54 protein-coding genes and 1 pseudogene (1 of these 55 only partly in view) are annotated in these 56,511 nt (G+C 69.3%); 25 read left to right on the plus strand and 30 right to left on the minus strand.

The features are described from left to right. The coding region (locus tag J7U37_RS03760; protein ID WP_247634855.1) for a diguanylate cyclase at positions 1-590 on the plus strand (590 nt) is incomplete at its 5' end. A 264-nt stretch (positions 591-854) separates the two neighbouring features. Here J7U37_RS03760 and rimM read toward each other — a convergent pair. From rimM to J7U37_RS03820, 12 genes are all read right to left on the minus strand, one after another. Continuing rightward, a complete protein-coding gene (gene rimM, locus J7U37_RS03765; RefSeq protein ID WP_247634856.1) occupies positions 855-1,541 on the minus strand; it encodes a ribosome maturation factor RimM in 687 nt (228 codons plus the stop codon). 10 nt (positions 1,542-1,551) lie between these two features. Continuing rightward, a complete protein-coding gene (rpsP, locus tag J7U37_RS03770) occupies positions 1,552-1,914 on the minus strand; it encodes a 30S ribosomal protein S16 (RefSeq protein WP_055957770.1) in 363 nt (120 codons plus the stop codon). A gap of 114 nt (positions 1,915-2,028) precedes the next feature. Continuing rightward, positions 2,029-3,582 carry a signal recognition particle protein gene (ffh, locus tag J7U37_RS03775; RefSeq protein ID WP_247634857.1) on the minus strand — a complete coding sequence of 518 codons (1,554 nt, stop codon included), beginning with the start codon at positions 3,580-3,582 and terminating at the stop codon, positions 2,029-2,031. Positions 3,583-3,626: 44 nt separating this feature from the next. Beyond that, positions 3,627-3,851 carry a hypothetical protein gene (locus J7U37_RS03780; protein WP_056189555.1) on the minus strand — a complete coding sequence of 75 codons (225 nt, stop codon included), beginning with the start codon at positions 3,849-3,851 and terminating at the stop codon, positions 3,627-3,629. A 400-nt stretch (positions 3,852-4,251) separates the two neighbouring features. After that, positions 4,252-5,334 carry an SAM-dependent methyltransferase gene (locus J7U37_RS03785; RefSeq protein ID WP_247634858.1) on the minus strand — a complete coding sequence of 361 codons (1,083 nt, stop codon included), beginning with the start codon at positions 5,332-5,334 and terminating at the stop codon, positions 4,252-4,254. After that, positions 5,331-6,248, minus strand: coding sequence for a prolipoprotein diacylglyceryl transferase (lgt, locus tag J7U37_RS03790; RefSeq protein ID WP_247634859.1), 918 nt, complete (start codon positions 6,246-6,248; stop codon positions 5,331-5,333). Before lgt ends, J7U37_RS03785 begins: the two co-directional genes overlap by 4 nt. Before the next feature lie 133 nt (positions 6,249-6,381). Beyond that, positions 6,382-8,544, minus strand: a complete 2,163-nt coding sequence (locus tag J7U37_RS03795; protein ID WP_247634860.1) for a methyl-accepting chemotaxis protein — start codon at positions 8,542-8,544, stop codon at positions 6,382-6,384. Between the two features lie 213 nt (positions 8,545-8,757). Continuing rightward, the gene (gene ilvA / locus J7U37_RS03800) at positions 8,758-10,311 is read right to left on the minus strand and encodes a threonine ammonia-lyase, biosynthetic (RefSeq protein ID WP_247634861.1); all 1,554 of its coding nucleotides are present in this window, start codon (positions 10,309-10,311) and stop codon (positions 8,758-8,760) included. A 232-nt stretch (positions 10,312-10,543) separates the two neighbouring features. After that, the gene (locus J7U37_RS03805; protein ID WP_247634862.1) at positions 10,544-11,542 is read right to left on the minus strand and encodes an asparaginase; all 999 of its coding nucleotides are present in this window, start codon (positions 11,540-11,542) and stop codon (positions 10,544-10,546) included. 244 nt (positions 11,543-11,786) lie between these two features. Then, positions 11,787-12,143 carry a diacylglycerol kinase gene (locus J7U37_RS03810; RefSeq protein ID WP_056189539.1) on the minus strand — a complete coding sequence of 119 codons (357 nt, stop codon included), beginning with the start codon at positions 12,141-12,143 and terminating at the stop codon, positions 11,787-11,789. Position 12,144: 1 nt separating this feature from the next. Continuing rightward, entirely contained in the window at positions 12,145-13,194 is a 1,050-nt protein-coding gene (locus J7U37_RS03815; protein WP_247634863.1) for an AbrB family transcriptional regulator, read from the minus strand. A gap of 63 nt (positions 13,195-13,257) precedes the next feature. Further along, positions 13,258-14,232 carry a LysR substrate-binding domain-containing protein gene (locus tag J7U37_RS03820; protein ID WP_247634864.1) on the minus strand — a complete coding sequence of 325 codons (975 nt, stop codon included), beginning with the start codon at positions 14,230-14,232 and terminating at the stop codon, positions 13,258-13,260. Positions 14,233-14,370: 138 nt separating this feature from the next. On the opposite strand from J7U37_RS03820, the gene J7U37_RS03825 reads away from it, so the two are divergent. Both J7U37_RS03825 and J7U37_RS03830 read left to right on the plus strand, forming a co-directional pair. Next, the gene (locus tag J7U37_RS03825) at positions 14,371-15,960 is read left to right on the plus strand and encodes a catalase (RefSeq protein ID WP_247634865.1); all 1,590 of its coding nucleotides are present in this window, start codon (positions 14,371-14,373) and stop codon (positions 15,958-15,960) included. Positions 15,961-16,329: 369 nt separating this feature from the next. Next, positions 16,330-18,348, plus strand: a complete 2,019-nt coding sequence (locus J7U37_RS03830) for an EAL domain-containing protein (protein WP_247634866.1) — start codon at positions 16,330-16,332, stop codon at positions 18,346-18,348. Positions 18,349-18,490: 142 nt separating this feature from the next. On the opposite strand, the gene rplS is transcribed toward J7U37_RS03830, so the two are convergent. Further along, positions 18,491-18,946, minus strand: a complete 456-nt coding sequence (rplS, locus tag J7U37_RS03835) for a 50S ribosomal protein L19 (RefSeq protein WP_247634867.1) — start codon at positions 18,944-18,946, stop codon at positions 18,491-18,493. 268 nt (positions 18,947-19,214) lie between these two features. Between rplS and J7U37_RS03840 the strand changes: the two genes are divergently transcribed. The 10 genes from J7U37_RS03840 to J7U37_RS03885 all read left to right on the plus strand — a co-directional run bounded on the left by J7U37_RS03840 (position 19,215) and on the right by J7U37_RS03885 (position 29,266). Beyond that, the gene (locus J7U37_RS03840) at positions 19,215-19,781 is read left to right on the plus strand and encodes a NifU family protein (protein WP_056189523.1); all 567 of its coding nucleotides are present in this window, start codon (positions 19,215-19,217) and stop codon (positions 19,779-19,781) included. Between the two features lie 187 nt (positions 19,782-19,968). Then, positions 19,969-20,646, plus strand: coding sequence for a tRNA (adenosine(37)-N6)-threonylcarbamoyltransferase complex dimerization subunit type 1 TsaB (gene tsaB, locus J7U37_RS03845; RefSeq protein WP_056189520.1), 678 nt, complete (start codon positions 19,969-19,971; stop codon positions 20,644-20,646). Next, entirely contained in the window at positions 20,643-21,164 is a 522-nt protein-coding gene (locus J7U37_RS03850) for a GNAT family N-acetyltransferase (protein WP_056189516.1), read from the plus strand. Before tsaB ends, J7U37_RS03850 begins: the two co-directional genes overlap by 4 nt. A 27-nt stretch (positions 21,165-21,191) precedes the next feature. Then, the gene (locus tag J7U37_RS03855; protein WP_247634868.1) at positions 21,192-22,142 is read left to right on the plus strand and encodes a lysophospholipid acyltransferase family protein; all 951 of its coding nucleotides are present in this window, start codon (positions 21,192-21,194) and stop codon (positions 22,140-22,142) included. Then, on the plus strand, positions 22,139-23,479 hold the full coding sequence (gene miaB, locus J7U37_RS03860) for a tRNA (N6-isopentenyl adenosine(37)-C2)-methylthiotransferase MiaB (protein ID WP_247634869.1): 1,341 nt from the start codon (positions 22,139-22,141) through the stop codon (positions 23,477-23,479). Before J7U37_RS03855 ends, miaB begins: the two co-directional genes overlap by 4 nt. Before the next feature lie 172 nt (positions 23,480-23,651). Further along, positions 23,652-24,761 carry a PhoH family protein gene (locus J7U37_RS03865; RefSeq protein ID WP_247634870.1) on the plus strand — a complete coding sequence of 370 codons (1,110 nt, stop codon included), beginning with the start codon at positions 23,652-23,654 and terminating at the stop codon, positions 24,759-24,761. Continuing rightward, entirely contained in the window at positions 24,758-25,267 is a 510-nt protein-coding gene (ybeY, locus tag J7U37_RS03870; protein ID WP_247634871.1) for an rRNA maturation RNase YbeY, read from the plus strand. The genes J7U37_RS03865 and ybeY overlap by 4 nt, the downstream gene beginning before the upstream one ends. 36 nt (positions 25,268-25,303) lie before the next feature. Beyond that, positions 25,304-26,407 (plus strand): hemolysin family protein, encoded by a 1,104-nt coding sequence (locus tag J7U37_RS03875; protein ID WP_247634872.1) that lies wholly within the window; start codon positions 25,304-25,306, stop codon positions 26,405-26,407. A 10-nt stretch (positions 26,408-26,417) separates the two neighbouring features. After that, positions 26,418-28,094, plus strand: coding sequence for an apolipoprotein N-acyltransferase (gene lnt, locus J7U37_RS03880; RefSeq protein ID WP_247634873.1), 1,677 nt, complete (start codon positions 26,418-26,420; stop codon positions 28,092-28,094). 14 nt (positions 28,095-28,108) lie between these two features. Further along, positions 28,109-29,266, plus strand: a complete 1,158-nt coding sequence (locus J7U37_RS03885) for an MFS transporter (RefSeq protein WP_247634874.1) — start codon at positions 28,109-28,111, stop codon at positions 29,264-29,266. A gap of 108 nt (positions 29,267-29,374) precedes the next feature. Here the strand turns inward: J7U37_RS03885 and J7U37_RS03890 are convergent, their stop codons facing one another. Further along, positions 29,375-31,441 carry a protein meaA gene (locus J7U37_RS03890; protein ID WP_247634875.1) on the minus strand — a complete coding sequence of 689 codons (2,067 nt, stop codon included), beginning with the start codon at positions 31,439-31,441 and terminating at the stop codon, positions 29,375-29,377. Positions 31,442-31,561: 120 nt separating this feature from the next. Here J7U37_RS03890 and J7U37_RS25080 point away from each other — a divergent pair. Both J7U37_RS25080 and ccrA read left to right on the plus strand, forming a co-directional pair. Continuing rightward, positions 31,562-31,867 (plus strand): annotated as a pseudogene (locus J7U37_RS25080) (catalase-related domain-containing protein); the annotation flags it as partial. Between the two features lie 248 nt (positions 31,868-32,115). Then, on the plus strand, positions 32,116-33,393 hold the full coding sequence (ccrA, locus tag J7U37_RS03900) for a crotonyl-CoA carboxylase/reductase (RefSeq protein ID WP_056189493.1): 1,278 nt from the start codon (positions 32,116-32,118) through the stop codon (positions 33,391-33,393). A 31-nt stretch (positions 33,394-33,424) separates the two neighbouring features. Here ccrA and J7U37_RS03905 read toward each other — a convergent pair whose 3' ends face one another. Further along, on the minus strand, positions 33,425-33,592 hold the full coding sequence (locus J7U37_RS03905) for a hypothetical protein (protein ID WP_200935790.1): 168 nt from the start codon (positions 33,590-33,592) through the stop codon (positions 33,425-33,427). A gap of 172 nt (positions 33,593-33,764) precedes the next feature. On the opposite strand from J7U37_RS03905, the gene leuD reads away from it, so the two are divergent. From leuD to J7U37_RS03925, 4 genes are all read left to right on the plus strand, one after another. Beyond that, positions 33,765-34,367 carry a 3-isopropylmalate dehydratase small subunit gene (gene leuD / locus J7U37_RS03910; protein WP_247634876.1) on the plus strand — a complete coding sequence of 201 codons (603 nt, stop codon included), beginning with the start codon at positions 33,765-33,767 and terminating at the stop codon, positions 34,365-34,367. Between the two features lie 464 nt (positions 34,368-34,831). Then, positions 34,832-35,992 (plus strand): lytic murein transglycosylase, encoded by a 1,161-nt coding sequence (locus J7U37_RS03915; protein ID WP_244476791.1) that lies wholly within the window; start codon positions 34,832-34,834, stop codon positions 35,990-35,992. Continuing rightward, the gene (locus J7U37_RS03920) at positions 35,989-36,375 is read left to right on the plus strand and encodes a RidA family protein (protein ID WP_247634877.1); all 387 of its coding nucleotides are present in this window, start codon (positions 35,989-35,991) and stop codon (positions 36,373-36,375) included. The genes J7U37_RS03915 and J7U37_RS03920 overlap by 4 nt, the downstream gene beginning before the upstream one ends. A gap of 13 nt (positions 36,376-36,388) precedes the next feature. Next, positions 36,389-37,342, plus strand: a complete 954-nt coding sequence (locus J7U37_RS03925; RefSeq protein ID WP_247634878.1) for an NAD-dependent epimerase/dehydratase family protein — start codon at positions 36,389-36,391, stop codon at positions 37,340-37,342. A 46-nt stretch (positions 37,343-37,388) separates the two neighbouring features. Here the strand turns inward: J7U37_RS03925 and J7U37_RS03930 are convergent, their stop codons facing one another. The 4 genes from J7U37_RS03930 to J7U37_RS03945 form a co-directional block, all read right to left on the minus strand. After that, a complete protein-coding gene (locus J7U37_RS03930; RefSeq protein WP_244476759.1) occupies positions 37,389-37,724 on the minus strand; it encodes a PepSY domain-containing protein in 336 nt (111 codons plus the stop codon). 110 nt (positions 37,725-37,834) lie between these two features. Further along, entirely contained in the window at positions 37,835-38,677 is an 843-nt protein-coding gene (locus J7U37_RS03935) for a DUF1206 domain-containing protein (RefSeq protein ID WP_056189480.1), read from the minus strand. A gap of 27 nt (positions 38,678-38,704) precedes the next feature. After that, positions 38,705-39,046, minus strand: a complete 342-nt coding sequence (locus J7U37_RS03940; RefSeq protein WP_056189478.1) for a hypothetical protein — start codon at positions 39,044-39,046, stop codon at positions 38,705-38,707. A gap of 169 nt (positions 39,047-39,215) precedes the next feature. Beyond that, entirely contained in the window at positions 39,216-40,661 is a 1,446-nt protein-coding gene (locus J7U37_RS03945) for a saccharopine dehydrogenase NADP-binding domain-containing protein (RefSeq protein WP_056480111.1), read from the minus strand. Between the two features lie 347 nt (positions 40,662-41,008). On the opposite strand from J7U37_RS03945, the gene J7U37_RS03950 reads away from it, so the two are divergent. Next, entirely contained in the window at positions 41,009-41,185 is a 177-nt protein-coding gene (locus J7U37_RS03950) for a hypothetical protein (RefSeq protein WP_200935791.1), read from the plus strand. 21 nt (positions 41,186-41,206) lie between these two features. Here the strand turns inward: J7U37_RS03950 and J7U37_RS03955 are convergent, their stop codons facing one another. Both J7U37_RS03955 and J7U37_RS03960 read right to left on the minus strand, forming a co-directional pair. After that, positions 41,207-41,824, minus strand: a complete 618-nt coding sequence (locus J7U37_RS03955) for an N-acetyltransferase (protein WP_247634879.1) — start codon at positions 41,822-41,824, stop codon at positions 41,207-41,209. Positions 41,825-41,971: 147 nt separating this feature from the next. After that, on the minus strand, positions 41,972-43,138 hold the full coding sequence (locus J7U37_RS03960) for a type III PLP-dependent enzyme (RefSeq protein WP_056479042.1): 1,167 nt from the start codon (positions 43,136-43,138) through the stop codon (positions 41,972-41,974). Between the two features lie 678 nt (positions 43,139-43,816). Here J7U37_RS03960 and J7U37_RS03965 point away from each other — a divergent pair. Together J7U37_RS03965 and J7U37_RS03970 are read left to right on the plus strand one after the other, a co-directional pair. Continuing rightward, positions 43,817-45,394, plus strand: coding sequence for a glucan biosynthesis protein G (locus J7U37_RS03965; RefSeq protein WP_247634880.1), 1,578 nt, complete (start codon positions 43,817-43,819; stop codon positions 45,392-45,394). Further along, a complete protein-coding gene (locus tag J7U37_RS03970; RefSeq protein ID WP_247634881.1) occupies positions 45,391-45,885 on the plus strand; it encodes a GNAT family N-acetyltransferase in 495 nt (164 codons plus the stop codon). Before J7U37_RS03965 ends, J7U37_RS03970 begins: the two co-directional genes overlap by 4 nt. 67 nt (positions 45,886-45,952) lie before the next feature. Here the strand turns inward: J7U37_RS03970 and J7U37_RS03975 are convergent, their stop codons facing one another. Both J7U37_RS03975 and J7U37_RS03980 read right to left on the minus strand, forming a co-directional pair. After that, on the minus strand, positions 45,953-46,192 hold the full coding sequence (locus tag J7U37_RS03975) for a hypothetical protein (RefSeq protein WP_056189468.1): 240 nt from the start codon (positions 46,190-46,192) through the stop codon (positions 45,953-45,955). 149 nt (positions 46,193-46,341) lie between these two features. Continuing rightward, a complete protein-coding gene (locus J7U37_RS03980; protein ID WP_247634882.1) occupies positions 46,342-47,220 on the minus strand; it encodes an SDR family oxidoreductase in 879 nt (292 codons plus the stop codon). A gap of 106 nt (positions 47,221-47,326) precedes the next feature. Between J7U37_RS03980 and J7U37_RS03985 the strand changes: the two genes are divergently transcribed. Further along, complete coding sequence (locus J7U37_RS03985) at positions 47,327-47,725, plus strand: helix-turn-helix domain-containing protein (RefSeq protein ID WP_247634883.1); 399 nt, start codon at positions 47,327-47,329, stop codon at positions 47,723-47,725. Positions 47,726-47,737: 12 nt separating this feature from the next. On the opposite strand, the gene glyS is transcribed toward J7U37_RS03985, so the two are convergent. The 3 genes from glyS to J7U37_RS04000 all read right to left on the minus strand — a co-directional run bounded on the left by glyS (position 47,738) and on the right by J7U37_RS04000 (position 52,069). Next, the gene (gene glyS / locus J7U37_RS03990; RefSeq protein ID WP_247634884.1) at positions 47,738-49,882 is read right to left on the minus strand and encodes a glycine--tRNA ligase subunit beta; all 2,145 of its coding nucleotides are present in this window, start codon (positions 49,880-49,882) and stop codon (positions 47,738-47,740) included. A gap of 4 nt (positions 49,883-49,886) precedes the next feature. Continuing rightward, complete coding sequence (locus J7U37_RS03995) at positions 49,887-51,044, minus strand: Fic family protein (protein WP_247634885.1); 1,158 nt, start codon at positions 51,042-51,044, stop codon at positions 49,887-49,889. A 77-nt stretch (positions 51,045-51,121) separates the two neighbouring features. Then, a complete protein-coding gene (locus J7U37_RS04000; protein ID WP_247634886.1) occupies positions 51,122-52,069 on the minus strand; it encodes a glycine--tRNA ligase subunit alpha in 948 nt (315 codons plus the stop codon). 223 nt (positions 52,070-52,292) lie between these two features. Between J7U37_RS04000 and J7U37_RS04005 the strand changes: the two genes are divergently transcribed. Next, positions 52,293-52,532, plus strand: a complete 240-nt coding sequence (locus J7U37_RS04005) for a hypothetical protein (protein WP_056189452.1) — start codon at positions 52,293-52,295, stop codon at positions 52,530-52,532. Positions 52,533-52,556: 24 nt separating this feature from the next. Here the strand turns inward: J7U37_RS04005 and J7U37_RS04010 are convergent, their stop codons facing one another. The 3 genes from J7U37_RS04010 to J7U37_RS04020 form a co-directional block, all read right to left on the minus strand. Continuing rightward, positions 52,557-53,411 carry a S49 family peptidase gene (locus J7U37_RS04010; RefSeq protein ID WP_247634887.1) on the minus strand — a complete coding sequence of 285 codons (855 nt, stop codon included), beginning with the start codon at positions 53,409-53,411 and terminating at the stop codon, positions 52,557-52,559. Between the two features lie 136 nt (positions 53,412-53,547). After that, entirely contained in the window at positions 53,548-54,342 is a 795-nt protein-coding gene (locus J7U37_RS04015; protein ID WP_247634888.1) for a methyltransferase, read from the minus strand. After that, positions 54,335-54,559, minus strand: coding sequence for a DUF2007 domain-containing protein (locus J7U37_RS04020; protein WP_247634889.1), 225 nt, complete (start codon positions 54,557-54,559; stop codon positions 54,335-54,337). The genes J7U37_RS04015 and J7U37_RS04020 overlap by 8 nt, the downstream gene beginning before the upstream one ends. Before the next feature lie 158 nt (positions 54,560-54,717). Here J7U37_RS04020 and J7U37_RS04025 point away from each other — a divergent pair, with 158 nt between their 5' ends. After that, positions 54,718-55,737 carry a polyprenyl synthetase family protein gene (locus tag J7U37_RS04025; protein WP_056479070.1) on the plus strand — a complete coding sequence of 340 codons (1,020 nt, stop codon included), beginning with the start codon at positions 54,718-54,720 and terminating at the stop codon, positions 55,735-55,737. Between the two features lie 31 nt (positions 55,738-55,768). Here the strand turns inward: J7U37_RS04025 and J7U37_RS04030 are convergent, their stop codons facing one another. Continuing rightward, positions 55,769-56,511 carry the 3' portion of an EAL domain-containing protein gene (locus tag J7U37_RS04030; protein ID WP_247634890.1) on the minus strand. Its footprint extends 859 nt past the window's final position, so 743 of the gene's 1,602 nt are visible here — the last part of the coding sequence; its start codon lies off the right edge, out of view — the gene reads right to left on this strand; the stop codon is at positions 55,769-55,771.

The raw sequence follows: 56,511 nt of genomic DNA on the forward strand, positions 1-56,511 counted from the left end.
GGGCGGTGGAATCGCTGTCGCCGTTCCCCCTGTCGCTCCTGGTCATCGATGCCGACCACTTCAAGGCGCTCAACGACCGCTATGGCCACGCCGTCGGCGACGAGGTGCTGAAAGGCCTGGCGCGCTGCCTCGAAGCCAGCGTCGCCCGCGCCGGCGACCTCGTGTGCCGGGTCGGCGGCGAGGAATTCGTGGTGCTGCTTCCCGGAATCGACGGTCTGGGCGCCGCCCGTGTCGCGGCCCGCATCCACGCGGCGGTCGGCCGCCTCGATCTCGCCGTCTCGGGCATCGCGGCGGGCACGCTGACGGTCAGCATCGGCGTGGCGAGCAGCGACGACGTCGAACCGGGGATGTGGTCGCTGAGCGACCTCTATCGTGCCGCGGATGCCGCCCTCTACGCCGCCAAGGCGGACGGGCGGAACCAGACCCGCCATGCCGACCCTTCGGGCGGGTCCGCTGCTTCGGACGACGCGGCATTTTTCGAGCGGCGCACTTCGACGATGCTGTCCGACCCGGACGGAGCGCCGGCGTCCGGGTCCGTCGCCCGCGACCGGTCGAGGGAGGAGGGTCCGTTCTCCGGTGGTTCGGGCTGAGGTGACGCTGTCGCGGCGCTGCCCACGGCCTCCCGCGCCTCCGGGACCGATGTGCTTACGCACGGTGCTCGCGAGACCGACCAAGCCGCGCTTCGACTTCGACATCTACGATAGGGACGGCGAACGTCGGGCCTTCACCGTTTCGGTGACGAACGCGGCGTGTCACCCGGTCCGTTCGGCCTCCCTGTCGTATGGGGGACGCTGGCCGATCCGATGATCCTCCCCGAGCGTCACCGGATCGGCAGTTCCCGCTAAACGGGTTCCTCAGACGGGTTCCTCGGGCGGGCGCGGCTGGGCCGGAGCGAACAGGTCCTCCGGCGGGTCGATCACCACGCGGCCGTTGGCGATGTCGAGGTCCGGCACGAAGGCCTTGGTGAAGGGCAGGAGGGCCGTGGCGCCGCCCTGGGCCGGCTTGATTTCGAGAAGATCGCCGCCGCCGTAATTCGGCACGTCCGCGACGGTGCCCAGCACCGTGCCCTGCGTGTCGACAACGTCGAGGCCGACGAGATCCGCGGTGAAGAACTCGTCCTCCTCCGCCACGGTGCCGAGGCGTTCGCGCGGCAGGTACAGGGCGAGGCGGTTGAGACCCTCCGCCCCGGTGCGGTCGCCGACGCCCTTGACCCGCGCGACCAGGAGGTCGGGGGAGGCACCGCCGGCCTGCCGGACCTCGGTGAGTTCGATGCGGCGGCCATCGGCGCCGATCAGCGGCCCGTAGGACGCGATGGCCTGCGGGTCGCCGGTATAGGATTTCAGCCGGACCTCGCCGTTGAGCCCGTGCGCCCGCCCGAACTCGCCCATCTGGACGAGGCTCGGGTCGGTGGGCGGCAGAGGCACGTCGACCTCCGCCTTGGGCCGGTGGGGCGAGGTGGCCGCCTCGCTGCCGATGCGGCCGGGCCGCGCACGGCGGCCGCCGTCACCGTGGGTCGATAGGCCTCCGGGACGACGCGCCATGCGGGGGACCTCAGGCTGCGGCGTCTTCGGCCGGGGCAGCGGCCTTCTCGGCGCGCTTGGCGGCGCGCTCCTTGGCCTTCTCGCCCGGCTCGGCCTTCTGCGGGTTGTTGCGCGCGGGGCGCTTGGCGAGGCCGGCGGCGTCGAGGAAGCGCAGGACGCGGTCCGTCGGCTGCGCGCCCTTGGCGAGCCAGGCCTGGATCTTGTCGGCTTCGAGCACGATGCGGGCCGGATCGTCCTTGGCCTTCATCGGGTCGTAGACGCCGACCTTGTCGATGAAGCGGCCGTCGCGCGGGGCGCGGGCGTCGGCGACGACGATGCGGTAGTACGGGCGCTTCTTGGCGCCGCCACGGGTCAGGCGGATCTTGAGGGACATTTATTTCTCCTGATGAGGGGGTGTTGCGTGTGTCGGATGAGGCGTCCGGTGGGCAGAGAGGAGCGGAGAAGACGCAGGTCCCTTCGCTCGTCGCTGCGCACCGGCGCCCCGGTGCTACTTCTTCTTCCCGAACGGGAAGCCGCCGAGGCCCGGAAGCCCCTTCGGCCCGCCGAGGCCTGGCAGGCCCGGCATCTTGCCCCCGAGGCCCGGAGGCATGGGGGGGAGCTTGCCGCCGAGCTGCTTCTGCATGTCGGCGATCATCTCCGGCGTGGGCTCCGCCATGCCGGGGGGCAGGCCGGGCATACCGCCCATTCCACCGCCGCCGCCCATGCCGAACATCGAGCCCAGCGCCTGGCCGATGCCGCGCTTGCCCGAGCCCATCGCCTTCATCATGTCGGCCATGGTCCGGTGCATCTTGAGGAGCTTGTTCAGCTCCTCCACCTTCGTCCCCGAACCCGCCGCGATGCGCTTCTTGCGGGAATTCTTGAGGAGGTCGGGATTCTTGCGCTCCTGCGCGGTCATCGACGAGATGATGGCCCGCTGGCGCTTGAACATGTTCTCGTCGAGGTTGGCGCTCTCGACCTGCTTCTTCATCTGGCCCATGCCCGGGAGCATGCCCATCAGGCCGCCGATGCCGCCCATCTTCTCCATCTGGGCGAGCTGCATCGACAGGTCGTCGAGGTCGAACTTGCCCTTGCGCATCTTCTCCGCGGTGCGGAGCGCCTGCTCGTGGTCGATGGTCTCGGCCGCCTTCTCCACCAGCGAGACGATGTCGCCCATGCCGAGGATGCGGTTGGCGACGCGGGAGGGGTGGAATTCCTCGAGGGCGTCGACCTTCTCGCCGGTGCCGACGAGCTTGATCGGCTTGCCGGTGACGGCGCGCATCGACAGGGCCGCGCCGCCGCGCGAATCGCCGTCCATGCGGGTCAGCACGATACCGGTGACGCCGAGGCGCTCGTCGAAGGCGCGGGCGGTGTTGACCGCGTCCTGGCCGGTGAGCGCGTCGGCGACCAGCAGCACCTCGTGCGGGTTGGTCGCGGCCTTGACCTCGGCCGCCTCCGCCATCAGCGCCTCGTCGAGGGTGATGCGGCCGGCGGTGTCGAGCATCACCACGTCGAAGCCGCCAAGGCGGGCGGCGTCCATGGCGCGCTTGGCGATCTGCACGGCCGACTGGCCGGCGACGATCGGCAGGCTCTCGACCTCGACCTGCTTGGCCAGGATCGCCAGCTGCTCCATGGCGGCCGGGCGACGGGTGTCGAGAGAGGCGAGCAGAACCTTGCGCTTGTCGCGGGCGACGAGGCGGCGGGCGATCTTGGCCGTGGTGGTGGTCTTGCCCGAGCCCTGCAGGCCGACCATCAGGATGGCGACGGGGGCGGGGGCGTTGAGATCGATGATGCCGGCTTCCGAGCCCAGCATCGCCACCAGCTCGTCGTTGACGATCTTGACGACCATCTGGCCGGGCGTGACCGACTTCAGCACGACGGCGCCGACGGCCTTCTCGCGCACCTTCTCGGTGAAGCCGCGCACCACCTCGAGGGCGACGTCGGCCTCCAGCAAGGCGCGGCGGACCTCACGCAAAGCCGCGGTGACGTCGGCTTCGGTGAGGGCGCCGCGGCGCGTCAGGCCGGAGAGAATTCCAGAGAGGCGATCGGACAGGCCTTCGAACATGCGTCAGGCTCCCTGAACCGGCATCGTCTGCATCGTCGGAGCGATCACTGGTTGACGCCCGCGCTCTCGGCCCGCCGCGCCTGCAGCGCGTCCTCGAAGCCGCGGATCGCCTTGGCGAACTTGTCGCGGCATTCCGGATTGCAGAAGCCCACCACGGCGCCGTTGTAGAGGGTGAGCGAATCCGCCGCGATCGGCTTGCCCGACCACGGGCAGGTGTCGTTCACCGCATCCTCGATGCGCAGGGGCGTCTTCGCGGGGGCGTTGGGCATCGGGACTCGACGACGACGTGTGAACCGGAACCGACGCCCTGTTCTCCAACGCGAAACCCGCCCGAGGGCGCATCGCGCTGTCGGGCGTTGACCTCCGGCCTCACAGGGCCGGTCGGCGTTCGTGTTGACGATCAAACCGTCGCATGAATGCGATGGCGGTTAATCCGATGAGGGGGTGAAGTCAAGTTTTGCGCCTGTTCGGCGATCCGCCGCCCGCCAAGCCTCATACTCAGTTGTTCGGGACGACTCGGCTATGCGTTTGCCCTGAGCCCTCAGGACGATGAGAACGTCGATGGACGCCCACACCCTGACCCTGCTGCTGTTCCCCTGCGGCGCTCTCGCGCTGAATCTGTGGCCCCTGTGGCTGGCCCGTCGCGTGCCTTGAGCCGGGCCGAGCCGCCTACGACGGCGCCGTCGGGAGACCCGGGAGGGCGGTGAGCGACGGGTCCGAAAACGCCATCGCCTTGAACAGGCTGCCCATGCCGCGCCGGGACGGGTCGGTCAGGCGGGCCACCGCTGCCGTGATCGCATCGCGCTGGGCCGGGCTGGCGTCGCGGCCGAGGCGTTCGGCGCGCTCGCGCAGGCCCAGGGCGGCGAGAACGTCGCGCTGGTCGGCCGGGCCGTGCAGGGTCGCGCCCTCGGCGCGGGCGGCGCGGCCCAGGGCGGAAAAGTCCACATGGGTGGTCAGGTCGGCCTCGCCGGGCGTGGCGAGGGGCGGCACGAAACCGTGGCCGCGCATCGCCTGGAGCGAATCGCCGAACCCGGGCCGGACATGGCCGTAATCGATGATCAGGGCCGCGCCCCGGTCGGCGACGAGGCGACGGGCGAGGCTGCGCACGATCTCGAGGGCGGCGCTCGGCAGGGTCATCAGCACCCCGTCCAGACCGGTCGCGGTGATGCGGGTGTCGGGCTCGGCGGCGAGGCCGAAGACGAGGGCGGTCCCGTCCGGGGCGAGGCCCACGAGGCGCTCGAACCAGCCGCGCGCGGTGCGCTGGAACTGGCGCACGGGGAGCGCGTCGAAGAACTCGTTGGCGATGACGAGGGTCGGCGCGCGCGGGAGGGTATCGATGCTGTCGTGCCAGGTCGGCGCGGCGGCCGCGAGGCGTGTCGCCTGCGCTTCGCGCAGGACCGGGCTGGTCTCGACGAGGTGCAGGGCGGGGCGGAGTGTCGGGGCGGCGCGCGACAAGGCCCGGAGCGCGTCCTGCATCAGGGTGCCGCGCCCGGGGCCGAGTTCCACCAAAGCGAGATCGGGCGGTGCGTCCATCGCGCCCCAGGTCGCCGCGATCCAGATGCCGATCAGCTCGCCGAACATCTGGCTGATCTCGGGGGCGGTGACGAAGTCGCCACTCGCGCCGAGCGGGTCGCGGGTGCGGTAATAGCCGTAGACCGGATGGCCGAGGCAGAGGGTCATGTAGCGGTCGAGCCCGATCGGACCCGAGGCCAGGATCTCGTCGCGAATCGCGGCGAAGAGCGGACTCGTCACGCCGCGTCGGCCTTCGCCGGATTGGCGGCGCTGGCGGTGTTCGCGGGGGGCAGGTCCTCAACCGCGACACGCGGGCGGGTTGTGCCGCGCAACGCCATCACGATGGCGGCGAGCCCGACGAGCGCCATGGGGACACACAGCACCATCCCCATCGTGATACCGCCGGTGGACCAGTTCTCGGTGCCGAACAGGTAGCCGAGCTGGCGGTCCGGCTCGCGGAAGAACTCGCAGAAGGTCCGGGCCAGGGCATAGCCGAGGACGAAGATGCCGCCCATCAGGCCGGGCTTGCGGAAGCCGTAGGCGCGCACCGCCAGCGCCATCACGACGAACATCAGGGCGCCCTCGGTGGCGGCCTCGTAGAGCTGGCTCGGATGCCGGGGCAGGGGGCCGCCGGAGGGAAACACCACCGCGTAGGCGAAGTCCGGGGCGATGCGCCCCCACAATTCGCCGTTCACGAAATTCGCGATGCGGCCGAAGAACAGCCCGATCGGCACCACCACGCCGGCGATGTCGAGGAAGGTGAAGGGCTGGAGCTTGCGGGCACGGGCGAACAGCAGCATCGCCAGAACGGCGCCCAGGAAACCGCCGTGGAAGGACATGCCGCCGTTGCGGATGGCCAGGATCTCGACGGGGTCGGAGAGGTAGAGCGGCAGGTTGTAAAACAGCACGTAGCCGATGCGCCCGCCGAGCACGACGCCGAGCGCCACCCAGACGATGAGATCGTCGATGTCGGTGAGGGTCGGGCGCCGCACCACGCCCCAGTAGCGGTCCGCCGCCACCAGCCGACGGGCGTAGTACCAGCCGCCGAGCAGGCCCACGATGTAGGCCAGCGCGTACCACTTGATGGTGATCGGCCCGATCGCCACCGCTACGGGATCGATGGCGGGGAAGGGCAGGGCGAGGAGCGGCGGCATGGCGAGGCGTCCCGGTTGACCCGGGGCATTGGAGCCAAGCCCGCCGGGGGGTCAAGGCCGCTGAGGACATGGCTGACGAAGCAGGGCCGGCGAGCGCCGCCGGCCCTTCTTCGCGGGGGAAGGGGCGCGCGCCTCAGGCGGCCCGCACGGTGGCGAGGAAGGTGCCGACCTCGGTGCGCAGGTGCTCGGACTGGCGCGACAGGTCCGCCGAGGCGCGCTGGACCTGGGCCGCCGTGGCGCCGGCCTCCGCCGCCGCATGCGCCACCGCCTCGATGTCCTGGCTCATCGCCCCGGTGCCGGCCGAGGCCTGGCCCATGTTGCGGACGATCTCCTGGGTGGTGACACCCTGCTCCTCGACCGCCGCCGCGATGCTGCTGGTGACGACGCTCATGCTCTCGATGCGGGTGACGATGCTGCGGATCGCCCCGGTGGCGCCGGTGGTGGCGGAACGGATCGCCTCGACCTGCTCGGCGATCTCGGTGGTGGCGCGGCTGGTCTGCTCGGCGAGGTTCTTCACCTCCGAGGCGACCACGGCGAAGCCGCGCCCGGCCTCGCCGGCCCGGGCCGCCTCGATGGTGGCGTTGAGCGCCAGGAGGTTGGTCTGGCTGGCGATCTGCGAGACGAGGCCGACCACGTCGCCGATCCGGGTCGCGGCCTCGGACAGGGTCTGCATGGTGGCGGCGGTGCGGCCCGCCTCCTCGACGGCCTGACCCGACATGGCGGAGGCCTGCTCCACCTGCCGGCCGATCTCGCCGACCGTGGCGCCGAGTTCCTCGGCCGCCACCGCCACCGCGTTGACGTTGCCGGCGGTCTCCTGCGCGGTCGCCGCGACCGAGCTGGAGCGACGGGCGGTGCCGGCCACCGCCTCGGTCATGCCCGAGGCCGCGCCCTGGAGGTCGGACGAGGCCTGCGAAACGGTGCCGACGATGCCGCCGACGGAGTGCTCGAACCGGTCGGCGAGGTCGCGCAACAGGGCGCGGCGCTCGGTCTCCTGGCGCAGGCGTGCCGCCTCGGTGGTCTGGAGCTGCTGGGCGGCTTCTTCCAGGGAGATGTCCCGGATGGTGACGACCGCGCGGGCGATGTCGCCGATCTCGTCGGCGCGGCGGCTGCCCGGCACCTCGGCCAGGGTCTCGCGGCGGGCAAGCGCCTGCAGAGCGCGGGTCAGGGCGCCGAGGGGACCGACGATGGTGCGGGCGAACAGCAGGCCGAGGATCGCCGTCACGGCCAGCACCGCCAGGGCCGTGAAGGCCAGCGCCCGGGTCAGGGTTCCGACCGCCGCCAGCGTCTCGTCCTCGGATTGCTCGGCCAGGATGGTCCACGGTGCGCCGAGCACCGAGACCTTGGCGGTGGCGACCATGCGGCGCCCGGCGCCGTCCTGGTAGGTGAAGGGGCGCCCGCTCGCCAGGGCATCCTTGTCGAGGCCCAGGGTCGTCACGGGTGTGCCGGCGGTCACGGGCTTGCCGGAGTTGGCCGTGAGCGGCGGGTCGCTGCGCAGGGCGCCGTCGCCGCCCACCGCCATGACCTGACCGGTCTCGCCGAGGCCGCCGCGATCCGCGAGGGTGCGGTCGAACAGGGCCGGCGTCAGGCGCATCACCACGAAGCCGATCCGGGCCGAGTCCTGGCCGGTCCCCATGGCGACGTTGGCGCGGCGCGCGATGGCGCGGCCGATGAAGGCGGACGGCACGGCATCGGCCGGGTAGGCGCCGTAATCCTCGTAGAGGGTCGCGTCGGAACCGGAAGCCTTCAGGCGCTCCACCAGACGGACGAGGCCGGTGCCGGCCAGATCGGGCTCGGCCAGGGCGCGTCCGAAGTCCTTGCCCTTGGTCGTGGTGTAGACGATGCGGCCGTCCTCGGAGACGAAGACGAGGTCGGCATAGCCCGGCCGCTCCAGGATCTTGCGGGCGACCTCCTGGACCTTGGCGTGGCGGCGTCCGTACATCGTGCCGGCCGCCTCGGCGCCGAGGCGGGCTTCCAGCGTCGCGCCCTCGGTGTAGGTGCGGACGAGACCGGCGAAATCGGCCTTGGCCGGATCGAGGGCTTCGACGAGGTCGCCGAAATTGCCGCCCACCTGCGGGTTGCCCGCGATGGTGACGAGGTCGCCGCCGACCCGCTCGGCCACCAGCTCGATTCCCGCCTTGCGGGCCGAGGCGGCGAATTGCAGGCGCTCCTGGGCAGCATCCACCAGCCCGGCGCGGGCGCTGTACCAGCTCAGCCCGCCCATCACGGTGGCGCTGACGAGGGCGAGCCCGACCGTGATTGCGGGAAGGCGGAAGTTCAGACTGGAGAGACGAGGCATCGAAGGGCACCGATCGGGAAATGCGAAGCCCGATCATGCAACCAAATACTGAAGAATTAGGTTTCAGCCCGCCAGTCGCTCGGCAGCCCAGGCAGAGACTGCCGGTTACGCTCCGCCGATGCGGCATCAATTGTTGCGTTTCGGCCAGCGACGCGGCGGAGACTCTGGTCGACCACACGCCAACTCAAACCGGATGGCCGAAACCCATCCGGCTCAGGCAGCCTCCCGGCCGGATGCTCCGCCGTCGTCGAGAAACATCCGGTAGGCCGGGTTGTCGGTCTCGTCGATGCACGGATAGTCCAGCTTCGCGATGGCGGCATCGAAGCGGGCGCGGTCCGCCGGCGGCACGCCGATGCCGGCGAGCACGCGGCCGTAATCGGCTCCGTGATTGCGGTAGTGGAACAGGCTGATGTCGAAGTCGTCGCCGAGCGCGTCGAGGAACTTCATCAGCGCGCCCGGGCGCTCCGGGAACTGGAAGCGGTAAAGCCGTTCGTGGGCGAGCCCGGTGGTCCGGCCGCCGACCATGTAGCGGATATGGACCTTGGCCATCTCGTTGTCGCTCATGTCGACGGTCCGGTAGCCGGCGGCGCGCAGCGATTCGATCAGGCCGTGCTTCTCCCGCGCGCCGCCGGCGAGATTGATGCCGACGAAGATCTGCGCATCGGTGCCGGTCGCGTAGCGGTAGTTGAACTCGGTGATCGCCCGCGGCCCAAGGGTCTGGATGAAGGCGCGGTACGCGCCCTGGCGCTCGGGGATGGTGACGCCGAGCAGGGCCTCGCGCTCCTCGCCGATCTCGGCCCGCTCGGCGATGTGGCGCAGGCGGTCGAAGTTGAGGTTGGCGCCGCTGGAGATCGCCACCAGCGTGCCGGTCCCCGCCCCGGCGCCGTCCCCATGGCGCGCGGCGTAGGCCTTGGCGCCGGCCAGCGCCAGGGCGCCCGAGGGCTCCGAGATGGCGCGGGTGTCGTCGAAGATGTCCTTGACCGCCGCGCACATCGCATCGGTGTCGACGGTGATGACCTCGTCGAGGAACTCGGCGCAGAGCCGGAAGGTCTCGGCTCCGGCCTCGCGCACGGCGACGCCGTCGGCGAACAGGCCGACGGTGGGCAGCACCACCCGTTTCCCGGCCGCCAGGGCGGCCGCCATGCAGGCCGCATCGTCCGGCTCGACGCCGATGACCTTGGTCTCGGGCCGCAGGTATTTCACGAAGGTGGCGATGCCCGCGGCGAGGCCGCCGCCGCCGACGGGCACGAAGATCGCCTCGATCGGCCCGGAATGCTGGGTCAGGATCTCCATCCCGATGGTGCCCTGGCCGGCGATCACGTCGGGATCGTCGAAGGGGTGCAGGAAGGTCAGCCCGTCGCGCGCCTCCAATTCGCGGGCATGGCCCAGCGCCTCGTCGAAGGCATCGCCGAACAGAATGACCTCGGCGCCGCGCGCCCGGCAGGCATCGACCTTGATCGCCGGAGTCGTGCGCGGCATCACGATGACGGCGCGGACGTTGAGCCGTGCGGCGGCGAGCGCCACGCCCTGCGCATGGTTGCCGGCCGAGGCGCAGACGACGCCCTTGGCCAGCAGCTCGGGCGACAGACCCGACATCTTGTTGTAGGCGCCGCGCAGCTTGAACGAGAAGACCGGCTGCAGGTCCTCGCGCTTCAAGAGCACCGGGCGGCCCAGGCGCGCCGACATGCGCGGCATCGGGTCGAGCGGACTCTCGATGGCGACGTCGTAGACGCGGGCGGTGAGGATCTTGCGGATGTAGTCGGTCAAGGAGACACGGGCTCCGGCGAGGCGGCGATGCGGAAGACGGATGCCCGCACATAGGCGCTCGGCGCGCCAGAAGCGAGCGAGGTCCTGTCGCGGGCGAGGTCCTGTCGCGGGCGAGGTCCTGTCGCGGGCGAGGTCCTGTCGCGGGCGAGGTCCTGTCGCAGGCAAGATCCTGTCCGGGCGCCGCCGCACGATGGCGGCGACGCCGGCCCTCCCGGCAGCGACGCGAAGGCGCCTACTTGTCGAACAGGGCCTGCAGCGCCGCGCGCTCCCGGGTCTTGGGCAGCGCGATCAGGGTGAGGATGCGCGCCTTGTCCGGCGTCAGGTCGTCGGCGAAGACCGCGCCGGCCTTGAGCAGCGTGTTGCCGCCGCCCTTGAAGCCGTAGACCGGCAGCGCCCGGCCGTTGGAAACCTTCGTGGCCACGATGACCGGGACGCCCTTGGCGATGACCTCCGCGATGGCGTCGTGCATCTCGGCATTCATGTTGCCCCAGCCATAGGCCTCGACCACGATGGCCTCCGCCCCCGTTTCGGCGGCGTGGCGTACCTGACTGCCGTCGGCGCCGGCATACATCGCCACGAGATCGACCCGGGGCATGCGCTCGGGCAGCGGCAGGGTCTGGCGGCGCAGCGACTTACGGCTGAACACGACCCGGTCCTCGTCGACGTAGCCGAGGAAGCCGGCATCGCCGGAATTGAAGGTCTCGACGTTGCTCGTATGCGTCTTGCGCACCTCGCGGGCGGCATTGATGTGATGGTTCAGCGTCACCGTCACGCCCATGCCGTTCGCGCCGTCGGCGAGAATCTGCCGGGCCGCATTGAGGAGGTTTCGCGACCCGTCCGAATCCCAGTCGGAGGCGTTGCGCTGGGCGCCCACCAGGACCACGGGCTTGTCGCTCTTCAGGGTGAGGTCGAGGAAGTAGGCGGTCTGATCCAGGGTATCGGTGCCGTGCAGGACGATGGCGCCGCGGATCGCCGGGTCGGCCAGGATTTCGTCGACCTTGCGTGACAGGCCGGGCCAGCGATCCGGCCCCATATAGTCGCTCGGGACATTGCTGAACTCGGTGACGGCGATCGCCGCGAGGTCCTTGAGCTTCGGGACGGCCGCGACGAGATCCTCGCCTGAGAGGGCCGGCACCGGCGCATGCGTGGCCGGGTCGAGCTTCATGGCGATGGTTCCGCCGGTCGCGATCACGGCAATCTTCGGCAGGTCGGCCGCAGCTGTCGGTTGCATCAGAAGCAGTAAACCGCTCAAGCCGAACAGTGTCTGTCTCAGAATCATGGCTACCGGCATGAACGCACCTCGGTGGACGCAAGTCGTTTCAAAGGATTGCGGTCGCTCCGTCGACGATCGACCGGACGTCCAGCGTTGAAGGACCGCGCCGTCCCTGTCCAGATCACGCAGGGCGATGCTGTTTCATCGGGCCTGCGACTGTGATCGGCTCGTTTCGTTCGAGGCCGTCACTGTCGATGCGGCGTCAGGGGTGGTCCGACAGGCGCTCGACCAGGGCGGCGATCCAGATCAGCGCGGCGATGCCCTGGGCCGAGAAGGTCCCGGCCGAGGCGAGATCCTTGACGATGCCGATCTTGGGATGGTGCCCGGGATGGAGGTGGTCGCAGAGCTTCTCGATCGCGGTGTTGAGGAACTCGGCGGCCAGCATCAGCAGCAGGCTCGCCAGCAGGGCGACCCGGACCCAGAGCGTGGAGCCGAGCAGCAGCCCCAGCGGCACCCCGAGGACCAGCAGCACGAGTTCGAGGCGCACGGCTCGCTCGGTGCGGGCGCCGTGCACGAGGCCGCGCCAGGAATTGAGGAAGGCGAGATAGAGGGCGTGCATCTCAGCGGGCCGCCGGAGCGCTGCGGGTGATCCACTTGGCCACGACCGGTCCGGTGACCAGCACCACGAACAGCCGCAGGGTCTGGACTGCGAGCACGAAGGACACGTCGACCTTCGAGCCGACCGCGATGATCGCCACCGAATCGAGCCCGCCGGGACTGGTGGCGAGGTAGGCGGTGAGAAAGTCGATGGGCAGCAGGAAGGTCAGACCGTAGGCCCAGCCGCCGCACAGGGCGATCACCCCCAGGGTGGCGATCATGATGCCCGGCAGGGCGCTCACCGTTTCGCGCAGGGTCTCGCGCCGGAAACGCAGGCCGACATACCAGCCGATGGTGGCGTAGGCGAGGTCGAGGACCGGCATGGGCAGTGCCATCGACACGAGGCCGGAGGCGTGGAGCGCCGCGCCGAGCAGCATCGGCCCGATCAGCGCGAAGGCCGGCAGGCGCACGACCTTCGCCAGAACGGCGCCGGCGGCCGCCACCGCCAGGGTCGCCAGGATCGAGAGCGGTGCCACGCTGAAGGGGTCGGATGCCGGCACCACGTCGGTGACATCGGTGAGCAGGCGGGCCATGACGGAGGCCGACAGCACCACGGCGACCACCCGCACGTATTGCATGAAGGCCACGAGGCGGGGATCGGCGCCGTATTCCTCCGACATCGCCACCATGGCGGCGGCGCCTCCGGGGGACGAGCCCCAGGCCGCGGTGGAGCCCGGCAGGATGCGCAGGCGGGTGAGCGCCCAGCCCACGGCGCCGCCGACCAGCACCGTGACCAGCACCACCGCCAGGATCAGGACGCCGTCCTCCGACACCGTGCGGACGATCTCGCCGGTCACCGTATGGGCGACGAGGCAACCGATCATCGCCTGGGCCGCCTGGAAGCCGAATTTCGGCACCGACAGGTTCGCGCCGCCGACGCCGAAGGCGATCGCCGCCACCATCGGCCCGAGCAGCAGCGCCGCCGGAAAATGCGCGTGGTCGAGGCCATAGGCCAGGAGGCCGGAGGCGCCGAGGAGAGCCGCCCAACGGCCGAGAAAGCGCAGTGAGAGCACGGAGAGGCCGGAAGGATGCGGAGAGACGCGAAGGCCGGGCCGTACGGCCCGTCGTGCCGGGCGCTACACCGGATCGGCCACGCTGTCACGGCGCGGGATGCGCGGGCGGGGCATGCCGTCGTCGCGGCAGGCGGTGGTGCCGGACGGGGCATGGGCGCGGAAGAAGGCGGCGAGATGGGCGAGGCCGTCGCTGCGCGGATCGCTGGTGCGCCAGGCCAGGGCGATCGTACGGCCGGGGCCGTCGACGTCGAAGCTGCGGGTCACCGTGAGGCCGCTCGGGTCCGGTCCGGTGGGAACCGCGAGGGTGGGCAGCAGGGTGTATCCGGCCCCCGCCGCCACCATCGAGCGCAGGGTCTCCAGGCTGGTGGCATGGCGCCCGGCGGCGGAGCCGGCGCCGCAGGCCGCCACGGTCTGGTCGCGCAGGCAGTTGCCCTCGTCGAGGAGGAGGAGGTCCGGCCCGGCGATGTCGGTGGCGCGCAGCGCACCGCCCCGGGCGAGGGGGTGCTCGGCCGGGCAGGCGAGTTGAAACGGCTCGACGAAGAGCGGCGACACGGTGAGCCCGGAGGCCGGCACCGGCAGCGAGATCAGGGCCGCGTCGATGCGGCCGTTGCGCAATCCTTCGAGGATTTCGGCGGTACGGGCCTCGCTCAGGGCCAGGGCCAGCAGCGGAAACTCCTGGCGCAGGGTCCGCAACACCAGGGGGAACAGGTAGGGCCCGAGCGTCTGGATGGCCGCCAGGACGAGGCGGCCGGTGAGCGGGGCGCCGCGCCCCTCGCTGGCCAGGACCAGGAGGCGCTGGGCCTCCGCCATGACGATGCGGGCCTGGCGCACGATGGTCTGGCCGGCCGGGGTCAGCATCACCCGGCGATTGCCGCGCTCGAACAAAGCCAGGCCGAGCAGGTCTTCCAGCTTGCGGACCTGGACACTCAGGGTGGGTTGGCTGACGTTGCAGCGCTCGGCGGCCCGGCCGAAATGCATCTCCTCGGCGACGGCGACGACATATTCGAGATCGCGCAGGGACAGGCCCGACATATGCATAGGCTTTGCCTATCATCCCTTTCGCCACGATGCATTAGCCAAATCGCCGGCGCGGGTCCATAAGACCGGCTCGGAATGATTCCAAGATTCGGATGCGGCGGTCGCCGCGACGATCTTATCTGAGCGAGAGAGCACCGCATGAGCGATCAGCGCCCGATCCTGACCACCCGACAGGGCCACCCGGTTCGCGACAACCAGAGCACCCGTACGGTTGGCGAGCGCGGCCCCGCGACCCTCGAGAACTACCAGTTCATCGAGAAGATCACGCATTTCGATCGCGAGCGTATCCCGGAGCGCGTCGTCCACGCCCGCGGCGCCGGCGCTCACGGCTACTTCGAGGCCTATGGCAAGATCGGCAACGAGCCGGCCTCCAAGTACACCCGCGCCCGCGTTCTCAACGAGACCGGCGTCAAGACGCCGATGTTCGTGCGCTTCTCCACCGTGGCCGGCGCCAAGGAGAGCCCCGAGACCGAGCGCGACCCGCGCGGCTTCGCGGTGAAGTTCAAGACCGTCGACGGCAACTGGGATCTGGTCGGCAACAACCTCAAGGTCTTCTTCATCCGCGACGCGATCAAGTTCCCCGACATGATCCACGCGTTCAAGCCCGATCCGGTGACCAACCAGCAGGAGGCGTGGCGCTTCTTCGACTTCGTGGCGCAGCATCCCGAAGCCATCCACATGGTGACCCACCTCAAGTCGCCCTGGGGCATCCCCGCCAACTATCGCGAGATGGAGGGCTCGGGCGTCAACACCTACAAGCTGGTCAATGACCAGGGCGAAGCCGTGCTGTGCAAGTTCCATTGGGAGCCCAAGCAGGGCGTCCGCAACCTGACCTCGGCCCAGGCCTCCGAGATCCAGGCCAAGGATGTCGGCCACGCCACGCGCGACCTCTACGACAACATCAAGGCCGGCAACTTCCCCGAGTGGGAATTCTGCGTGCAGATCATGCCCGACGGTCCGAACGACCACCTGTCGTTCGATCCCCTCGACGACACCAAGCTCTGGCCGGTCGAGGACTTCCCGCTGCTGCCCGTCGGCCGCATGGTGCTCGATCGCGTGCCGGACAACTTCTTCGCCGAGGTCGAGCAGTCGGCCTTCGGCACGGGCGTGCTCGTGGATGGCATCGACTTCTCGGACGACAAGATGCTCCAGGGCCGGACGTTGTCCTACTCGGACACGCAGCGCTACCGCGTCGGTGCCAACTACCTCCAGCTGCCGATCAACGCGCCGCAGCCGGGCGTGAAGGTCTATTCGAATCAGCGCGACGGCCAGATGACCTACGGCGTCGACGGCACCGGCCCGAATGCCCACATCAACTACGAGCCCTCGACCCTGGCCGAGGGTCTGCGCGAGGCGCCGAAGCCGGCCAAGGATTATCACCAGCCGGTGCAGGGCCAGCTCGGCCGCTACCAGACCTCGCGCACCGAGGACGACTACACCCAGGCCGGCGTGCGCTACCGTTCGTTCCAGGATTGGGAGCGTGACGACCTCATCGCCAACCTCGTCGGCGATATGAAGCAGTGCCCGGAGCCGATCCAGCTGCGCATGGTCTGGCACTTCTGGCACGCCGACGAAGATTACGGCCGTCGCGTCGCCGAGGGTGCGGGGATCGATCTGGAGAAGGCCAAGGCTCTGCCGCCGCTTCCGGGCCGCGCCGCGCCGGGCAAGCGGCTCCAGGCCGAGACTTATACCGACGGCAGCCAGGCTCACAGCATCGCCGCCGAGTAAACTCACCGTCTCATCGCGAAGGCTGATCGAGTCCCGCCGGGTCCTAGGACCCGGCGGGACTTTTTCGTTGCTCGATCCTCTGCGCGCCGCAGGCAAAGCTCGGATCGGGAACGACGCGCGACGAGGGGTTCGACGCAATGACATCCATCGAGCGGTGACGGACATCCGTCGTTCGACAGGCACGGACGTTGCGGTGTGATGTGCTGTAAACTTGAAATCTTATGTTGTTGAAGACAAGTTCTTGTTTTTGATGATTCCCCCTATAGGCTGCGTTATTCGAAGGACGCACGATATATTTACCGATTGGTCTGTCAGATAGCCGGCGTGGCAGAATGCCAGGGTGTTCGAGCGCGGGACGAGAGATCAGCCTTGATCAGGAACGAGCTCAGCTCCGTCGAGGCGATCATCGAGCGCGATCGGGCGCGCGAGGTCCTGCGGGGCATGCGCCCGACGCTGATCGCGAACGTGTTCGTCTCGGTGTCCCTCGGCGGGATGATGTGGGAGCTGGTTCCTCGCGCGCTGATCCTCGCCTTCGTCGGCGTCAACGCCCTGCTCAACTTCTCCCGTGCCCTGATTGCCGCCCGATGGCTGAGGCTGAGCCACGCGGACCGGTACCCCGACCGGGTCCTGGACTTCGCGTGGATCGGCGCCCTGCTCTCGGGCCTGTGCTGGGCCGGTGCCCTGATCGGCCTCGCGCAGAACGGACACACCCAGTCGGTGGCGGTCGCCCTGGCCTTCTGCAGCCTGAATGCCGGGGTCATCCAGAGCAAGGTGTCCCGGGCTCCCGCCATCGCCTTCATGCTTCCGAGCCTCTCGGTCCTCACGGTGCTGTTCCTCGTCGAGGGATCTCTCAGCGCGCAGATCATCGCCGTGAACCTGATCATCCTCGCGGTGCTGATGATTCGCGGCGCGACCGACCAGGAGGCGCATTACCTGGAATCGAGCCGCCTCAAGCTGGAAGCCACCGCGCTGGCCGAATCGTTGAAGGCCGCCAATCTCGCCGCCGAGCAGGCCCTGCGCCGCCTCGAATATTCCGCGTCCCACGATCACCTGACCGGCCTGTTCAACCGGGCGGCCTATCAAGCCGCCTTCGAGGCACGCCTGGGGAATGGGGCGGCGGATCGGGAGGAGTTCTGGATCCTGCTGATCGACCTCGATCGCTTCAAGGGCATCAACGATACCTTCGGGCATGCGGTCGGCGACGCGGTCCTGGTCGAATCCGGTGCGCGACTGAAGCGGATTCTCGGCGCGGAGGCCGTGGTCGCGCGTCTCGGAGGCGACGAGTTCGCCGCCCTGGTCCCCGGTCCGCCCGGCCGGGACGACGGGCCGAGGCTGGCGCGGGAGATCGTGGCGCAGCTTGCCGTGCTCGTCACGGCGTCCGGCCAGACCGTCCAGGCGGGGGCCAGCGTCGGCATCGCCCGCTACCCGGGTGACGCCGACACCCTCGTAGACCTGCAATGCCATGCCGACCTGGCCCTCTATGTCGCGAAATCGAAGGGCCGTGGCGCTTGGTGCCGGTACGAGGAGGCCATGTACCGGGTGGCGCGGATCAAGCGGGAGATCGAGCGCGACCTCGCCGGCGCCCTGGAGAGCCGGGCGATCCGGGCCTGGTTCCAGCCCCAGGTCGAGAGTCGGACCGGCGCGGTGGTCGGGGTCGAGGCGCTGCTGCGCTGGAACCATCCGAAGCTGGGGTGGGTGTCGCCCCCGGACGTGATCGCGGCTGCCCTGGCGACGCGCCAGTCGCGCGCCGTGATGCAGGTCATCCTGCGCGACGGCTGTCGTATGGCGCAGCAGCTCGATGCCGCCGGCCATTCCCACGTCCGTGTCTCGATCAACATGTCGCCGAGTGAATTCGGCAGCTATCCCCTCGCCGCGATGGTCGCCGCCGAACTGGCGGCCCACCAGGTCGCGCCGGCGCGCCTCGCGATCGAGATCACCGAGGAGGCGGTCTATTCGAGCGAGCGGGGCGGGGCGGACGTCGAGGCGCTGATCGGGATGGGGGTCGGCATCATCGTCGATGATTTCGGCGTCGCGTACTCGTCGATCGGAGCCCTGCGCAACCTGCGCTTCGACTGCCTGAAGATCGATCGGAGCTTCATCAAGAACCTCGTCGACGAGGAACGGGACCGCCTCCTGATGAAGGCCATCCTGGCCTTCGCCCGGACCCTCGGGGTGACGGTGGTGGCCGAAGGCGTCGAGACCCGCGCCCAGTTCGACATCCTGAAGCAGCTCGGATGCCCGATCCTTCAGGGCTACCACTTCGCCGGCGCCATGCCGGAGCCGGCCGCGCTGGACTGGGTCGCCCACAACGCCGCCCTGCGATTCGGATTGTCCCGGGACGAGGGCTGGTTCGTCACGGGCCGCCGACGCCTCGCCGTGCAGGCCTGATCACCGATCGTCCGGTCGGTGGTGACGGATTCTGCTCCGAAAACGACGGAAGGCCCGCGCGATATCCCGTGCGAGCCTTCTCGTATCCGGCGGACGCGCGCGCGATGCGCCCGTCAGATGTTCATCGGATCCTGCTGCGATCTTACGCGGCAGCGTTCTTGGCCGCGCTCTTGGCGGCCTTCTCGGCCTTGCGGGCGTCCTTGTTCGCCTTCGAGGCATCGGCCTTGGCGGCCTTCTCGGCGGGGCGATCGGCGCGCTCGACGATACGGGCGGACTTACCGCGACGGTCGCGCAGGTAGTACAGCTTGGCGCGACGCACCTTGCCGCGACGGACGACGGCGATCGAATCGATCAGCGGCGAGTAGAGCGGGAACACGCGCTCGACGCCTTCGCCGTAGGAGATCTTGCGGACGGTGAAGCTCTCGTTGAGGCCGCCACCGGAGCGCGCGATGCAGACGCCCTCATAGGCCTGCACACGGGTGCGCTCGCCTTCCTTCACCTTCACGTTCACCGTCACGGTGTCGCCGGGCTGGAAGTCGGGGATGGTCTTGCCGAGCGAAGCGATCTGCTCCTGCTCGAGCTGCTGGATGATGTTCATCGATGATATCCTGCCGGTGCGCGCCCGTGATCCCCGGATGGGACCGCGTGCGTCAGGATTTCGGCATCCTGTTTTGAATTGAGGCGGGCCATACACGAGGTGCGGCCCCTTGTCCAACCCGGTCCCGGCGGTTTCGGGGCGGGCTCTGCGCAGCCCGCACGGTTGAGAAAATCGCCGCTCCGGTCCACATGGAGAGGGCGGCGGAGCCTTCCGGCGTCATTCCCGGCCGGCCTTGAACCGGCGCAGCGGACGAGGATCTTTCTGAGCCATGTTCATCCAGACCGAAGCCACTCCGAATCCCGCCACCCTGAAGTTCCTGCCCGGCCGCGTGGTCCTGACCGAGGGCACCTTCGAGGCGCGCGACGCCGAGGCCGCGGCCCGCTCGCCCCTGGCGACCCGCCTGTTCGACGTGCCCGGCGTCTCGGGCGTCTATCTCGGGCACGATTTCATCTCGGTCACCAAGGCCGAGGACGACAATCTCTGGCCGCAGGTGAAGCCGGCCGTGCTCGGCGCGATCATGGAGCATTTCCAGTCCGGTGCGCCGACCCTGGCCGAGGGCCACGTCGTCGGCAGCGAGGATGCCGAGGAGTTCTTCGATCCGGCCGACCTCGAGACGGTCGAGACGATCAAGGACCTGCTGGAGACCCGCGTTCGTCCGGCCGTGGCCGGCGACGGCGGCGACATCACCTTCCGGGGCTACAAGGAAGGCGTGGTCTACCTTGAGATGAAGGGCGCCTGCTCCGGCTGCCCGTCCTCCACCGCCACGCTGCGCAACGGCGTGCAGAACCTGTTCCGGCACTTCCTGCCGGAAATCCGCGAGGTGCAAGCGATCTAAGGCCGACGATCCAAGGTCGACGATCCGAGGTCGAGAAACCGCCCGTTCGGCGCAAAGCCGCAACAGGTCTGAGCGAATGTGTCCCTGACGGCCGCTCCGCTCTGCCGGAGCGGCCGTTTTTGTCTTAACGTCAGGCCGTCCCGGGACGCAGGCGCGCTCCGGGGCCGCGGCACGATCGGGAGTGAGTTTGCGTATCCTCGCCATTGACACGGCGCTCGACGCCTGTTCCGTCTGCATCGCCTCGGATGCCACCGACGATCTCCTCGCCCACGAGTCGATGGTCCTCGGTCGCGGCCATGCCGAGGCCCTGCTGCCGATGATCGAGCGCGTGGTCGCCCGGGTCGAGGGCGGTTTCGAGGCGCTGGACCGCGTCGCCGTGACGGTCGGGCCGGGCAGCTACACCGGGCTGCGGGTGGGGCTTTCGGCCGCCCGCGCCATCGGTCTCGCCACCGGCATTCCAGTGGTCGGCGTCACCACCCTGTCGGCCCTGCTGGCGCCGCTGCTGGCGCTCAACGGCGAGGGCCTGATCGTCGCCGCCATCGACGCGCGTCACGGCTCGGTCTACCTCCAGGCGATGAGCATGACGGACGGCATCGTGGTGCCGCCGAGCCACGTTCCGGTCGCGGAGGCGGCGGCGATGCTCGATGGCGTCGTGACGCTGGTCGGCTCCGGTGCGCCCCTGATCGCCGCCGCCGCCAAGGCCCGCGGATTCGCCGTCGAGGTCGCCGGCACCGGGGCCGCCGAGATCGGCTGGATCGCCTCGCTCGGCATGCTCGCCGATCCGGCCCAGGCCTTGGCCCGGCCGCTCTACCTGCGTGGCCCCGACGCCCAGCCGCAGGATCATGCGAGGCTTGCGCGCCGATGACCCGACCCCTGACTCCCTTCTGGCCCTTCGAGGTCTGGTCCGCCTGGTGGGAAGCCTGGGGCACGGCGCCCTACGTGACCGTTCTGCGCGATTCCGGTCAGGCCCGGGCGCTGGCCCGCATCCACGCCACCGCCTTCGCCCGCCCCTGGGACGCGCACGAGTTCGAGCGCATGCTGTGCGAGCGTTCCACCGAGGCGCATGCCCTGTGGAAGAACGGTGCGATCCAGGGCTTCGTCCTGTCGCGCCGCGCCGCCGACGAGGCCGAGATCCTCACGGTGGTGCTGGCGCCGGGCGTGCGCGGCGGCGGCCTCTCGCACAAGCTGGTGAGCGCGCATCTCCAACACCTGGCCCAGACCGGCATCCGCACCGTCCACCTGGAGGTCGACGAGGGCAACGCCCCGGCGCTGAAGCTCTACGCCCGCCACGGCTTCCGGCAGGTCGGCGAGCGGACGGGCTACTACACCCGCGCCGACGGCCAGCGCGCGACCGCTCTGACCATGACGGCGGTGCTGGCGTGATCCGGCGCCACGGCGCCTGAGCGCGCGATGACCCGCGTCGGCACGGCGATCCGGCTCCTCCTCTGCGCGCTCCTCTTCGGCGCGATCGTCGGCCCCCACCTTCTCAGCCTGCGCTTCGGGCGCGGACGGATCGCGGCCTGGATGCCGGTGCTGTTCCACCGCGCCTTCCGGATGCTGTTCGACCTGCGGGTGACCCAGAGTGGCACCCCGCCCGAGCCGGGCGAGCCGGCCCTGGTGCTCGCCAACCACGTGTCCTGGCTCGACATCCTCGTCCTCGGCTCCCTGCGGCCGCTCTCCTTCGTGGCCAAATCCGAGATCGCCGGCTGGCCGGTGGTCGGCACCCTGGCGCGGCTCCAGCGCACGGTCTTCATCGACCGGACCCGCCGCGCCGACACCGCCAGCGTCAACGCCACGGTGGCGCGCCGTCTGGCGGGGGGCGATCTCATCGTGCTGTTCGCCGAGGGCACCACGGGCGACGGGACCCGGCTGCTGCCGTTCCGCTCCTCGCTCGTGGGCGCCGCCCGCGCGGCCGTCGCCGGAGAGGGCCCGGCCCGCATCCGCCTGCAGCCGCTGGCGCTCACCTATCCGCGCCGGAACGGCCTGCCGGTGGTGCGTGCCGAGCGCCCCGAGATCGCCTGGTACGGCGACATGGACCTCGCGCCCCACCTCGCCAGCTTCCTGGCCGGCGGTCCCCTCGACATCCACGTCACCTGGGGCGCGCCGATCGCCTTCGAAGCCGGCACCGACCGCAAGCGCGCCACCGCCCTGGCCGAAGCTTCCGTGCGCGAGGCGGTCCAGCGCGGCACGACCGGACGCCCGCCCCTCGGGCCGGTCTGGTGTGGGCGCCGCCCCGCCGGAACGCGCTCCAGCACGAGCCTGCCGGGGAGGGAGTTGCCGATCCACCAGGGCATCGCGACGGCGGCGCCGATCCGTGCTATGGGCGGCCGCACATCCTCATCCTCGGAATCGGACTGTTGAAGAAAGCCTACGTCAAATCCTACGGCTGCCAGATGAACGCCTACGACGCCGCCCGCATGGCGGACGTGCTGGGCGCCGAGGGCTATGCGGCCACCGACGTGGTGGAGGACGCGGATGTCGTCATCCTCAACACCTGCCACATCCGCGAGAAAGCCGCCGACAAGGTCTATTCGGAGCTTGGGCGCCTGCGTGTGCTGAAGGGTGAGCGGGCGCAGGCCGGACGCGACACCAAGATCGTGGTGGCGGGCTGCGTCGCCCAGGCCGAGGGGGCCGAGATCCTGGCCCGCGCCGCGACCGTCGACGTGGTGGTGGGGCCGCAGAACTACCATCGCCTGCCGGATCTGCTGGCGCGCTCCGCCACCGGGCGCGTGGTCGACACCGAGTTTCCGGTCGAGGACAAGTTCGACCATCTGCCGGCCCGCCGGACCCACGGCGTCACCGCCTTCCTCACGGTGCAGGAGGGCTGCGACAAGTTCTGCGCCTTCTGCGTGGTGCCCTATACCCGCGGCGCCGAGGTCTCGCGTTCCGTGGCGGCGATCCTGGCCGAGGCCGAGAAGCTGGTGCGCGGCGGGGTGCGCGAGATCACGCTGATCGGTCAGAACGTCAACGCCTATCACGGCCTCGGGCCGGACGGCGAAAGCGCGACCCTGCCGGTGCTGCTGCGGGCGCTGGAGCGGCTGCCCGGTCTGCTGCGCCTGCGCTACACCACCAGCCATCCCAACGACATGGACGACGACCTGATCGCCGCCCATGGCACGATCCCGGCGCTGATGCCGTACCTGCACCTGCCGGTGCAGTCCGGCTCCGACCGGGTGCTGCGGGCGATGAACCGCAAGCACAGCGGGGACGCGTACCGGCGGATCATCGAGCGGGTGCGGTCGGCCCGGCCCGACATCGCCCTGTCGTCGGACTTCATCGTCGGCTTTCCCGGCGAGACCGATGCGGAGTTCGAGGAGACGATGCGCCTGGTGCGCGATATCGGCTTCGCCAGCGCCTTCTCGTTCAAGTACAGCCCGCGTCCCGGCACCCCGGCCGCCGACAGCGTCGATGCCGTGCCGGAGGCGGTGAAGTCCGAGCGCCTGGCCGCGCTCCAGGCTTTGCTCGACGCGCAGCGGCACGCCTTCAACGCCTCGGCCGTCGGCCATGTGGTCGAGGTCCTGGTCGAGAAGGTCGGGCGCCATCCCGGCCAGGTCGCCGGCAAGACGCCTCATCTGCTGCCGGTGCAGTTCGATGCGCCCGCCTCGACCATCGGCACGGTGGTGCCGGTGCGGGTGGTGCGGGCCGGCTCCAACAGCCTGTTCGGCGAGGCGGTCGGCGACACGGCGGCGGCCGCTTGAGCGCTCGGAGCGCAGCGGCGGCGCCTTCTGTCGCCTGTCGGGCGATACGCCGCGCCGGGGAATCGCTGGACGTGGCGCAACGAATTCCGATGTCAGGGGCTTCTCCGGACACGCGGTGCGAAACGGCTTCGCAGCCTGCGATCCGTCCCGGACGGCAATGAAGGACAACGGCGTGCCAGGAACTGAAGGGTCGGGCGGACGTGGCGGCGCTCTGCGGGGGCGCGGCCCGGCGGCGCGGATCGGGGGGCCGGTCGAAACCGAGGAGGTCGCGCTGACCTTCGACGACAACCGCCTCGCGAGCCTCGTCTTCGGCCAGTACGACCAGAACGTCGCCCATATCGAGCGCCGTCTCGGCGTCACCGCCACGGCCCTCGGCAATCATCTCGTGCTGAAGGGCAGCGTCGAGGCGGCCGAGAAGGGCCGCAAGGTGTTCGAGCGGCTCTATGCCCGGGTCAAGACCAACGGGCTGCCGCTGACCCTCGGCGACGTCGACGGGGCGATCCAGGAAACGACGCAGCAGGGCAACCTCTTTCCCGCCGCCGAGGTCAGCGCCGAGCCCGACCGGGCTGTGTTCGACCAGATCGCCACGCGCAAGCGCGGCGCCGTGCGCGCCCGCAACCCCGCGCAGGACGCCTACATCAAGGCCCTGCGCAGCCACGAACTCGTCTTCGCCGAGGGACCGGCCGGGACGGGCAAAACCTGGCTCGCCGTGGGCCATGCGGTCTCCCTGCTGGAGCAGGGCCATGTCGAGCGCCTGATCCTGTCGCGCCCCGCCGTCGAGGCCGGCGAGCGCCTGGGCTTCCTGCCGGGCGACATGCGCGACAAGGTCGATCCCTACCTGCGGCCGATCTACGACGCGCTCTACGATTTCATGGAGGCGCGCCACGTCGATCGCGGTCTGCAGACCGGCATCATCGAGATCGCGCCGCTGGCTTTCATGCGCGGGCGCACCCTGACCAACGCCGTGGTGCTCCTCGACGAGGCGCAGAACACCACCTCGATGCAGATGAAGATGTTTCTGACCCGGCTCGGTGAGAATTCCCGCATGATCATCACCGGCGATCCGAGCCAGATCGATTTGCCGCCGGGCCAGAAATCCGGCCTCGTCGAGGCCGTGCGCGTGCTCGACGGCGTCGAGGGCATCGGCCGCATCACCTTCCGCGACGTCGACGTGGTGCGCCACGACCTCGTCCGCCGCATCGTCACCGCCTACGAGGCGGCGTCGCACGGGGAGGGCGATGCCGACCGGGCGCCCCTATCCCGCCGGAGGCCCCTGTCGTGAACGCTGCCGTTTCGGCCGAGATCGACGTCGCGGTCGAGGACGCGCGCTGGACGAGCGTGGCGCCGGATCTCGAAGCGTTCGTGATCCGGGCCGTGGAAGCCGCGCTCGCCGCCGCCCCCGAGGCGCCGGAGGGCGAGGTCGAGATCAGCGTGCTGCTCACCAACGATGCGGCGGTGCAGGACCTGAACCGGACTTGGCGCGGCAAGGACAAGCCGACCAACGTGCTGTCTTTCCCGGCTGCGCCCCAGCCCACTCATCCGGGCGTGCCGCGTCCGCTCGGCGACGTCGTTCTTGCGTATGACACGATGCTGCGCGAGAGTGCCGAGCAGTCGAAGCCGCTCAGCGACCATCTGGCCCATCTCCTCGTCCATGGCACCCTTCACCTCCTCGGTCAGGACCACGAGACCGGCGAGGCGGATGCCGAGGCGATGGAAGCCCTCGAAGTGGCGGCGCTTCGGACCCTTGGCGTGCCCGACCCCTATGCTGCAGAGACCTGCACGGAGTGAGCGGCGATCCCGCCCGACATCCCAGATCAGAGAGACATGACGAACGATCGAAGTCGCGGCGCGGCCCAGGCCGCGCCCAGTTCCGGCGATGGTGAGAACCAGGCCCGCGAGCCCTGGTACGACCGCCTCCTCCACGTGTTCCATCTTCGCCCGCGCGATTCGCTGCGCGACGACATCGAGGGCGCGCTGGCCGAGCCCGACACCGGCGAGAACGCGTTCTCGCCCCTCGAACGCGCCATGCTGAAGAACGTGCTCGGCCTGCACAAGGTGCGGGTCGACGACGTCATGATTCCCCGGGCCGACATCGTCGCGGTCTCGATGGACACCAGCCTCGGCGACCTGCTGAAGCTGTTCCGAACGGCCGGGCATTCCCGGCTTCCGGTCTACGGGGAAACCCTCGACGACCCGCGCGGCATGGTCCACATCCGCGACTTCGTCGACCACATCGCAGCCCGGGCCGAGGCCGGCAGCCGCCGTGCGGCACCGACGCAGCCGGAGGGCGAGGCCGCCCCGGTCCTGCCGCCGCGGGCCCGCCGGGGCGCCCGCGCCCTGCGCAGCCTCAACCTCGCCCAGGTCGACCTCTCGGCGACGCTGGCGGCGACCCGCATCCAGCGCCCGGTGCTGTTCGTGCCGCCCTCGATGCCGGCCATCGATCTGCTGGTCCGGATGCAGGCGACGCGCACCCACATGGCCCTCGTGATCGACGAGTATGGCGGCACCGACGGCCTGATCTCGATCGAGGATCTGGTCGAGATGGTGGTGGGCGACATCGAGGACGAGCACGATGTCGCCGAGGGTCACCTGATCCAGCGCGTCGACGGCGAGAGCGACGTGTTCGTCACCGATGCCCGGGCGGGCCTCGCTGAGGTCTCCGCCGCGAGCGGCGTCGACCTCGTGGCGGCGGTCGGCGAGATGGCCGAGGAGATCGACACCATCGGCGGCCTGATCGTGACCCTGGCGGGGCGCGTGCCCTCGCGCGGAGAGCTGATCAGCGGTCCCGGGAACCTCGAATTCGAGGTGCTCGACGCCGATCCGCGCCGGGTGAAGCGCCTGCGCCTGCAGCGGGGGGATGCCCGCATCACCGCCGTGGTTCCGCTGGCCCTGCCGGCGCCCACGCCGCCCGGATCGCCGGCCCCGTGACGGGTTTCGCATGACGTCGAGCGTCGTGGGACGCGCCGGTTACGGAGCGGCGACGGGGCCGCTCGTCGCCCTCGCGCAGTGGGTGATGCTGACCGCCGGCTGGCGCCGCATCGCCGTCGCCATGGCGGCCGGCGCCGCCGGCGCCCTGGCGATGCCGCCCTTCGGGCTGTTTCCCGCCCTCGTCGTATCCCTGTGCGTCGCGGTCTGGCTGATCGATGGCGCCGCCACCGGACGCCGGGCCACGCGCGGGGCCGTCCTCGCCAGCGCGGTGATCGGCTGGGCCTGGGGGTTCGGCTATCTCACCGCGGGTCTGTGGTGGCTCGGATCGGCTTTCCTGGTGGAGGCCGAGGAGTTCCTGTGGGCGCTGCCCCTGGGTGTCGTCGGCCTGCCGGCGGTACTAGCCCTGTTCTACGCCCTCGGCTTCGGGCTCGCCCGGCTGCTGTGGTCGCGCGGGGCACTGCGCATCGTCGCCCTCGCGCTTGGCCTGTCCGCCAGCGAGTGGCTGCGCGGGCATCTCTTCACCGGGTTTCCCTGGAATACGCTCGGCATGGCGCTGGGGCAGAACCTGTGGCTGATGCAGGGCGCGTCCCTGGTCGGCCTCTATGGCCTGACCCTTCTGGCGATCCTCATCGCGGCCGCCCCCGCGACCCTGGCGGTGGCGGACAGCGCGCGCGGACGCTTCGGGCCGCTGGTCCTCGCCGGCTTCGCCCTGGCGGCCCTCGCGGGATTCGGCGCCGCGCGGGTTCCAGCCGCCGCCGATCCGATCGTGTCGGGCGTGCGCCTGCGCCTCGTTCAGCCGAATCTCAACCAGGACGCCAAGTTCCGGCCCGAGAACCGTCAGGACATCCTCGACCGCTACCTTGAACTCAGCGACCGCGCCGCCGCGCCCGACCGCACCGGCATCGCCGACGTCACGCACGTGATCTGGCCGGAATCAGCCTTTCCGTTCCTGATCCAGCGCGATCCCGAGGCCCTGGCCCGGATCGCCGCCGCCTTCCCGCCGGGCAAGCAGCTCATCACCGGGGCGGCGCGGGCCGAGGTGCCGGTGGGCGACGCGCGTCCGCGCTTCTTCAACAGCATCCTGACGATGTCGGCCGGGCCGAAGCTCGGCGACATCTACGACAAGGTCCACCTGGTGCCCTTCGGCGAGTACCTGCCCGGCCCCCTCGATGCGACCCTGCGCGCCCTGCACATCCGGCAGTTCGTCTCGATCCCGGGCGGCTTCACCGCGGGCGACCGGGCGACCCAGCGGATCATGACCATTCCGGGCCTGCCCCCGGTGGCGGCGACGATCTGCTACGAGGCGATCTTTCCGGGCGCGATCGTGCCGGGCGCCACGCCGAACGGGCCGCCGCCGGTTCCCGGCCTGATCCTCAATCTGACCAACGACGCCTGGTTCGGCGACACGCCGGGGCCACGCCAGCACCTCGCCCAGGCGCGGCTGCGTGCCGTGGAGGAAGGGCTGCCCCTGGTGCGCGACGCCAACACCGGCATTTCGGCCGTGATCGACGCCCATGGCCGCATCACCGCCAGCCTGCCGCTCGGCGTCGAGGGCGTGCTCGATGCCAACCTGCCGGCCCGCCTCTCCGGGCGGACGCTCTATGCCAGCCTCGGCGACCTGCCGTTCGGGCTGGTCTGGATCGGGGGTTTCCTCACCACCCTGGCGGTACGGCGGCGTAGCGCGTGAAGACGACATCTCCGATGCGAGCCCGGCCGCTCCTTCTCGGTCTCGGCATCCTGCTGGTCGCCTTCAACATGCGCCCCGCCCTGACCACCGTCGGCCCGCTGCTGGAGCGCATCCGCGCCGAGACCGCCCTGAGTGCCGCCGGGGCGGCCCTGCTCACCACGCTTCCGGTGCTGTGCATCGGTCTCGCCTGCACCCTCGGTCCTTTGGTGATGCGACGCTTCGGGGCCGATCGCGGCGTGCTGCTGGCGGTGGCGATCGTGGCGCTGGGTTCGGGCCTGCGCGGCCTCGGGGGGCTCGGGCCGCTCTTCGTTGGCGCCTGCCTCGCCGCCTTCGGGATCGGCCTCTCGGGTGTGCTCCTGCCGGGGCTGGTCAAGCGCGACTTCCCGAGACTGACCGGATTCGTCACCGGCCTCTACACCATGGTGCTCTGCCTCGGTGCGGCGGCGGGGGCGGGCCTCGCGGTGCCCCTGGCCAACCAGCTCGGAAGCTGGCCCGTGGCCCTCGGGGTGTGGGCGCTCCCGGCCATCCTGGCAACCGTCGCCTGGGCGCCATTCGCGACGGGCGCCGATGCGCAGGCCGGACACGCACGCCGAATCTCCCTGTGGCGCGACCGGATCGCCTGGCAGGTGACCGGGTTCATGGGCCTGCAATCGTCGCTGGCCTACATCATGTTCGGCTGGTTGCCCCTGGTGTTGCATGACCGCGGGCTCAGCGCGGTCGAGGCCGGGTTCGTGTCCTCACTGATGAGCATCGGGCAGGCCCCGGCGGCGCTGCTGGTGCCATCCTTCGCGGCACGGGTGCGCGACCAGCGCGGCTTCGCCGCCGGGCTTCTCGGCCTGTGCATCGTCTCGCTGGTGGCGCTGGTCTACGGGCCGCTGTCCTGGGCCCTTCCGGTGGGCATGCTGCTCGGGGCGGGCCTCGGTGGGCTGTTCGGCCTCGGCCTCACCATCATCGTCCTGCGTGCCCGCGATCCGGCCGCCGCCGGCAGTCTCGCGGCGATGTCGCAGAGCGTCGGCTACACCCTGGCCTCGCTCGGCCCCCTGAGCTTCGGTCTGGCCCACGACCTGACCGGCACCTGGGCCGCCTCGACGGCCCTGTTCTGCGCCATCGCGATCGCGGCGTTCCTGTGCAGCCTGGGTGCGGGACGCGACCGCTATGTCGGGCGGGGCTGAGCGGCCCCGAGACCTTGAGATGACGGGCTGGCGCATCGACCAACGGGCTAGACCGTCAGGGCCGATCGACTGCCCGGAGGGGCCAAAAATCCTCCGGGCGCGCTTGGCTCAGAACACCTTCTCGGCGGTGTCGCCGCGCGGGGTCGCCCCCGCGACACCGGCCTTGGCGTCGGCCTGCTCGGCGGCGCGCTTGTCGAGGGCGCGTTCCACCACCTTGGCGATGCCCACCATGATGGAGTCGAGGACGTAGTCCTTCGGGGTGTAGACCGCCGTCACGCCCATGTTCTTGAGCACCAGTTCATCGTCGGGCGAGATGATGCCGCCGACCACCAGCGGGATGTGATCGAGCCCGGCCTCGCGCATCTTGGCCCGGACGTCGCGCACCAGCGGCACGTGGCTGCCCGAGAGGATCGACAGCCCGACCACGTGGGCGCCCGTGGACTTCGCCTTGGCGACGATCTCGGCCGGGGTCTGGCGGATGCCGTCATAGGTCACGTCGAAGCCGACGTCGCGGGCGCGCAGCGCGATCTGCTCGGCGCCGTTCGAGTGGCCGTCGAGGCCCGGCTTGCCGACCACGAGCCTGGGGGTCTCGCCCAGGCGCTCGCCGAGATCCGCGATGAGCAGTTTGGCATCGGCGGCGGCGCCCGACGAGATGGTCTCGAGGGTGACGCCGGTCGGGGCGCGATACTCGCCGAAGACCTGGCGCAGGCGCTCGCCCCATTCGCCGGTGGTGACGCCGGCCTTCGCCGCCGCGATCGACACCGGCATGATGTTGGCGCCGGAACGGGCGGCCGCTTCGAGGTCGTCCAGGGCCTTGTCGACGGCCCGGCCGTCGCGCTTGGAGCGCCACTCGCGGATGCGCTGTTCGGCCTCCATCTCGACCGTCTCGGAGACGGTGAAGATCGCCCCCTCGCCGGCGGTGAGGGGCGAGGGCTCGCCGGCCTGGAACTTGTTGACGCCGACCACGACCTGATCGCCGGCCTCGATGGCGGAGATGCGCTTGGCGTTGGACTCCACCAGCGCCCGCTTGAGGGCGCCGGTCTCGACGGCCGCCACGGCGCCGCCGATGCCGCCGATCTCCTCCAACGCCTTGCGGGTCTCGGCCTTCAGGGCCTCGACCTTGGCATCGATGACCTTCGAACCGTCGAAGATGTCGTCGTATTCGAGCAGGTCGGTCTCGAAGGCCAGAATCTGCTGCATCCGCATCGACCATTGCTGGTCCCAGGGGCGCGGCAGGCCCAGCGCCTCGTTCCAGGCCGGAAGCTGCACGGCGCGGGCGCGCGCCCGCTTCGACAGGGTGACGGCCAGCATTTCGATCAGGATGCGGTGGACGTTGTTTTCCGGCTGCTGCTCGGTGAGGCCGAGGGAATTGACCTGGACGCCGTAGCGAAAAATCCGCTTCTTCGGGTCGGTGATGCCGTAGCGCTCCTGGGCGATCTCATCCCAGAGTTCCGAGAACGCCCGCATCTTGCAGATCTCGGTGACGAACCGCATGCCGGCATTGACGAAGAACGAGATGCGGCTGAACACGTCGGCAAAGCTGGCTTCGTCGAAATCCGGGTCGTCGCGCACCGTGTCCAGCACCGCGATGGCGATGGCGAGCGCGTAGGACAGTTCCTGCACCGGCGTCGCCCCGGCCTCCTGCAGATGGTAGGAGCAGACGTTCATCGGGTTCCACTTCGGCACTTCCTTGGTCGTGAACAGGATCACGTCCTTGGTCAGGCGAAGGGAGGGCGCGGGCGGAAACACGTAGGTGCCGCGCGACAGGTATTCCTTGATGATGTCGTTCTGCGTGGTGCCCTGGAGCCCGGCGAACGGCGCGCCCTGCTCCTCGGCCACCGCGAGGTAGAGCGACAGCAGCCACGGTGCCGTGGCGTTGATCGTCATCGAGGTGTTCATCTGCTGCAGTGGAATCTGGTCGAACAGGGTCCGCATGTCGCCGAGATGAGCGATCGAGACGCCGACCTTGCCGACCTCGCCGCGCGCCAGCTCGTGGTCGGGATCATAACCGGTCTGGGTCGGCAGATCGAAAGCAACCGAAAGACCGGTCTGCCCCTTGGCGAGGTTGCCCTTGTAGAGCGCGTTCGATTCCTTCGCGTTGGAATGGCCCGCATAGGTGCGGATGATCCATGGCTTGTCGCGCTTGATCTCCGCAACGCCTGCCTGTCCGCTCATCCCCGAAGACTCCCTGAGACTGAATTTGATGTGATCTAAAATTGAATTTGATTGTTCTCGATCACTTGCTGCGCACCCTAGCGAAGCGCGTGCGCGGCGTCATCAGGACGAACGGCCCGGATGCTCACGGTTGCGCGCCTGCAACGATCGCGCGCTCTCGGCCTGCCATTCACGGCGCAGTGGTCGGCTGCCCGATCGGGGCGCGGAGCTGATTGCGGTTGGGACGGCAGACCGACGGCGATCGCCGCGGACCTGTCGAACGCGATCGCGCAGGGCGATGGCGGCCGCGATTCCAGGCCCGACGCCGGCGGCCGTCAGCGCCTCGTCGAAGCCATCGTCACCTCGATGGGCGACAGCTCGCGCGCCATCCGGGAGCGGCTGATTGGACGTTGGTACAAGGTGCATCCCGACTTCGGTCGCGGCGTCGCCGAGGGCCTGGGCATCGCCGCCGGTCAGGAGATCGCCGAAGAAACCTGTGGGCAGCGAGCCTTAAAGGTCCGTGGCAAAAGCATAATATTGAATACAGGAAGGCGTCGGTCCGGCCGGCGCCTTCTGCTTGTGGATCGCAAGGTTTCTTGCGCGCCAACGAAAAGATTCTTGGCCGTTGGGGCTCTTGGACGGCTTCGGGTTCGCCGATATAGCGGGCAGCACAAGAAGTCACGGGGAGAGCCAAGATGGCCGCGAGCGTTGCGTCGAGCACGACTGAAATCAAGGACCTGTACGAGATGGGCGAGGTCCCGCCCCTCGGTCACGTGCCTGCGAAGATGTATGCCTGGGCGATCCGGCGCGAGCGCCATGGACCGCCGGAGCAGTCGCATCTGCTCGAAGTCCTCCCGGTCTGGGAGATCGGCGACGACGAAGTGCTCGTCTACGTCATGGCCGCCGGCATCAACTACAACGGCGTCTGGGCCGGCCTCGGCGAGCCGATCTCGCCCTTCGACGTGCACAAGGGCGAGTACCACATCGCCGGTTCGGACGCGTCGGGCATCGTCTGGAAGGTCGGCGCGAAGGTGAAGCGCTGGAAGGTCGGCGACGAGGTCATCATCCACTGCAATCAGGATGACGGCGACGACGAGGAGTGCAACGGCGGCGATCCGATGTTCTCGCCCTCGCAGCGCATCTGGGGCTACGAGACCGGGGATGGCTCGTTCGCGCAGTATTGCCGGGTGCAGTCGCGCCAGCTCATGGCCCGTCCGAAGCATCTGACCTGGGAGGAGGCGGCCTGCTACACGCTGACCCTCGCCACCGCCTACCGCATGCTGTTCGGCCACGCCCCCCACACCGTGCGCCCGGGCCAGAACGTCCTGGTCTGGGGCGCGTCCGGCGGCCTCGGCGTGTTCGCGGTCCAGCTCTGCGCGGCCTCCGGCGCCAACGCCATCGCGGTGATCTCCGACGACACCAAGCGCGACTACGTCATGAGCCTCGGGGCCAAGGGCGTGATCAACCGCAAGGAGTTCGATTGCTGGGGCCAGTTGCCGAAGGTGAACAGCCCTGAATACAACACCTGGCTCAAGGAGGCCCGCAAGTTCGGCAAGGCGATCTGGGAGATCACCGGCAAGGGCAACGACGTCGACATCGTGTTCGAGCATCCGGGCGAATCGACCTTCCCGGTCTCCACCCTGGTGGCCAAGCGCGGCGGCATGATCGTGTTCTGCGCCGGCACCACGGGCTTCAACATCACCTTCGACGCCCGCTACGTCTGGATGCGCCAGAAGCGTATCCAGGGCTCGCACTTCGCCCATCTCAAGCAGGCCTCGGCGGCGAACCAGTTCGTCCTCGACCAGCGCATCGACCCGTGCATGAGCGAAGTCTTCCCCTGGGACAAGATTCCCCAGGCTCACACCAAGATGTGGAAGAACCAGCACGCCCCGGGCAACATGGCCTGCCTCGTCAACGCCCCCCGCGCCGGTCTGCGCACGGTCGAGGACGTGGTCGAGGCCGGAAAGCGCTAAGGTCCGATACCCGATACCCGACACCAGACGATCACCTGCCCTTTTCGGAGGGCAGGTGCTTGGCGTATTCCTCGCGCTCTTCCTTCTGCTTGATCAGGTCGGCGTAGGCTTGGCGCATCTCGGGGGAGACCGACACCGTGCGGGCCTTCTCTTTCTTGCGTTTCGGCGCCTTCTTGAACTGGTTCGTGGTCTCGCTCATGGCTGTTCCCCTGGTGTTGCGCACAGCATAGGCCCGATGGGCGACGATCGCGAGACGCGAAGCCCCGTCTTTCGGCGTCGGCGCCCGCCTGATAGAGGTCGGCCCACATGCGGCACCTGCCTCGTCAGCGGATGAGGCCGCCGCCCATCGCGAGACCACGGCGACCGGCATCATGGACAAGTTCACCACCCTGGAGGGCGTCGCGGCGCCCATGCGGATCATCAACGTCGACACCGACCGGATCATCCCCAAGCAGTATCTCAAGACGATCAAGCGCACCGGCCTCGGCAAGGGCCTGTTCTCCGAGATGCGCTACCGGGACGACGGCTCCGAGAACCCGGATTTCGTCCTCAACAAGCCGGCCTATCGCAACGCCCGGATCCTCGTCGTCGGTGACAATTTCGGTTGCGGCTCGTCGCGCGAGCACGCGCCCTGGGCCCTGACCGATTTCGGCATCCGCTGCGTGATCTCGACGAGTTTCGCCGACATCTTCTTCAACAACTGCGCCAAGAACGGCCTCCTGGCGATCACGGTCTCGCCGGAAGACCTGGAGAAGCTGTTCGAGGATGCCGAGCGCGGCTCCAACGCCACGCTCTCGGTCGATCTCGAAGCCCAGACCATCAAGGGTCCGGACGGCGGCACCCTGCATTTCGACATCGATTCCGGTCGCAAGGAAAGCCTGCTCAACGGCCTCGACGAGATCGGCCTCACGCTGAAGCGAGCGCCCAAGATCGACGCCTACGAGGAGAAACTGGCGGCGCGCGGGTTCGCCTAAGGAGCTGCGGCAAGACGCCTCCCGGCAAGACTCCTCCCGACAAGACCGGGCGATCGAAAGTCCGTGGCGCTCCGTCATTCCGGGGCGCCGCAGGCGAGCCCGGAATCCATAGCCGCCGACAGTGTAAGGCCTGGTACCACCTGAGTTTCTGGATCCGGGGCTCCGCTGCGCGGCCCCGGGACGACGCAGTGCTCCGAGTGGTTTCCGCCATCATATCGGCATTCTGCCTGAGGTCGTGTTGGGGGCTGCTGTACGCTGTGCGCAGATCCAACAGGCTGAGTTGGCCAAGCGATACCCAACACCCCGAGAGCACCAGGCCATCACCCCAACGAATCGGTCTCGCCCTCAACCGTTCGTTAACCCTGGTATCGCCTGAATCGCTGCTCACGATCGATGGGTACGTAGTGGCGGAGAACACGATGGCATTCGGCCGACCGGGCAAGACGGCGACCCTCTCCCTCGGGATGGCTGCGGCCCTCCTGTCGATCTCCGCTCCGGCGCGGGCCGATTTTCAGGGCTGCCTCGCCAACCTCCAGGCGCAGGCCGCGGCGCAGGGCATCTCGGCCCAGACCTTCCGGGCGGCCACCGCCGGCATCGCGCATGACGAGAAGGTGCTGGAACTCTCCCAGGCTCAGCCCGAGTTCAAGACTCCGATCTGGGATTACATGGCCGCCCTGGTCGACGAGGAGCGTGTCGACGACGGCAAGGCGGCGATGCGTCAGCACGCACAGGCGCTCGCCAACGCGGAGGCGCGCTACGGCGTCGACCGCCACACCATCGCGGCGGTCTGGGGCGTCGAGTCGAATTTCGGCAAGAACCTCGGCAAGATGCCGCTGGTCCAGTCCTTCGCCACCCTGATCTGCGCCAATCACCGCCGGAAGGACTTCTTCAAGGGCGAGCTGATGGCCACCCTGAAGATCATCGAGCGCGGCGACATCGACCCCTCGCGCCTCAACGGCTCCTGGGCCGGCGCCTTCGGCCAGACCCAGTTCATGCCCACCACCTACCAGCGTCTCGCCGTCGACGGCGATGGTGACGGGCGCCGCGATCTGGTCGATTCGGTGCCGGACGCCGTCGCCTCCACGGCCAACTTCCTGCGCGTCGCCAAGTGGAACAACGGCCAGCCCTGGGGCTACGAGGTCAAGGTCCCGCGCGGCTTCAACGCCGGCGCCGCCGGGCGAAAGAACAAGAAGCCGGTGGCGCACTGGGCCTCCCTCGGCGTCACCCGCATCGACGGCCGCCCGCTCTCGGGCGACGGGCCGGCGGGTATCCTGCTGCCGGCGGGCAGCGACGGGCCGGCCTTCCTGGTGACGAAGAACTTCGACGCGCTCTACTCCTACAACGCCGCCGAATCCTATGGTCTGGCCATCGCGGTGCTGTCCGATCGCCTGCGCGGCCGCGCGGGCATCCAGGCGGAGTGGCCGACCGACGATCCGCCCCTGTCCCGGGCCGAACGCCGCGATCTCCAGGCCCGCCTGACCAAGCGCGGCTTCGACGTCGGCGAGCCGGACGGCAAGGTCGGGTCGAAGACCCGCGACGCGATCAAGGAGGTCGAGCGCAGCCTCGGCATGCCGGCGACCGGCCGTCCCGGTGCCAAGGTGCTGGAGGCGCTGCGACGCGGATGAGTGCGCGCCGCCTGATCAGCTCGGGGTCGCCCTTCGAGACCGCCTACGGCTATTCCCGTGCCGTGGTGCAGGATGGCTACGTGTTCGTGGCCGGAACCACCGGCTACGATTACGCCACGATGACGATGCCGGACTCGGCGGAGGATCAGGCCGAGGCCTGCTGGCGCACGATTGACGCCACGCTGGTGGACGCGGGGTCGTCCCTGGCGGGGATCGTGCGGGCGACCTATTACGTCACCGATCGCGCGGATGCCGAGGCGGTGCTCGGAATCTGTGGGCGGGTGTTGGCCGATGTCCGGCCGGCCGCCACCATCGCCATCGTGGCGGGCCTGCTGCGCCCCGAGATGAAGGTCGAGATCGAGGTCACCGCGAGACTGGCCTAGGGAGAACCCGATCGTGGTCGCACGGCTGATCGCATTGACGGGCGCCACCGGATTCATCGGGCGCCACCTGCTCCACAGCCTGTCGCAGCGGGGCTATCGCGTGCGGGTCCTGCTGCGCCGGCCGGTCGCGATGCCGGAGGGCGCCACCAGCGCCGTGGTCGGGGACCTGACGCGGCCGATGAACATGGCGGCAGCGCTCGCCGGCGTCGACGCGATCGTGCATTCGGCCGGGCTTGCCCATGCGATGTCGGGAACGCCGGAGGACGACTTCCGCGCCTCGAACACCGAAGCCACCCTGCGCCTCGCCGAAGCCGCCGCCCGCGCCCGCGTGAACCGCTTCGTCTTCCTCTCGTCGATCCGGGCCCAGGTCGGCTTCGCGGCGTCCGGCATCGTGACGGACACAGACCTGCCGGCGCCGACCGACCCGTACGGACGCTCGAAGCGCGATGCCGAGGCAGCCCTGGCGGGGACCGATCTCGACTGGGTCGCCCTGCGACCCGTCCTGGTCTACGGAGCCGGCGCGAAAGGCAATGTCGCCCGCCTGATGCAACTGGCCCGCTCGGCGGCGCCTCTGCCGTTCGGGCGCCTCGACGGTCGGCGCTCGCTGGTCTCGGTCGAGAGCCTGGGCGCCGCGGTAGCGGCGGTCCTCAAAGCGCCCGGCCCGCTGCGCCGGCCCCTGATCGTCGCCGAACCCGATGCCCTGACCCTGCCGGACATGATCACGGCGTTGCGGGCCGGTCTCGGGCGTGGGCCGGGTCTGGTGCCGGTGCCGAGGAGCCTGCTCGGCCTCGCCTGCCGCCTCACCGGTCGGGAGGCCCTCTACGCCCGGCTGGCCGGCGATCTGGTGGCGCGGCCCGATGGGCTGATGGACCTCGGCTGGACTCCGGCCATCGCCGCCCGGGACGGGCTGGTGCGGCTCGCCCGGGAGAGCCTGGCCGGCCACGGACCGAACGGAAACCAGACATAAAAAAGCCCGGCACCGCGCCGGGCTCTGTCGCGAGATAAGCTGTCGATCAGCGGCGGACGTCGAGCACGTCGCCGGAGCGACTGTCGATGACCACGGTCAGGTCGTCGCCGCGACGGTCGGAGCCGCGGACGATCATCCGGGGACCGCGCCGGTCGACGCCGTCGACATCGACGAGGCCTTCGCGCCGGGCGATCCGCGCCGCCTCGCCCCGGGACAACTCGCTGCGCGGCGGACCGCGATCATCGTAGCCGCGACGGTAGCCGGGATCGACCTGGACGCCGCCGGGGCCGATGGAGATCCCCTGCGCGGAGGCGGGCGCGGCGGTCAGGCCGAGGCCGAGCGCCATGAGGCTGCCGGCGAGAATGGTCGAACGAATGGACAACTGGGCTTCCCCCTCTTGCGCGCATCGGGGCGGCACCATCGGCCTCGATACCTGGACGCACGAACTGCGCCTCAATCGACCGATGCGTCCGTTGGTTCCGTGGGCGCGACTCAGCGGACCGCCTTGAGGGCGGCCGCGACGGCGTCGTCCGTTTGGTCGATATCGGGCGCATCGATGTGGCGGAACCGCGCCTGGATCAGGCCGAAAGCTCCGAAGGCGAAATGTCCGGCCGCCACGATGGCGAGCAGGACCCAGCCGTAGGGCTGGGCGCGCAGGGCCGCGAAGGCACCGGCGAGCCCCTTCACTTCGGACGAGGCCTGATACCAGGCCGCCGCGATGAAGAACCCGCCGATGATCAGGAACGCGATGCCGCGCGCGGCATAGCCGAACTGCCCGATCGGCTTGGCCCAGCGGCAATGGTCGGCGTCGAGCTTCAGGCGGTCGGTCACGTCGCCCTTGAAGGCCTTCACCAGGAAGGCGACCCCGCCGCCCATCACGCCGAGGCCGATCAGGCCGACGAGCCACAGTCCGAACGGCTTGGCGAGGAGCCAAGCGGTCCAGTCCTGCGCCTTGTCGCCGCCGCCTCGGCTCAGACCGAGGGCGAGACTCGCGGCGGTGATCGCGAGACCGGTGTAGATCACCGCACTGAGGAGATGGGCGAGGCGCACGATGCTGCCTTTGAGCGACGTGCCGCGGCGGTCGGCGTCGGTGACGCCCTCGACCAGGCGCCAGATCGCGAATCCCAGGAGCCCGACGGCGATCAGGCCGACCAGCACGGCACCGAACGGCCCGGCCAGGACCCAGCGGATGGCGCTCTCGCTGTCGCCCGCGCGTCCCCCCCGGCCGATCGCCGCCAACAGGGCAAGGCCGCCGACCAGACAGTAAACGACGCCGCGCGCGCCGTATCCGAACCGAGCCAGACGCTCGATTGTGTTGAGTCCAAGTGAAAACACGGCGCTTCCTGGTATTTCACGACTGGTTCAGTCGGAGGAACGCGCAGCCTTGCCAGATAGTGCCACGTAGAAGCCGAGGCCGTCGCCAGCCGGCAGGGTCTGCAGGCGATCGACCAGGCCCTTGCGCTTGGCGTCGAGCAGAAGCCGTCCGATCGGCTGGAACAGGGTTTCGCCGCCGCCCTCCGGCGGAGGATCGAGACGGAGCGCCACCGTCTTGCCCTTCCCGAACCGGCTGCGCTCCAGCATGTCGGCAAGCGACGCTTCCGCCGTCGGTCGGTTCACCCCGCGCAGGTCGAGCACCGATTCGGCGTCGGTGACGCCGAGCGAGCCACGCAGCTTGGCGGCATAGAAATCTTCGAAATGAGGCACCGGGCAATGCAGTCCTGGCTGGAGACGAAGACGGATCTGCGCGTCAGAGCGCGATGCCATCGTAGACGTCTGTCAGTCCAGCGCACAACGGGGTCGAAGTGCGTCGTGTCGGGTTCAGTCCCCGGCACCAACGGTGCGCCGGGAACCGATCAGGCGAGTCGCAGGCCGATCAGCCGTGAACGAGCACGTTCCGGAACTGCCACGGATCGCTGGTGTCGATGTCCTCGGGGAACAGGCCCGGGCGACCGGTCAGCGGGGTCCAGTCGGTATAGACGCCGACGACGGGGCCGAGATACGGGGTCTGCACCTCGAGGCAGCGGCGGAAGTCCATCTCGTCGGCCTCGACGATGCCGGCCTCCGGGTTCTCCAGGGCCCAGACCATGCCGGCGAGCACGGCCGAGGTAACCTGCAGGCCGGTGGCATTCTGGTAGGGGGCGATGCGGCGGGTCTCTTCGATGGAGAGCTGCGAACCGTACCAGTAGGCGTTCTTGGCGTGGCCGTAGAGGAGAACGCCGAGCTCGTCGATGCCGTCCACGATTTCGGTCTCGTCGAGGATGTGGTGCTTCTCCTGAACCTTGCCGCCATTGCCGAACATCTCGTGCAGCGACAGGACGGCGTCGTTGGCCGGGTGGTAGGCGTAGTGGCAGGTCGGGCGGTAGGCGGCGCGCTCACCCTCCAGCACGGTGTAGTAGTCGGAGATCGAGACGGCCTCGTTGTGCGTCACCAGGAACCCGAACTGCGACTGGGCGGTCGGGGTCCAGGAGCGCACGCGGGTGTCGGCGCCGGGCTGCAGCAGGTAGATCGCGCAGCGCGACCCCTTCTCCTGCTCGCGGGCGTTGTCGGGCTTCCAGGTCTCGTGGGTGCCCCAGCCGAGTTCGGCCGGCTGGTTCCCTTCGGAGACGAAGCCTTCCACCGACCAGGTGTTGACGAACACGCCCATGGGCTTGGCCGACTTGGCGCGCTGGGTGTCGCGCTCGGCGATGTGCACGCCCTTGACGCCGACCTCGCGCATGAGCGCGGCCCAGCCGGCGCGGTCCTTCGGCTCGGGGGTCTTCAGCCCGAGATCGCCGGCGACGTTGAGGAGCGCCTGCTTGACGAACCACGAGACCATGCCGGGATTGGCGCCGCAGCACGAGACGGCGGTGATGCCGCCCGGGCTCGCCGCGCGGGCGTCGAGGATGTCCTGGCGCAGGGCGTAGTTGGTGCGGTCGCCCTGGCTCTTGTTCTTGTCGAAGTAGAAGCCCGGCCAGGGCTCGGCCACGGTGTCGATGTAGAAGGCGCCGAGTTCGCGGCACAGTTCCATGATGGCGCGCGAAGAGGTGTCGACCGAGAGGTTGACGCAGAAGCCCTGGCCGCCGCCCTCGGTGAGGAGGGGCGTCAGGATTTCGCGGTAGTTCTCCTTGGTGAGCGCCACCTGCTCGAAGCGCAGGCCATGCTTGTCGGCCAGCGCCTTGTGCGCGTCGGACGGCTCGACGACGGTGAAGCGGGCCTTGTCGTACTCGAAGTGGCGCTCGATCAGCGGAAGGGTGCCGCGCCCGATGGAGCCGAAGCCGATCATCACGATGGGGCCGGTGATGCGGCCGTGGACGGGCCAGGAGGTTGCGGCTTCGGTCATCAGCACTCGATCCTTCTCATACTCAATTCGTCGTCATCGCTCGGCGAGCGCCGTGCTTAGGCGCCGCAAATGACGAACAAGCGACGGGCTCAGTGACGTTTGCGGCCCGCAGGGTCAACTCCCCGACCGGATCGGCGTCCACCTGCGCGACGGGCCGGGCTCGACGCAGGGGTTACGGAACCCTGAATCGTCCCATGTGTCGGACGCGGGTCGCCGTCCCACCGCAACGGATTGCAGACCGCCTCGGACGCTCCGATATTGCACTGCAACAGAACAACGCCGGTCCCCGTCTTCAGAGGGGTCGACAGCGAGGAAGCGTCCGTCCCTCGACGCCACGGACCGCCGCCATGCTTTCCTTGATCACCGCACGCCTTGCCGCCCCCGTCGACGAGCCGATCGATCGCGATCCCGGCATCATTACGCTGGCCGCCTCCATCCTGCGCATGATGGGCCGTCGCCACGACGCCGCCTTTCAGCGTCGCTGCGAACTCGCCGCCAAGGCCGAGCATCACTCCGCGATCTGAGGTGCGGTGTCGGGCCGACCGTCAGGCCACTCGTCGTCGCGAGGCCGCACCGGCCTCGGCGAATGGCCGCTCGCCGATGTTCGGTTCGGCGATCGGCAAGGCCACCACGTCCGCTGTGTCCGTGCGGTCGGGTGCGGAATCATCCCAGGCTCCGGTAGCTCGCACGATGCCGCGCGCGCCCGATAAAGTCTCCGGCCGCAATTCGAGCCCGAGCAGGCGATCGCGCTCGAACGGACCAGGCATGAACAGCCCCTCCGCCAGCGCCGGCGAGAAGCCGAAGCGCGCATAGTACGGCGCGTCGCCCATCAGCAGCACGGCGCAGTGACCGAGGATCGTCGCCCGGCGCAGGGACGCGTGCATCAACATCGTGCCGAGCCCGATCCCCTGAAGGGACGGATCGACAGCGAGCGGGCCGAGCAACAGGGCGGACCGGCCGAGGCCAGCCTCCACGTGCCAGAGGCGGACGGTGCCGATCACCCGGTCGTCCCGCTCGGCCACCAGGGCCAGCCCCTCGGCCGGAAGACGCCCCTCGCGCAGGCGCTCGGAGGTCTTCAGGCGTCGCGCCTCGCCGAAGCAGGCGTCGAGCAGGCGTTCCCGGGCGACGAGGTCGGCGGGTTTCTCATCACGGATCTGGACCAAGGCCGCACCCTTCCCGAACGTTGGGCAGGCGACGAAACGATCCGGGCGCCATCGCGGAGGATGCGCACGGGGCGAGCATGTGGGAGGCCACCGCCGGGCACCCTCGCTGGAGGGTGCCCGACCTGCGCGTCACGACCGTAGAGTGGTTCAGATGACGTATTGCTGAAGGGGCGGGAAGCCGTTGAACGCCACCGCCGCATAGGTGGTGGTGTAGGCACCTGCGCCCTCGATCAGCACCTTGTCGCCGATCGAGAGCGACACCGGCAGCGGATACGGCACCTTCTCGTAGAGCACGTCGGCCGAATCGCAGGTCGGGCCGGCGAGGACGCAGGGCGTCATGCGGTCCTCGTCGTGCTCGGTGCGGATCGCGTAGCGGATCGACTCGTCCATGGTCTCGGCCAGACCGCCGAACTTGCCGATGTCGAGATAGACCCAGCGCACCTCGTCCTCGGCCTCCGACTTCTTCGAGACCAGCACGACCTCGGCCTCGATCATGCCGGCATTGCCGACCATGCCGCGGCCCGGCTCGATGATGGTCTCGGGCATGTGGTTGCCGAAGTGCTTGGTCAGCGCGCGGAAGATCGCGTCGCCGTAGGATTCCACGCCCGGCACCGCCTTGAGGTACTTGGTCGGGAAGCCGCCGCCGAGGTTGACCATCGACAGGCTGATGCCGCGCTGGGCGCATTCCTCGAAGATCATGGCGGCGGAGGCCAGTGCCCCGTCCCAGGCCCCGGTGTTGCCCTGCTGCGAGCCGACATGGAAGGAGACGCCGTAGGCGGTGAGGCCCTGGCGGTGGGCATGCTCCAGCACGTCGACCGCCATCTCCGGCACGCAGCCGAATTTGCGCGACAGCGGCCACTCGGCCCCGGCCCCGTCGCACAGGATGCGGCAGAACACCTGCACGTCGGCGCTCTCGACCCCGACTGCGTCGGCGGCGCGGGCGATCTTCTCGACCTCGGCTTGGCAATCGACGGCGAAGAGGCGCACGCCGAGCTTGAGCGCACGGGCGATGCAGCGCTCCTTCTTGATGGTGTTGCCGAACGAGACCCGGTCGGCGGTGGCACCGGCGGCGAGCGCCATCTCGACCTCGACCACCGAGGCCGTATCGAAGCAGGAGCCCATCTCGGCGAGCAGGCGCAGCACCTCGGGAGCCGGGTTCGCCTTGACGGCATAGAACACGCGGGTGTCCGGCAGGGCGCGCGCGAACGCGGTGTAGTTGTCGCGCACGACCTCAAGGTCGAGCACCATCACGGGGCCTTCGTCCTGGCCCATGTCGCGGCGGGCGCGGAGGAAATCGCGGATACGATCGGTCATGGTCGTTCCAACCCACAGGTTCGCGGCCGCCCTCACGGGGCGCGCTGTCGAATGTCAGGACGACGCGAGTCGTCCGGCGTCTGGGGGCGCTGCGTCGCGACGCATCGCGTGCTTTGGAGACACGCGAAGCGCAGCGGGCGCGAGAGCACCCGGAAGCTGCCTTGGATTGGAAGGGAGGACCCCCACCGCACGCCGGGCAAAGAGAAACAAGCCTCTTCGGTGCCGGCCTTTGGAGGGCCGACGAGACCAAAAAAGCCCGTTCGTCGTTGCTTTAAGCTGCGTCCCCCGTGGAGAGCGGGGTTCGCCGGTTTCGCCTCCGGCTGCCGGTTGTTGTCGGGGTCCGGTGTTGCCACCTGGATGCCGGCCGGAGGGAATCCACCCTGTCGACCATCGATCCTTTAAGACCCCTGGCGGCTGTCCGGCAGTTGGCCGGATGCCCACCAACCGACACGCGGCCACAGGCACGTGCGAAATTGGGCAAGGCGCATATACGGTCAGGGCGTTCCGGCCACAAGGGAAAGCCGTGTTTTTCACCAACCTTCTGCTGTGAGCAGCCAGGGCTGTTGCATAAACGCCGCGCCGGTTTTCTTGACCGCGCCGATGGGCTCTTCCCAAGGGGCCGCGGACGGGCCATCAAGCGCACGGTTTTCACGCGTGGACGCACCGGGTCGCAGGCCAATGACAGAACTCAACCGGCGCTCCGTCGTCCAGGGTCTGGCGGCGACCGCGGCCTTCGTCGCGGGTACCGCGGAGGGGCAGGCGCAGCCGCCGGACCGGCGGCCCGAAACCCCGTTCGGCTTCGCCGACGTGGAGCGCCGCGCCAGCGACCTCGCCAAACTTCCCTACGACGCCCGGATTCCGGCGCTGCCGGCGCCGATCGCCAAGCTCGACTACGATGCCTGGCGCGATATCCGCTTCAAGCCCGACAAGGCGTTCCTGGGGGAGGGGAGCCCGTTCCGGCTCCAGCTCTTCCACCTCGGCTTCCTCTACAACCGCCCCGTGACGGTAAACCTCGTGCGCGGCGGGGTGGCGACGCCGATCCCCTATCAGGCCAGCCTCTACGACCTGGGCCGGACCAAGCTCGACCGGGCGCTGCCGCTCGATCTCGGTTTCGCGGGAATCCGCATCCATTCCCCCCTGAACAAGCCGAACCTGCTCGACGAACTGATCAGCTTCCTGGGGGCGAGCTACTTCCGCTTCCTCGGGCGCGACCAGCTCTACGGGCTGTCGGCGCGCGGCATCGCGGTCGATGTCGAGGGCGTCGGCGGACCGGAGGAGTTCCCGGTGTTCCGCGAATTCTGGATCGCCCAGCCCGAGACCAATGCCGATGCGCTGGTGATCGACGCGCTCCTCGACGGTCCCTCGCTGACGGGCGCATTCCGCTTCACCGTGCGGCCGGGCGACGAGACCAGCGTCGCCGTGACCGCCACGCTCAACCCGCGGGTGGACCTCGCCACGGTCGGTCTCGCGCCGCTGACCTCGATGTATTTCATCGGCGAGAACGACCACAGCCACACCGACGATTACCGGCCGGAACTCCATGATTCCGACGGGTTGCAGATCGCGGCGGGCAGCGGCGAGTGGCTGTGGCGCCCGCTGGAGAACCCGGCCGCGCGCCGCATCTCGACCTTCGCCGACCGCGACCCCAAAGGCTTCGGGCTGCTGCAGCGTGACCGCCACTTCAAGGCCTATCAGGACCTGGAGGCCTCCTATAGCCGACGCCCCGGCTACTTCGTCGAGGCCGAGGGCGCCTGGGGCGAGGGCGCCGTGATGCTGATGGAACTGCCCACGGATACGGAGGTGAACGACAACATCGTCGCCTGCTGGCGGCCGGCTCAAGCCTATCCGGCCGGGTCGCCGGTGCGGCTCGCCTACCGGGTGCGGACGGTCGGCGGCGAGACCCTGCATCCCGGCGGGCAGGTGGTGAACACCTTCAGCGTGGCGCCGGTGGCGAGCGGAACTGCGAAGGCCGCCGAGATCAAGGGCGGTCCCGTACGCCGCTTCCTCATCGATTTCGCCGGCGGCGAACTCGGCTATTACCGTCCTGATCCGGCCAAGGTCGAGATCGTGGCCGGGACCTCGGCGGGCCGGATCACCGCCACCTCCCTGGTACCGAATCCGCATATCGACGGCTTTCGCGCCGCTGTGGACGTGGCTCTCGAATCGACCGGGCAATCGACCGATCTGCGGGCCTTCCTCAAGGCGGGCGGCCGCGCGCTGACGGAAACCTGGACCTGTCCCTGGACCGCCACGTGAGCGCGCCTTCGCCGAAGGCGGAGCCGCCCCCCATCGTCACGCTGCGGGTCGCCACGCCGGCCGACCTCGACGCGCTGGTCGCCCTCGAACATGCGGCCTTCGCCGGTGACCGGGCCGAGCGCCGCTCCATCCGGCACGCCATCCGGTCGCCGAGCATGACCGTGCTGGTGGCGATCATGGATGACGGGGCAGAGCAGGACATTCTGGTGGGCGCGGCCACCCTGGAGCGGCGGCGCGGCAGCCGCAACGCGCGACTCTCGTCGATCGCGGTCTCACCGCTGCGGTCGGGTCTGGGCCTCGGCAGCCGCATACTCGACGGCGCCGAGGACGATGCCAGGAGCCATGGCTGCACCCGGCTGCGTCTCGAGGTCCGGGCCGACAACGGCGCCGGCATCCGCCTCTACGAGCGCCGCGGCTACGTGCGGTTCGCGGTCATCCCGGATTATTACGAGGATGGCATGGAAGCCTGGCGCTACACCAAGGACCTCTGAACGGACATGACCCGCCCCGGCCAAGGCCGGAACGGGTCAAGGATCGAGCCGGACTAAAGCGACGATATCAGTCGCAGCTCTCCTTCGTGACCGTCTTGCGGTCGCCGAGGTCGTTCTCCTTGGTCACCGTCTTGGTGGAGCAGCCGTCGCTCGACTCGCGGCGCTCGACCGTGCGGCTCTCGGAGGCGGGGCGATCGACGACGACGGTGTCGGGCGCATCACGGCGGATCACCGTGGTTTCGGCCTGGGCGGCGGAGGCACCGAACAGCGTTGCCAGGGTCAGGGCGGCGAGAACGGGGTGGCGCATGGAGAACTCCCAAGTGGAAACTGCCGCCACAACGGAGATCGCCGTCAAACCGTTCCGCTTAACGCGGAGACATCTTGATCAATGGTTACGAATACGCGCCGAGCGTTGACGTTGCCCTGGTTGCGTCGGCGCGCATTCTGACAATCGACTCAACCAAGGGCAGCAGCGAGCGTCGTAGCAAGGGGCGTCGTTGGCCGTCCGATCAGGGCACGCAACGCATGGCCCGCGTCGAACAGCGCGTCTTTGGCGGCGCCGGCATCGGAATCTGCGAGCAGACTTGCCAGCCCCTCGGGGAGCCCTGCGGTCAGGAGGGCCGAGCGGTAATCCGCCGCCGCCAGATCCTGATAGCGTAGCGGTCGGCCGGAAATGCGGGCGGCTTCGGCGGCGAAGTCCGCCAGGGTGTAGGGCGCGTCGCCCGCCAGTTCGTAGGTCCGGCTCTCGGACGATCCGGCGGTCAGCACGGCAGCCGCGGCCTCGGCGTAGTCGGCTCGCGCCGCGCTGGCGATCCGTCCCGCGCCGGCGCTTCCGAACATGACGCCCCGTGCCAGGGCAGCCGGGAGGGGGGCGGCGTAGTTCTCGGTGTACCAGCCATTGCGCAGGATAACGGTCGGCACGCCCGACTCCGCCAGGGCCGCCTCGGTGGCCCGATGTTCCTCGGCAAGCGCGAGGGGCGAGGTGTCGGCCCGCAGCAGGCTGGTATAGGCGATCACTTTCACGCCCGCATCGACGGCCGCCGCGATGACGTTGCGGTGCTGAGCGACGCGCGACCCGACTTCGCTCGACGAGATCAACAGCAGGCGATCGATGCCCGCCAAGGCGACGCCGAGGGTATCCGGCGCCGAGTAGTCGGCAACCCGGACCTCGACGCCACGCGCCGCCAGGTCCTGCGCGGCGGGCGTGTCGCGGTTTCGGACGCCGGCCTTGATCGTACCGGCCGGCACTGCGCGCAGCAGCGCCGCGATGACAAGACGTCCGAGTTGACCGGTGGCTCCGGTGACGAACAGGCGCGGGGACGGGGTCTGCGACATGGCTGGGCTCCTGGTGGTTTCTTTCCGACACAAGGTCTATAAAAGAGACCGCCCAGGCCCGTAAGACGGCAGGTTTTCGTGTCCAGGTTACCGCAGAGGAACCACCATGCCCGAAGGGTCGGATCTCGCCCGCAAGTTCGCGTCCTGGCAGGATCTCGGCTTCGACCCGGACCATTGCCCGGTCCGCGACGTGCTGAGCCATCTCGGCGACAAGTGGACGACGCTGATCATCGCCGCGCTGGCCGGTGGCACGCAGCGGTTCGGGGCGATCCATCGGGTGATTCCCGACATCTCGAAGCGGATGCTGACGCAGACCCTGCGCGACCTGGAGCGGGACGGGCTGGTGAGCCGTCGCGTGTTCCCGACCAGCCCGCCGAGCGTCGCATACAGCCTCACGCCGCTGGGCGGCTCGCTGCTCGATCCGCTCGGTATGCTGGTCGAGTGGGCGGAGCGGAACCACCCCGCCATCCGCGCGGCCCGGACGCGCTTCCGGGCCGATCCTTGAGCGATGGGGCGCTCAACCCTCGATGCGGGAGAAATCCGCCACTTCGCGCGTCGCCGCCCGCAGAGCATTGAGCAGGGCGAGGCGGTTCCGGCGCAGGTCCGCATCGTCGGCATTCACCGTGACGCGCTCGAAGAACGCGTCCACCGGCGCGCGCAGGGTCGAGAGCGCCTGCATGGCCCCGGCAAAATCCTCCGCCGCCACCGCCGCCGAGGCCTTTTCGCGGGCTACCGCCAGAGCCTTCGCCAGGGCGCGCTCCTCCGGCTCATCCGTGGCAGCCAGCGCCGCATCCGGGGCGGCGTCGTAGGTGCGACCGTCCTTCTTCTCCTCGATGCGGAGAATGTTGGCGGCGCGCTTGTAGCCGGCGAGCAGATTCTTGCCGTCATCGGTCTCCAGGAACGAGCCCAGCGCCTCGACGCGGCGCACCACCATGAGGAGGTCGTCCTGCCCGGGCAGGGCGAACACCGCATCGATCAGGTCGTGGCGGGCGCCCTTGTCGCGCAGGTAGACTTTGAGGCGGTCGGCGAAGAAGGCGAGGAGACTGGCAGCGTCCGCGTCGCTCTCGCTCAAGGCAGCGTCCGCCTCGATCCGCGGCGTACCGCCGTAGTTTCGCAAGCCATCGGCTGCCGCCTGGTATCCGTCGCGGGACAGGGACAGCTTGACGGTGTTCTCGATCAGCAGCCGGATCACGCCGAGCGCCGCGCGCCGGAGGGCATACGGGTCCTTACTGCCGGTCGGCTTCTCGTCGATCGACCAGAATCCCACCAGGGTGTCGAGTTTGTCCGCGAGCGCCACCGCGACCGCGACCGGATCGGTCGGAACCCGATCGGAAGGGCCGACCGGTTTGTAATGATCCTCGATTGCCCCCGCGACGCTCTCCGGTTCGCCCTGGAGCGCCGCGTATTTGCGCCCCATCAAGCCCTGAAGCTCGGGAAACTCGCCGACCATCTCGGTGACGAGGTCGGCCTTGGCGAGCGTCGCCGCGCGCTCGGCCAGATCCGGGTCGGCCCCGACCAGGGGCGCCAGTTCACGCGCCAGGGCGGCGATGCGCTGCACCCGCTCCCCCTGCGTGCCGAGCTTCTCGTGAAACACGATGCTGTCGAGCTTGGGCAGGCGGTCGTCCAGCCGGATCGCCTTGTCGGTCTCCCAGAAGAACTTGGCGTCCGACAGGCGCGCCCGCACCACGCGCTCGTTGCCGGCCGTGATGGCGAGGCCGCCATCGCTGGCGACGAGGTTCGATGTCAGGATGAAGGCTGGCGCGAGGGTGACGGTGCCGGCCCGGCGCAGGACGAAGCACTTCTGGTTGGCCCGGATGGTGGCCCGGATCGCCTCGGCCGGGATGTCCAGGAAGGTCTCGTCGAACGAGCCCATCAGCACCACGGGCCATTCGACCAGACCGGCGACCTCCTCCAGCAGGCCCTCGTCCTCCACGAGTTCGAGGCCGCGCGCAAAGGCGAGGTCGCGGGCATCGTGCAGGATGATGTCCTTGCGGCGCTCCACGTCGAGCACGACCTTGGCGCGCTCCAGGGCTTGGACGTAGTCGTTGAAGCGCCGGACTTCGATCGCCTCGGGCGCGAGGAAGCGGTGGCCGTAGGTGGTGGTGCCGGCGACGATGCCGTCGACCGCGAACGGCACCACGTCCGGGGTCTCGGTCTCCGGCCCGAAGGTGGCCACGATGGATTGCAGTGGCCGCACCCAGCGCAGGGCGCCCGCCTGCGCCGAGGCCTTGCCCCAGCGCATGGATTTCGGCCACGGGAAGCTGCGGATGATCTGCGGCAGGATCTCGGCCAGGACGTCGAGGGTCTCGCGGCCCGGCCGCTCGATCACCGCCACGTAGAACTCGCCCTTCTTGGGGTCGGTCACGATGGTGGCCTGGTCGAGGCTCGCCAGCCCCGCGTTCTTGAGGAAGCCCTGGACCGCTCCCTCCGGCGCGCCGACCCGGGGGCCCTTGCGCTCCTCGCGCACGTCCTGCCCGCGCGGCGGCAGGCCGGCCACGTGCAGCGCCAGCCGGCGCGGCGTCGCGAAGGCCTTGGCGCCCTCGTAGAGGAAGCCGCGCTCGACCAGAGCGTCGGTGACGAGCTTCCGCAGATCGTCGGCCGCGCGCCGCTGCATGCGGGCGGGAATCTCTTCGGAGCGGAGTTCGAGGAGGAGGTCGGGCATGGAATCAGGTCGCGTCCGAAATGATGTTCAGGATGTCGTTAGCGCGGAAGTACCTCGGATGGGACGTGCCTTCCACCGGCTCGACGATGCCGGCCTCCTCGACGATCCCGAGATTTTTCTGGGCGGACACGTAGGTCGTGCCCAGGCGTTCCTGAAGCTGAGGAATCGAGACGATCGGATGCTGGAAAAGATGGTCGACGATGGCAAGGGGTAATGACGACCGGCCCGCCCCGGACAGTCTTGCGCGGTAAGCGGCCTGCAGCGCGAGCAGCCGGTCCGCCACCGCGATGGTCTCGATGCAGGAATCGCGCACGACGCGGAGGAAGAATGCAATCCAACCGGCCCAATCGCCCCGACGCGAGACTTCGAACATGCGATCGATGTACTCGTCCTTATGCCGTTCCAGGTAGGGGCTGAGGTAGAGGAGTGGTTGCCGGATCGTGCCTCGCTCGAACAGGAAGAGCGGGATCAGGATGCGCCCGACGCGGCCGTTGCCGTCCGGGAAGGGGTGAATCGTCTCGAATTGGTAGTGGATGAGCGCCGCATCGATGAGCGGTGGCATCGCAGCCCGGTCCTCGCGTTGGATGTACGACTCCAGCGCATGCATGCGCTCACGCGCCTGCTGCGGCGGCGGCGGGATGTAGCGGGCTCCCTGGATGGATCGGGAGCCGATCCAGTTCTGCTGGTCTCGGAACTCGCCCGCCTTCGCGTATCCTCCCCGTCCACGACCGAGACCGCCCAGGAGCGTCGCATGGGCGTCGCGAATCGTTCGGAGGCAGAGTGGCAGACGATTGAGGCTGTCGATCGCTTCGCGAAGCGCGCGGGCATAGTTGCGCACTTCCCGGGCTTCGGCCGTCGTCGAAGGCTGGTCGAGCCCGGCATCGAGCAGGAGCAGTTCCGCGGCGGTGGTGAAGGTGCCTTCCATGCTCGAGGAGGTGAGAGCCTCCTTGGCCTGCAACGGAGCGATCAGAAGATATGGGTTCGGTAGTGTCCGCCCGATGCCGTTGAGTTCGCCGAGAGCCAGCGTCGCCTCTGCGAAGGACTGAATGATGACATTGTTGTCGAGGGCTGGTGGCAGATCGGCGGGATCGAATGCCCATTGCCCCGCGAGCGTCGGGACGAGCACCCCCGTCGGCGATAGCGCAAGAAGCGACTTCTTCATGAAAGGAGAAATCCAGCGCTGAGTTTTATAGGAAACCGCGACTTCCTATAAAAGCTCGATCGACTTTTCAACGCAAGTCAAACAGCCCCGCCGCCCGCCGTGCGCAGGTACGCCGCCCCGCAGGCCTTCGCGAGTTCGCGCACCCGGAGGATGTAGCTCTGACGCTCGGTCACCGAGATGACGCCGCGGGCGTCGAGCAGATTGAAGACGTGGCTCGCCTTGATGCACTGGTCGTAAGCCGGCTGAGCCATCCGATGGCGATCGGACTCGCCCGTGGGTGCTCCCGCGTCGAGGTAGGTCCGGCAGGCTTTTTCCGCGTCGGTGAACTGGCGGAACAGCATCGCGGTGTCGGCCGCCTCGAAGTTGTGGCGCGAATATTCCTGCTCGGATTGCAGGAAGACGTCGCCGTAGGAGACGCGCTCGTCGCCCGTGCCGCCGTTGAAATTCAGGTCGTAGACGTTCTCGACGCCCTGGACGTACATCGCAAGGCGCTCGAGCCCGTAGGTCAACTCGCCGGCGACCGGCGCGCATTCGATGCCGGCGACCTGCTGGAAGTAGGTGAACTGGCTCACCTCCATGCCGTCGCACCAGCATTCCCACCCGAGCCCCCAGGCGCCCAGCGTCGGGCTTTCCCAATCGTCCTCGACGAAGCGGATGTCGTGGAGCTTCATGTCGACGCCGATGGCATCGAGGGAGGCGAGGTAGAGTTCCTGCAGGTTCGGCGGATTCGGCTTCAGGATGACCTGGAACTGGTAATAGTGCTGCAGCCGGTTGGGATTCTCGCCGTAGCGCCCGTCCTTGGGCCGGCGCGAGGGCTGCACGTAGGCGGCCTTCCACGGCTTCGGTCCCAGCGCCCGTAAGGTGGTGGCCGGATGGAAGGTGCCGGCGCCCACCTCCATGTCGTAGGGCTGCAGGATGACGCAGCCCTGCGCCGCCCAGAACCGCTGAAGCGTCAGGATCAGGCCCTGGAACGAGGTCTGGGGCGCGAGATCGACGGCGCTCGACAGGGGATTGGCGCTCGACATGGGTCTTCCGGTCCGTGGAGGGACGGCCAGCGTTTAAGAGGCCGGTCCGGGGTGTCAAGCGACGGCGCCGCGCAGGCCCGTTTACCACGCGGGTGTGGCGGCACACACATTTCGGCCACGATTCGACATAGCGGTGGAACGGTCTCGCTTGCTGCCAAGTTTATCCGGCAATCAAGGGGTTTTCGCCGCCTCCCGGGCGGACGACAATTTGGATCTTCGCGCCATGCGCTCGTCTTTCACAGTGTTCGCCGCCCTCGTTGCAGCTTCCCTCGTCGCGACCCCGCTGGTCATCACGGCGTCGAACGCGCTCGCGACCGCCGAATATTCGGATGCGGTGACGATGCCGGCTGCCGTGACTCCGATCGAGGTGGCGGCCGTACCGGCACCGGTCCTGGCTGAGACCTGCGCCCGGAAGGTTCGGGTCGTCTATGCCGGCTACGGCAACGACGCCTGCAAGCGCTGAACCGCGGCGTCTCGCAGCGACACGCTACAAGCCATAGCGGGCGAAGGCGGCGCGATCCTCGATCGCCGCCATCACCTCGCCCGCGACGCTGCTACCCGGTGCCGAGCGGCGCAGCAGCCGCGCGATCAGCGACCCCTTCTTGTCGGCGATGAAAACCAGTTCGACCGTATCGCCGTAGCGCGCCCGAAGCGTCGAGCGGGCATCGCCGAGCCCATCCACCAATCCGAGCGGCACGGCCTGCTGGCCGGTCCAGACCGCGCCGGTGAAGAGATTCTCGCCCTGCGCCGCCAATTTCGGGCGCCGTGCGCTCACCAGCGCGGTGAAGAGCGCCTGCACGTCGGCCTGGATGACCTTGAGGCGCGCGACGTCGGCGGGGTCTTCCGGGCGGAACGGGTCGAGCATCCCCTTGGCTTCGCCCTGCGTGTGAACCCGACGGTCGACGCCGATGCGCTCGATCAGGCGGTCGAACCCGAACCCCGCCGAGACGACGCCGATCGATCCGACGAGGGACATCGGATCGGCGATGATCTCGTCGGCGGCGCAGGCGATCATGTAGCCGCCCGAGGCCGCCACATCCTCCACGAAGGCGAGGACGGGAAGCTTCTTCTCGGTCGCCAGGGCGCGGATGCGCTGGTGGATCAGGTGGGACTGGGCCGGTGCGCCGCCGGGCGAATTGATAACGAGGGCGACCGCCGAGATGCCGGGTGTCGTGAAGGCGCGCTCCAGGCTGCTGGCCAGACCGCCGATCGAGAGCCCGGCTTGGAACGGCGACACGGCTCCGATCGCTCCGCTGAGCCGCAGGACGGCAACGCGCGGGACGTTTCGGCGCCAACGGCGCGGCAGGAGCGCGCGCAGGGGACCCGGCAGGGAAATCGGCATGGTGCAGCGACTCGAGGTTGCTTGAAACGCGGACCGGCGCGACCGCGCTGCCCGGGGGAGGGCGACTGGGCCGTCCCGGAGCCTGAACTGGGGCGAGCCGAACCGTTTTGCCAGCCTCGCTGTCGTCGCCCCCGATTCAGGGCGTGTCAGAGGTCTGGCCGATCCAGCCTCGGCCGGCATTGAGCCGCTCGGCCACCTCCGTGAACCGACCGGCTTCGTCCTGCAGGATGAGCGCCGGCAGGAGCCCGAAGGGCCCCCGGCTGCCCTTGACGGCACTGACGAGGATGCGGATCGCCGGGCGGTCGGGTCTTGCCTGCACCGGCCGGACGGTCACGGCGCCGAAACGCCCCTTCAGGGCGTCGAGGCAGGCGGGCAGGGCGTCGGCCCGGTGGATCAGGCCGAGACGCCCGTGCGGGCTCAGCAGGTCGGCACAGGTGCGGAACCAGCCGTCGAGTCCGCCTTCGGGGTCGGCCATGCCATAGCCATGCGCGCTGGCCTTGGCCGTCACCGGCGAGGCGCGGTAACGGCCGGGCTCGAAGAACGGAGGGTTGGTCAGGACGAGGCCGGCGACGCCGGAGGCGAGCCCGGCGGCGCGGCGCTGGGCGCCCGTTGCCAGGACATCCGCAACGATCACCGTGGTCCGGTCGCCGAGTCCATTCGCGTCCGCGTTGATCCGGGCCAGCCCGGCGAGTTCGGGCTCGCGCTCGACCAGGACCACCCGGGCGTCGGGATGGCGCAGGGCGACGGCGAGGCCGACCGCCCCGGTGGAGGCCCCGACATCGCAGACGATGGTGCCCGGTTCCGGCACCATCAGGCTCGCCAGCAGCACCGCATCGGTGCCGGCCCGGTGTCCGCCGCGCGGAGGCTGATGCAGCCGGAGGCGGCCGCCGAGCCAGAGATCGGGCGGGGCAAGCGTCAGGGGATTAGGCATCCCGAAGCTCATGGGCGAGACCCGCATCGGTGAGCAGGCGCCGCGCCTGGCGGGCATGGTCGTGCGGCACCAGGAGCCGCCGGGCGAAAGCGCCGATCGAGCCTTCCAGCAGGCTCATATGCTGGTCGGCCACGAGGACCGGGATCGACGCGCCCTCCAGAAGCAACTGGGCGAAGCCGATGAGAACGATGTCGTTGCTGCGGATCAGTTCGGTCATGCATCGTCATCCGGGGCGACATCATGGGCGCAGCTTGTCGCTGTAGCTTGCGGCATGGTGCGTGTTGCAGCGCCATCGGGCGCATGCGATGGGGTGTCACAGACGCGATCGATTGGATCGCGCCGCGTTGGCGTAGGGAAGCGGGAGGTCTCGAGGTCTTGGGCGTCGTAGTTCCGATCGATGAGAGCAGCCCCGACCCGGAGGCGAGCCTGGCCGACCTGGTCTCCCTGGTGTCGAGCGGCATGGAGCGCGTCAACGCGACCATCCTGTCACGGACCGGGTCCGACGTGCAGATGATTCCGGAAGTTGCCAACCACCTCATTTCGTCGGGCGGCAAGCGTTTGCGTCCGATCCTCACCCTGGCGACCGCCGACCTCTGCCACTATGCCGGGGACGGCGCCGTGAAGCTCGCCGCCAGCGTCGAGTTCATGCACACCGCCACGCTGCTGCATGACGACGTGGTCGACGGCAGCGACATGCGGCGCGGCAAGGTCGCGGCCCGCATCAAGTGGGGCAACGAGGCGAGCGTCCTGGTCGGCGATTTCCTCCTCGGACAGGCCTTCCGCATGATGGTCGAGGTCGGCTCCCTCAAGGCCCTCGACATCCTGTCGGCAGCAGCCACCATCATCGCCGAGGGCGAGGTGATGCAGCTGACCGCCGCGAAGAATACCGAGACGAGCGAGGACGAGTACCTCGCGGTGATCAGCGCCAAGACGGCCGAACTGTTCGCCGCCGCCTGCGAGGTCGGACCGGTGCTCGCCTCCCGCGCCGAAGCGGAGCAGGCGGCCTGCCGTGCCTACGGCATGAATCTCGGCATCGCCTTCCAGCTCATCGACGACGTGCTCGATTACGGCGGCACCAGCGACACCCTCGGCAAGAACGTCGGCGACGATTTTCGCGAAGGCAAGATCACCCTGCCGATCGTGCTGGCGGTCCGGCGCGCCACCGTCTCCGAGCGCAGCTTCTGGAAGCGCACGCTGGAACTCGGCGAGGTGGCCGATGCCGACCTGGAGACCGCCCGCACCATTCTCCGGCGACACGGCGCCCTGGAGGAGACGATGGCGCGCGCGCGCCTCTACGGGGATCGGGCGCGCGATGCCCTGAAGCCGTTCCCGCCGAGCCCGATGAAGCACGCGCTCCTCCAGGTCGTGGATTTCTGCATCGCGCGGGCTCACTGAGCCTTCGCCGTGGGCGCAGGCCCCTGGGCTTTCAGGCCGCGACGTGATCCGGGACGGGAGGCGCGCTGAGGATCGGATTGCGTCCGCTCCGGCTCTCCGTGGTTTCCATCGGGGACGGGGCGATCACGATTCGGCCGGCAGCGTCGGTCCATTGGGCCAGCAATTCGTCCGTGATGCCCTTGTCCTGCGGTTTCCCGAACAGATAGCCCTGTCCGTAGGTGCAGCCCTGGCCGGCGAGCCAGTCGACGCTCGACCCGGTCTCGATGCCCTCGGCGGTGGTCAGGAGACCGAGGCTGGAGCCGAGGGCGATGATCGCGTCGACGAGCTTCGCCCGCTCGCTGCTGAGCCGCATCGCCTCCACGTAGCTGCGGTCGATCTTGAGCTTGTCGAAGCGCAGCTCGCGCAGATGATAGAGGCTGGAATAGCCGGTCCCGAAATCATCGAGGGCGACGCGGATTCCGAAGGCCTGGAGTGACGTCAAAGCAGTCCGCGCCGCCTCCAGGTCATTGACCAGGGCGGTCTCGGTGATTTCGATTTCGAGGCGGTACGGAGCGAAACCGGTCTCGGTCAGGATCGCCAGGATGCGCTCGGGTAGGCGTGGGTCCCGCAGCTGGATCGGCGAGATATTGACCGCGAGCTGCAGGTGAGCGGGCCATTGGCGCGCATCCGCGCAGGCCTTGCGCATCAGCCCCCAGGTCAGTTCGGCGATCTGGTCGGTTTCCTCGGCCAGGGTGATGAAGGCGTCGGGTCCGAGAATTCCGTGCTGCGGGTGGT

Origin of the sequence: Methylobacterium sp. 37f, assembly GCF_023093475.1 — a bacterium.
Classification (GTDB): Bacteria; Pseudomonadota; Alphaproteobacteria; order Rhizobiales; family Beijerinckiaceae; genus Methylobacterium.

Coding starts and splice junctions, on each gene's coding strand:
- J7U37_RS03890 (WP_247634875.1), bottom strand. CDS start 31,441: ATGAGCGGACAGGCAGGCGTTGCGGAGATCAAGCGCGACAAGCCATGG.
- J7U37_RS04015 (WP_247634888.1), bottom strand. CDS start 54,342: ATGCCTAATCCCCTGACGCTTGCCCCGCCCGATCTCTGGCTCGGCGGC.
- J7U37_RS03840 (WP_056189523.1), top strand. CDS start 19,215: ATGTTCATCCAGACCGAAGCCACTCCGAATCCCGCCACCCTGAAGTTC.
- J7U37_RS03975 (WP_056189468.1), bottom strand. CDS start 46,192: ATGCGCCACCCCGTTCTCGCCGCCCTGACCCTGGCAACGCTGTTCGGT.
- J7U37_RS03920 (WP_247634877.1), top strand. CDS start 35,989: ATGAGTGCGCGCCGCCTGATCAGCTCGGGGTCGCCCTTCGAGACCGCC.
- ffh (WP_247634857.1), bottom strand. CDS start 3,582: ATGTTCGAAGGCCTGTCCGATCGCCTCTCTGGAATTCTCTCCGGCCTG.
- rimM (WP_247634856.1), bottom strand. CDS start 1,541: ATGGCGCGTCGTCCCGGAGGCCTATCGACCCACGGTGACGGCGGCCGC.
- J7U37_RS04020 (WP_247634889.1), bottom strand. CDS start 54,559: ATGACCGAACTGATCCGCAGCAACGACATCGTTCTCATCGGCTTCGCC.
- J7U37_RS03995 (WP_247634885.1), bottom strand. CDS start 51,044: ATGAAGAAGTCGCTTCTTGCGCTATCGCCGACGGGGGTGCTCGTCCCG.
- J7U37_RS03855 (WP_247634868.1), top strand. CDS start 21,192: ATGACCCGCGTCGGCACGGCGATCCGGCTCCTCCTCTGCGCGCTCCTC.
- J7U37_RS03985 (WP_247634883.1), top strand. CDS start 47,327: ATGCCCGAAGGGTCGGATCTCGCCCGCAAGTTCGCGTCCTGGCAGGAT.
- J7U37_RS03825 (WP_247634865.1), top strand. CDS start 14,371: ATGAGCGATCAGCGCCCGATCCTGACCACCCGACAGGGCCACCCGGTT.
- J7U37_RS03915 (WP_244476791.1), top strand. CDS start 34,832: ATGGCTGCGGCCCTCCTGTCGATCTCCGCTCCGGCGCGGGCCGATTTT.
- rplS (WP_247634867.1), bottom strand. CDS start 18,946: ATGAACATCATCCAGCAGCTCGAGCAGGAGCAGATCGCTTCGCTCGGC.
- lgt (WP_247634859.1), bottom strand. CDS start 6,248: ATGCCGCCGCTCCTCGCCCTGCCCTTCCCCGCCATCGATCCCGTAGCG.
- J7U37_RS04000 (WP_247634886.1), bottom strand. CDS start 52,069: ATGTCGAGCGCCAATCCCCTGTCGAGCGCCGTCGATCTCGCGCCCCAG.
- J7U37_RS03850 (WP_056189516.1), top strand. CDS start 20,643: ATGACCCGACCCCTGACTCCCTTCTGGCCCTTCGAGGTCTGGTCCGCC.
- leuD (WP_247634876.1), top strand. CDS start 33,765: ATGGACAAGTTCACCACCCTGGAGGGCGTCGCGGCGCCCATGCGGATC.
- J7U37_RS03965 (WP_247634880.1), top strand. CDS start 43,817: ATGACAGAACTCAACCGGCGCTCCGTCGTCCAGGGTCTGGCGGCGACC.
- J7U37_RS03810 (WP_056189539.1), bottom strand. CDS start 12,143: ATGCACGCCCTCTATCTCGCCTTCCTCAATTCCTGGCGCGGCCTCGTG.
- J7U37_RS03875 (WP_247634872.1), top strand. CDS start 25,304: ATGACGAACGATCGAAGTCGCGGCGCGGCCCAGGCCGCGCCCAGTTCC.
- rpsP (WP_055957770.1), bottom strand. CDS start 1,914: ATGTCCCTCAAGATCCGCCTGACCCGTGGCGGCGCCAAGAAGCGCCCG.
- J7U37_RS03795 (WP_247634860.1), bottom strand. CDS start 8,544: ATGCCTCGTCTCTCCAGTCTGAACTTCCGCCTTCCCGCAATCACGGTC.
- J7U37_RS03950 (WP_200935791.1), top strand. CDS start 41,009: ATGCTTTCCTTGATCACCGCACGCCTTGCCGCCCCCGTCGACGAGCCG.
- J7U37_RS04005 (WP_056189452.1), top strand. CDS start 52,293: ATGCGCTCGTCTTTCACAGTGTTCGCCGCCCTCGTTGCAGCTTCCCTC.
- J7U37_RS03820 (WP_247634864.1), bottom strand. CDS start 14,232: ATGCATATGTCGGGCCTGTCCCTGCGCGATCTCGAATATGTCGTCGCC.
- J7U37_RS03885 (WP_247634874.1), top strand. CDS start 28,109: ATGCGAGCCCGGCCGCTCCTTCTCGGTCTCGGCATCCTGCTGGTCGCC.
- J7U37_RS03960 (WP_056479042.1), bottom strand. CDS start 43,138: ATGACCGATCGTATCCGCGATTTCCTCCGCGCCCGCCGCGACATGGGC.
- ccrA (WP_056189493.1), top strand. CDS start 32,116: ATGGCCGCGAGCGTTGCGTCGAGCACGACTGAAATCAAGGACCTGTAC.
- J7U37_RS03945 (WP_056480111.1), bottom strand. CDS start 40,661: ATGACCGAAGCCGCAACCTCCTGGCCCGTCCACGGCCGCATCACCGGC.
- glyS (WP_247634884.1), bottom strand. CDS start 49,882: ATGCCCGACCTCCTCCTCGAACTCCGCTCCGAAGAGATTCCCGCCCGC.
- J7U37_RS03980 (WP_247634882.1), bottom strand. CDS start 47,220: ATGTCGCAGACCCCGTCCCCGCGCCTGTTCGTCACCGGAGCCACCGGT.
- J7U37_RS03780 (WP_056189555.1), bottom strand. CDS start 3,851: ATGCCCAACGCCCCCGCGAAGACGCCCCTGCGCATCGAGGATGCGGTG.
- J7U37_RS03905 (WP_200935790.1), bottom strand. CDS start 33,592: ATGAGCGAGACCACGAACCAGTTCAAGAAGGCGCCGAAACGCAAGAAA.
- J7U37_RS04010 (WP_247634887.1), bottom strand. CDS start 53,411: ATGCCGATTTCCCTGCCGGGTCCCCTGCGCGCGCTCCTGCCGCGCCGT.
- lnt (WP_247634873.1), top strand. CDS start 26,418: ATGACGTCGAGCGTCGTGGGACGCGCCGGTTACGGAGCGGCGACGGGG.
- J7U37_RS03805 (WP_247634862.1), bottom strand. CDS start 11,542: ATGCAACCGACAGCTGCGGCCGACCTGCCGAAGATTGCCGTGATCGCG.